The following is a 57,671-nucleotide window of genomic DNA, read 5'->3' on the forward strand; positions in this document are numbered from 1 at the left end:
ACCCTGACTAGTAGTTGGACTACCAACTATTGTATATCCGTTTGGAACCTGATCTGTAACCACAACTCCGGTAGCATTGTTAGGACCACTATTACTTACTGTAACAGTAAAAGTAACGGTATCACCTGGCGTAGTATTTGTACTACCATCTGCATCCGTAGTTAGTACAACTCCTTTAGCAACATCTAAATCACTAGAAGGGTTAACAGATAAGGTTGCTTGAGCTTGTTCATTACATCCAGCTCTATCAGGATGTGACACAATAACTCTATAAATATTTCCATCATCTCCAGATGCAACTGAAGCTAAATTTAATGTTGCATTAGTTTCTCCTCCTATATTGGTGAAACCGCTTCCTGTATCTACTTGCCACTGATACGTAAGTTCTCCACTTACATCTGTTGTGGTATCAGGAATTGGTATGAAATCTGTAACTTCTGTTCCCGAAGCTACAACCGTAAAGGTAGCATTACCTCCAGCATTAACCGTTTGATTTGAAGGCCCTGTGCCTATTGAAATTGTAACATTGGTAGTTACAGCAACATTAGTACCTGAATACCCTCCAGTTACCGGAGCAGTTCCTATTACTTGACCATTTGCATCAACAGTTGTTGGCAATCCTCCTAAAATTCCATCTCCATTAGAATCAGTACCTCCTGATTCTATTACATCATTACATAAATCATTGTCACTATCTGTATCAAAATAATCAGGTACAGAATCGTTATCAGTATCACAAATCAAATAAATTCCGAATGCGACTGCTTGTCTTCCTCCTGCATTTATATTAACATCTATAATCGATGAATTTTCTGAATAATGTATTGTATTTCCTCCAGATTGTTCTGTATCTGTTGTAGTTACTGTATCTGTTCCTGCACCAGTCCATACTCCACCACCTCCAATGGTTTCTAATAGAGTCCAACCACCTCCATTAGTTGTATAACTTAAAGATTCATTTGTATTATTTGTAGCTTCAGAGTCCAGTGCTAATAAATCTAGTGGGAATGGATTTCCTCCTTTAGTTGCTGTAAAAGTTACTCTAAAAGATACATCTGCTCCATCACCTCCATATAACGCATCAAAACTTCCTGATCCATTATATAAGTTTTGTAATTGAGCGCCTCCAAAGGTTGATATATCTGATCGAGTATATGTGGCTGCATTTACAGCATTCGAAACATTTGAAAATGTTGCGACAATTTCTAAACCGTCAGGTAATGTAAATGTCTGACTATCTCCATCCTGAATTCCATTATCAAAAGTTGCATTCCAATCAAAGAAGTATAATTGATCCTGAAATGTACCACTTCCTGAATTTGAATTTGCAATATTAGGTTGATCACATCTCTTTTCGTTAGTATCAAGAATCCCGTCATTATCATCATCATTATCACAAACATCTCCTACTCCATCACCATCAGCATCCTCCTGACCTGGATTTACATTATTAGGGCAATTATCTGTTTCATCTATAATACCATCATTATCAGTATCAACCAAACAAGATCCAAAGAAAACAATCTGTTGAGAAAAGTTAAACCCTTGTTGACAACCTCCTGGTATAGGTAATGACGTAAGTACATCATCAGCTGTTGATGTAACCGTATTTGGATTGTCTATAGATCGAAATACTGTTGCATTACTTTGACTTATATATAATTTATTATCGGGCCCTAATTGAACTCCAGAATTACTATTATTAGTTGTAACTACTGTTGAGAAGTTATTTCCAATAATGTGAACATATATTTGGCTAAACCATCCTGCGTATTGTCCATCAAAACTAAAATCGGTACGATGTCCAAAAAATAATCTAGAACCATCCGGAGAAAACTCTATACTATATCCTGTAACGGTATCCTCTACTGCGGATATCTGAACTTTTGTCCAAACTCCAACAGCTCCTGTCACAGGATCCCAACTCGCATGCCAAACACCACCATCTGTTGTAGTATCCCCTCCTTCTATAGCAATAGCAATTCTATCATTTTGTTGAGAAAATCGTATCGATCCTCTCTCCCCACTTCTAGGAAGAACAGAAGGCAATGGAACCGTTAAATCTGGGTTATTACCTCTAGCCAAAGACAAAGGGTTTGATTCATCTACTTCCCATAAATTTAAAACTCCTGCACAATCAGAAGTACAAAGAGGGTCAGTATTAGAAATTGCTGCTAACCAAGCTCCACAACCATTACCATTATTGGTTCCGTATATAGCTTCAGAATTATTATTGAGTAATAAATTATTTCTACTAATTACTGTTTGCGAAGGAACATCAACAATAGAGTAAAATGCTGTACCATTTCTATCCTCATCTCTACCATTGGCATGGATAATATAGATTTGTTCAGCATTTGTTCCTGGTACCGGCATTACAGAAGCCATCTGCGTACGGGTTCCATTTGTATTCAACCCTGTTCCATTAGTATATAATGTACCCGTATTATCTCGAACGGTTCCATCATCTACGTAAAAAACTAAATCACCTGTAAAAGGATCACTCCAAGTAGCGGTCGCTTCAAAAGCTCCATCACTAGGCAAACCACAAGTAATTGTCGGTGTTGGGGTTCTAAAATCAACGAGATAGCCTCGTCCGTTCCACCAATTTGCTCCAACTGTTTGGGCAAATGTTGTTGTCGAAAGTACCATAAAAAGCACAACAAGAACTCCTTGAAAAAAGGATTTGTTTTGTTTGATTTTAAGTACTCTTTGAAGTCGAGTAATTTTTCTCATACGCACTTAGAGGGTTTGGGGTGAAAATTACAAATATGATGATTGCTTAAAAACACTAATAATAATGCGGTAAAACCGTAATTATTAAAGTGTTACAAATATGAGATTTTTTTCAGTTTTTAACAGTTTTTTCCCCCTAAATTTTGCGAATATTCGATAAAAACCGCGTTTTTTCGACGAAAAACATAATTCGTTAATAAAAACGTATAAAACTTACTAGTATTAATAGGATTTGCCTTGCGTCTGATTTACTATAGATTATCATTTTTAGTAGTATATTTGCCTCCTGATTATTTGATAGCATGAAATTTATAGACGAAATAAAAAGAAGAAGAACGTTCGGTATCATTTCTCACCCGGATGCTGGAAAAACTACATTAACTGAGAAATTATTACTTTTTGGTGGGGCTATTCAAGAGGCTGGTGCCGTAAAGTCCAATAAGGTTAAGAAAGGAGCTACCAGTGATTTTATGGAAATAGAACGTCAGCGTGGGATATCCGTTGCTACGTCTGTTCTTGCTTTTGAATATCAGAACACTAAAATTAACATTCTTGATACTCCTGGTCATAAAGATTTTGCTGAAGATACCTTCAGAACTTTGACCGCTGTAGATAGTGTAATTGTGGTTATTGATGTTGCAAAAGGTGTTGAGGAACAAACAGAAAAGTTAGTTTCTGTTTGTAGGATGCGAAACATCCCTATGATTGTATTTATCAATAAACTTGATAGAGAAGGTAAAGATGCCTTTGAATTACTGGATGAAATTGAGCAAAAATTAGGCCTCAAGGTTACTCCTTTAAGTTTTCCTATTGGTATGGGCTATGATTTTAAAGGGATATACAATATCTGGGAAAAAAACATCAATCTTTTTAGTGGTGACAATAGAAAAAATATTGAAGAAACCATTGAAATATCAGATCTTTCTTCACCTGATCTAAACGATATAGTTGGGGATATTTCCGCAGAAAATTTGAGAGAAGAGCTTGAACTTGTAGAGGGTATTTATCCCAATTTTAATCAAGAATCTTATCAAAATGGTGATCTACAGCCCGTATTTTTTGGTTCTGCTTTGAATAATTTTGGTGTAAGAGAGTTATTGGATTGTTTCGTAAAAATAGCTCCAACTCCAAGAGCCAAAGAAAGTGATACACGCCTAGTTGAACCTGAAGAAAAAGATTTTACTGGTTTTGTTTTTAAAATCCACGCAAACATGGATCCTAAGCATAGAGATCGTCTGGCTTTTATTAAGATAGTTTCTGGTACTTTTGAAAGAAACGTTCCTTATTTACATACAAGACATAATAAAAAATTAAAATTTTCTAGTCCTAATGCTTTCTTTGCTGAAAAGAAAGAGATTGTAGACATCTCCTACCCTGGAGATATTGTTGGTCTTCACGACACTGGAAATTTTAAAATTGGAGATACTTTAACCAAAGGAGAAGTGTTACACTATAAGGGAATTCCTAGTTTTTCTCCAGAGCATTTTAGATACATTAACAATGCTGATCCTATGAAATCCAAGCAATTAGCCAAAGGTATTGATCAATTAATGGATGAAGGTGTAGCTCAACTTTTTACACTTGAGCTAAATGGGCGAAAAGTTATTGGTACGGTAGGCGCTCTTCAGTACGAAGTTATCCAATATCGTCTTGAACATGAATACGGAGCAAAATGTACCTATGAAAATCTTAATGTACATAAAGCTTGCTGGGTAGATCCTGAAGATTCAGACAATGAAGAATTTAAGGAATTTAAACGTGTAAAAAATAAATTTTTGGCAAAGGATAAACAAGGTCAATTAGTTTTTTTAGCTGATTCTTCTTTTAGTTTACAAATGACTCAACAAAAATATCCTTCAATACAGTTTCATTTCACTTCTGAATTCTAAAATTTAATTTAAGGTTGTTTTAAATCACTTTTAAAGCAAAAGCAAGTATTTATATTACTAAAAAAATTCGATTTATAAAAAGCCCACTTTATTAGTTGTTTTTTTTAGATAATATTTAAAAAATCTATATCGCCCAAAAGTAAAATAGAAAGTTCTTATTAACTTCTATTATAAAATTTTAAAAGTTAATTCCTTTTACATTACATATTAAAAAAGCCTATATAAATTCTTGAAAGAATTTATATAGGCTTTTTAAAAAATTTTATCTCTAATTCTAAGCTTCACCCGTTGGGCCAAAATTCATAGGAATTGGAGGTTGTTCATAATCTTTAATTTCTCCGTGTGCAGACTCAAATCTATTTACATTATCTCCAAGAGCTTTTAATAATCGCTTTGCATGTTGAGGCGTCAAAATAATTCTACTCTTCACCTTACTTTTGGGCCTACCAGGCATAATATTCACAAAATCAATTACAAACTCTGAAACTGAATGATTAATAATAGCCAGGTTGCTATACGTACCATCTGCTACTGCTTCATCCAATTCTATATTTAACTGATTTTGTTTTTGATCTTTATTATCTGCCATATCAAAATAACTGATTTATGGTATAAAAAATCAGCCTGCCTAAAAAGACAGGCTGTTCTTATTAATTATAATTAACTTCCTGTCGTTGCTCCATTCTATCCTCGAATTCTTCTTTAGAACCAACAAGGATACTTTCATAATTTCTCATTCCTGTTCCTGCTGGGATTCTATGTCCAACAATAACATTTTCTTTAAGACCTTCTAGTGTATCGACTTTACCACTAACAGCAGCTTCATTTAACACTTTTGTAGTTTCCTGGAACGACGCTGCAGAAATAAATGATTTAGTTTGTAGCGATGCTCTTGTAATACCTTGAAGTATTGGTGTCGCCGTTGCCGGAGATGCATCTCTTGCAGTTACTAAATTTTTATCTTCTCTACGAAGTACAGAATTCTCATCTCTTAGATCACGAGGAGAAATAATTTGACCTGCTTTAAGGTTTTCACTATCTCCAGCATCTTCAATCACCTTCATTCCGAAAATTTCATCATTCTCTTCAATGAAGTCAGATTTATGAACTAATTGATTCTCTAAGAAAATTGTATCTCCCGGATCCTGGATTCTTACTTTACGCATCATCTGACGTACAACAACCTCAAAGTGCTTATCATTAATCTTCACACCTTGTAATCGATATACTTCTTGTACTTCATTCACAAGATATTGCTGAACTGCAGAAGGCCCTTTGATCTTAAGAATATCTTCTGGAGTTACAGAACCATCTGATAATGGCATTCCTGCACGTACATAATCATTTTCCTGAACAAGAATTTGATTAGATAGTTTAACCAAATACTTTTTGATTTCTCCTATCTTAGATTCTACGATAATCTCACGATTACCACGTTTAATCTTACCAAAAGATACAACACCATCAATCTCACTTACTACAGCTGGGTTAGATGGATTACGAGCTTCGAATAATTCTGTTACTCTTGGAAGACCTCCTGTAATATCCCCTGCTTTTGCAGATTTACGAGGAATTTTAACTAAAATCTTACCTACTTTAATCTTATCATTGTCATCCACCATTAGGTGAGCTCCAACTGGAAGGTTATAAGATCTTAATACTTCGTCTCCTTTTCCTAATATATGAAGCGTTGGTATCTTTTTCTTATCTCTTGATTCAGAAATAACTTTTTCCTGGAATCCTGTTTGTTCATCAATTTCAACTTGATAAGTAATCCCTTGTTCGATGTTTTCATATTTCACTTTACCAGCGAATTCTGAAATAATTACACCGTTATATGGATCCCACTGACAAATTACTGTGTCTTCAGCAATTTTATCTCCATCCTGAATAAACAATTGAGAACCATATGGTATTAAGTTAGTACTTAAAACAATCTTAGTTTTAGGATCGATAATTTTAATCTCAGAAGTACGAGAAATTACTACATCTATCTCATTTCCTTCAGCATCTTCTCCTTTAACCGTTTTTAATTCTTCTATTTCTGCTTTACCAGCAAATTTAGATCTTAACTGATTCTCTTCTGAAATGTTACCTGCAATACCTCCTACGTGGAATGTTCTTAGTGTAAGCTGTGTACCTGGCTCTCCAATTGACTGAGCTGCTACAACACCTACTGCCTCACCTCTTTGTACTGTTTTACCAGTAGCAAGATTTCGACCATAACATTTTACACAGATTCCTTTTTTAGCTTCACAAGTTAATGCTGAACGTACTTCTACAGATTCTACCGGAGAGTTTTCTATATTTTTTGCTGTTGCATCATCAATCTCAACTCCAGCCTCAACCAGTACTTCTTGTGTTAAAGGATTCACTACATCCATCAAAGCAGTTCTACCAACAATTCTGGCTCCTAATCCTTCTATAATCTCTTCATTCTTCTTCAATGGCGTTACTTCTACACCTCTTAGTGTACCACAATCTTCAATATTTACTATTACATCTTGTGCTACATCCACCAAACGACGAGTCAAGTATCCTGCATCGGCCGTTTTAAGTGCTGTATCCGCAAGTCCTTTACGAGCACCGTGAGTAGAAATAAAGTATTCTAGAATTGAAAGCCCTTCTTTAAAGTTAGAAAGAATCGGGTTTTCAATAATCTCTCCACCCGCTGAACTTGCTTTCTTCGGTTTTGCCATCAATCCACGCATACCTGTTAGCTGGCGAATCTGTTCTTTAGATCCCCTTGCTCCAGAATCAAGCATCATATATACCGAGTTAAATCCTTGCTGATCTTCTCTAATACGCTTCATAGATAGTTCAGTCAACTCAGCATTCGTAGAAGTCCATATATCAATTACCTGGTTATAACGTTCGTTATTGGTAATAAGACCCATATTATAGTTAGCAACGATATTATCTACTTGAGAGTTTGCACTCGCAATCATCGTGTGCTTTTCTGCTGGTATAATAATATCTCCTAAACTAAATGATAATCCACCCTGGAATGCAAAGTTATATCCTAATGTTTTAATTTCATCAAGGAATGCTGCAGTTTCAGGAACACTAGTTACTTTCAAAATACCCCCAATAATATCTCTAAGTGATTTCTTAGTCAATACTTCGTTGATATATCCAGCTTTTTCAGGAACCTTTTCATTAAATAATACTCTACCAGTTGTAGTTTCTATTATTTTAGTTACTATTTCTCCTTCTTCATTAATATCTTTAGTTCTAACCTTAATATTAGCGTTAATATCTAATCTTTTCTCATTATAAGCAATAATTACTTCTTCTGGAGAATAGAAAGTAAGGTCTTCACCTTTTATCTCTAAATCAGGAGTAGATCTACGTGATTTAGTCATATAATACAACCCTAGTACCATATCCTGTGATGGTACCGTTACCGGTGATCCATTTGCAGGATTCAAAATATTATGAGATGCCAGCATTAATAACTGAGCTTCTAATATAGCTTCTGGTCCTAGTGGTAAGTGCACCGCCATCTGGTCACCATCAAAATCTGCATTAAATGCCGTACATACCAATGGGTGTAATTGTATCGCTTTACCTTCAATAAGTTTAGGTTGGAAAGCCTGAATACCTAAACGGTGAAGCGTTGGAGCACGGTTTAGTAATACCGGATGTCCTTTTAGAACATTTTCTAAGATATCCCAAACTACAGGCTCTTTTCTATCTATAATCTTTTTAGCAGATTTTACTGTTTTAACAATACCTCTTTCTATCAATTTTCTGATCACAAAAGGTTTGTACAACTCTGCTGCCATATTTTTAGGAAGACCACACTCAAATAATTTTAATTCTGGTCCTACAACAATCACAGAACGTGCTGAATAATCCACACGTTTACCTAATAAATTTTGACGGAAACGTCCTTGTTTACCTTTTAATGAATCAGATAATGATTTTAAAGGTCTATTAGAATCTGTCTTTACAGCTGAAGCTTTACGAGTATTATCGAATAATGAATCTACAGATTCCTGAAGCATACGCTTTTCGTTACGTAAGATCACTTCTGGAGCTTTAATTTCCATTAAACGTTTCAAACGGTTGTTACGGATAATTACTCTTCGATATAAATCATTTAAATCCGAAGTTGCAAAACGACCTCCATCCAATGGTACTAATGGACGTAATTCTGGCGGAATTACTGGAACAACCTTAAGGATCATCCATTCTGGACGATTCTCTCTATTTTTATTTGCATCACGTAACGCCTCTACTACCTGAAGTCTTTTAAGTGCTTCAGTTTTACGTTGCTTCGACGTTTCGTTATTTGCTTTGTGTCTCAATTCATAGGATAATGCATCAAGATCTATTCTTCTCAGAATCTCGATCAAACATTCTGCTCCCATTTTAGCAATAAACTTGTTAGGATCGTTATCATCCAGGTACAAGTTTTCTTGAGGAAGACTATCTAAAATATTAAGATATTCTTCTTCTGTAAGGAAATCCATTTTTTGTACTGGTTCTCCTTCTTCATTTTTTGCAATACCTGGTTGAATTACTACGTAACGCTCATAGTAAATGATCATATCTAATTTCTTAGATGGTAATCCTAACAGATATCCTATTTTATTTGGTAATGAACGGAAATACCAGATATGTGCAACAGGAACAACTAAGTTAATATGCCCTACACGGTCTCTACGAACTTTCTTCTCGGTAACTTCCACACCACATCGATCACAAACAATACCTTTGTAACGAATTCTTTTATATTTACCACAAGCACATTCAAAATCCTTTACAGGACCAAAAATACGCTCACAGAACAAACCATCACGCTCAGGTTTGTGAGTACGATAATTGATAGTTTCGGGTTTTAAAACTTCTCCGTTTGATTGTGCCAAAATTGACTCTGGAGAGGCCAAACCTATAGAGATCTTATTAAATCTCTTTACTGTATTCTTATCATTATTTCTTGCCATAATATATGGTTGCTTAAGAATTATTGTAATTTAAATTTGAATAATATTATGATAACAAACTGTCTCCCTTGATTAGCTAAGGAAGACAATTTGATTATTTTTATATTATTCTTCTAATCTGATATCCAGACCCAGTCCTTTTAATTCGTGCATTAATACATTAAATGATTCTGGTAATCCTGGTTCAGGCATTGGCTCTCCTTTAACGATACTTTCGTATGTTTTAGCTCTTCCAATAACATCATCAGATTTTACGGTCAATATCTCACGAAGTGTACTTGAAGCACCATACGCTTCAAGTGCCCATACTTCCATCTCTCCAAAACGCTGACCTCCAAACTGAGCTTTACCTCCAAGTGGTTGCTGCGTAATCAATGAATATGGTCCTATAGAACGTGCGTGCATCTTATCATCTACCATGTGACCTAGCTTAAGCATATAAATCACACCTACAGTAGCTGGCTGATCAAAACGATCTCCTGTACCACCATCATATAGATAAGTATGACCAAATCGAGGAATCCCAGCTTCATCTGTAAATCCATTGATTTGTTCTAAAGATGCCCCATCAAAGATTGGTGTAGCAAACTTTCTATTCAGTTTTTGCCCAGCCCATCCTAATACGGTTTCATAAATCTGACCGATGTTCATACGTGATGGTACCCCTAGTGGATTCAATACGATATCTACTGGTGTTCCATCTTCTAAGAATGGCATATCTTCTTCTCTTACGATACGTGCAACAATACCTTTGTTACCGTGACGACCTGCCATTTTATCTCCAACCTTAAGTTTACGTTTCTTAGCGATGTAAACTTTAGCTAATTTGATTATACCTGAAGGTAACTCATCTCCTACAGAAATAGTAAACTTCTCTCTTCTAAGGTTACCTTGTAAATCATTTTCTTTGATCTTATAGTTGTGAATCAAATCTGCAACCATTCTGTTAAGATCATCATCTGTTGTCCAGGTACCTTTAGTAAGGTGAGCATAATCATCAACACTGTTAAGCATTTTCTGAGTATACTTTTTACCTTTTGGTAATACTTCTTCTCCAAGATCATTCATTACTCCTTGAGAAGTCTTACCTCCAACGATAGCAAACAATTTATCTACTAACTGAGATTTAAGCAATGCAAACTTTGCATCATATGATCTCTCTAAGATTGAAATATCTTCTTTATCCTGAGAACGTTTACGTTTATCTTTAATAGCTCTTGCAAACAACTTCTTATCAATTACAACTCCGTGTAATGAAGGAGAAGCTTTTAATGAAGCATCTTTTACATCCCCTGCTTTATCACCAAAGATTGCTCTTAATAATTTTTCTTCAGGAGTTGGATCACTTTCACCTTTTGGAGTAATCTTTCCAATAAGGATATCTCCAGGTTTGATTTCTGCTCCAACGCGGATCATACCATTCTCGTCAAGATCTTTGGTCGCTTCTTCAGAAACATTAGGGATATCGTTAGTTAATTCTTCATTACCTAATTTTGTATCTCTAACTTCAAGAGAATATTCATCAATATGAATTGAAGTAAATATATCATCTCTAACTACTTTTTCAGAAATCACGATCGCATCCTCAAAGTTATACCCTTTCCAAGGCATAAAGGCTACTTTCATATTTCTTCCTAAAGCTAGTTCTCCATTCTCTGTTGCATATCCTTGACAAAGTACTTGTCCTTTTGCAACTCTATCCCCAACTCTTACGATTGGTTTTAAGTTGATACTAGTACCTTGATTTGTTTTACGGAACTTTATCAGGTCATACGTTTTAGAATCACCATCAAAACTTACCATTCTCTGCTCATCAGTTCTATCGTATTTGATAGTAATCTTCTGTGCATCTACATATTCTACAACACCAGCTCCTTCTGAGTTTATCAATACACGAGAATCAGAAGCTACCTGACGTTCTAATCCAGTACCTACAATAGGTGCATCTACTCTTAATAATGGTACTGCCTGACGCATCATATTCGATCCCATCAATGCACGGTTCGCATCATCATGTTCTAAGAATGGAATCAAAGAAGCTGAAATAGAAGCAATCTGATTAGGTGCAACATCCGCATAATTTACCTGAGTAGGTTCAATTACCGGGAAGTCACCTTCCATTCTTGCAATTACTTTATCAGAATCTATTGCTCCATCTTCTTTTAATGGAATATTTGCTTGAGCAATTAATTTTTCTTCTTCTTCTTCAGCACTTAAGTAGGAGAATCCTGATAAATCTACTTTACCATCTTCTACTTTACGATAAGGAGTTTCTAAGAATCCCATTGAGTTCACTTTTGCAAAAACAGAAAGCGAAGAAATCAAACCAATATTTGGTCCCTCTGGTGTTTCTATTGGACATAAACGACCATAATGAGTATAGTGTACATCTCGTACCTCAAATCCAGCACGCTCACGAGATAAACCTCCAGGCCCTAATGCCGAAAGTCTACGTTTATGTGTAATCTCTGCTAATGGATTCGTTTGATCCATAAACTGAGATAGCTGATTGGTTCCAAAGAATGAATTAATTACAGAGGATAAGGTTTTTGCATTGATCAAATCAATTGGCGTAAACACCTCATTATCTCTAACATTCATACGCTCACGTATCGTACGAGCCATACGAGCTAAACCTACTCCAAACTGTTGTGATAATTGCTCTCCTACTGTTCTTACACGACGGTTAGATAAGTGATCGATATCATCAATTTCAGCTTTAGAGTTAATTAACTCAATAAGATATTTAATGATAGTAATAATATCTTCTTTGGTAAGCACTTGCTTATCCATTTCGATATTAAGACCTAGTTTTTTATTCATTCTATATCGACCTACTTCACCTAAGTTATAACGTTGGTCTGAGAAGAATAACTTGTCAATAATACCTCTTGCAGTTTCCTCATCAGGCGGTTCTGCATTACGTAATTGACGATATATATGTTCTACCGCTTCTTTTTCTGAGTTGGTAGGGTCTTTTTGCAAAGTATTGTGGATAATTGCATAATCACCTTTTTGATTATCTTCTTTATGAAGTAAGATCGTCTTAGCTCCAGAATCAATAATTTCGTCTAAGTGATCTTTATCCAGAATCGTATCACGATCCAAAACAATTTCATTACGCTCAATAGATACTACTTCACCAGTATCTTCATCTACAAAATCTTCATGCCAAGTATTAAGAACACGAGCAGCAAGCTTACGTCCTAATACCTTTTTTAATCCGGATTTAGAAACTTTTACTTCTTCAGCAAGATCAAATATTTCTAATATGTCTTTATCTCGTTCAAAACCAATTGCACGGAAAAGTGTTGTTACCGGTAATTTTTTCTTTCTATCGATATATGCGTACATTACGCTATTGATATCGGTAGCAAATTCTATCCAGGATCCTTTAAAAGGAATAACTCTGGCAGAGTATAATTTTGTTCCATTAGCGTGGAACGATTGTCCAAAGAATACTCCAGGTGAACGGTGTAATTGTGAAACTACTACACGTTCTGCTCCATTAATACAAAATGTACCACTAGGAGTCATATACGGGATTGTACCTAAATACACATCCTGAACAATAGTCTCAAAATCTTCATGTTCTGGATCTGTACAGAACAGTTTAAGACGTGCTTTAAGAGGTACACTATAGGTAAGACCTCTTTCTATACACTCTTGAAGGTCGTACCTAGGAGGGTCAACGAAGTAATCTAAAAATTCTAGTACAAATTGATTACGAGTATCCGTAATCGGGAAGTTTTCCATGAAGGTATTGTATAGACCTTCGTTTCCTCTTTCTTCAGACTTTGTTTCTAATTGAAAGAAATCCTGAAATGATTTGATCTGAATATCAAGAAAATCAGGATATTCAGGTCTATTCTTTACAGAAGAGAAATTCAATCTTTCAGTTTGCGTTGCTAACATCAATGGACGGAATTTAAATTAAAATTTTAAAAATCGGGTGCGTATTTTTGTACTTAGTACTTATATACGCAAAATGGTTTAGACCTCAGAGAAAACTCTCCGGGTCTAAACCTTAAGTGTTAATCTATGGTAAGCTTACTTAAGCTCAACCTCAGCTCCAGCCTCTTCTAATTGAGCTTTAAGAGCTTCTGCTTCGTCTTTAGAAACTCCTTCTTTGATTGCTTTAGGAGCTTCATCAACTAATCCTTTAGCATCTTTAAGACCAAGACCTGTTAATTCTTTAACAAGCTTTACAACTGCTAATTTAGCACCACCAGCTGCCTTAAGGATTACATCAAATTCAGTTTTTTCTTCAGCAGCTTCACCACCAGCTGCAGCACCACCAGCTACAGCTACTGCAGCAGCAGCAGGCTCAATGCCATATTCTTCTTTTAATATATCAGCTAACTCATTAACTTCTTTTACTGTTAAGTTAACCAATTGTTCTGCGAAATCTTTTAAATCTGCCATTTTCTATCGTTTTAAATAATTTTTTTAATTGAAATATAATTTGTTAAAAAGTGCGTACACTACTATTAATTACCCTTCTTTTTCGGATAATGTTTTAAGGATACCAGCTATTGTTCCTCCACCAGATTTTAATGCTGAAATAACATTTTTAGCAGGTGACTGTAATAGACCGATAATATCTCCGATAACTTCTTCTTTAGACTTAATGTTAACTAAAGCCTCAAGGTTTTCATCACCAACAAATACTGCTTCTTCTACAAATGCTCCTTTTAATACAGGCTTTTCTGATTTCTTACGAAATTCTTTTATAACCTTTGCTGGCGCATTACCAGTTTCAGAAAACATGATTGAAGTATTACCTTTTAATGTAGTTGGTAAATCTCCAAAATCCTTATCAGAATTCTCCATTGCTTTTGCAAGGAGTGTGTTTTTTACTACTTTTAATGATACATTAGCTTTAAAACAAGCTCTACGTAAATTTGAAGTCGTTCCTGCATCTAACCCTGAAATATCAGCTAAATAAATATTAGCGTTTTCAGCCAACTGAGCAGTTAAGTCTTCAATTACCAATGATTTTTCTTCTCTTGTCATAATCGTTTATCTTAATTACCCAGCAAAGTTTTTAGAATCAATCTCCACTCCAGGGCTCATTGTAGAAGACATAAATATTGATTTAATATATATACCTTTTGCCGCCTGTGGCTTTAACTTTACTAATGTCGTTATTAATTCTTTAGCGTTTCCTGCTATCTTTTCAGCATCGAAAGAAGATTTTCCGATAGCAGCGTGAACGATTCCAGTCTTATCAACTTTAAAATCGATTTTACCAGCTTTTACATCAGAAACTGCTTTTGAAACATCCATAGTCACCGTTCCTGTTTTTGGGTTAGGCATTAATCCACGAGGTCCTAATACTCTACCTAATGGTCCTAATTTACCCATTACACTAGGCATTGTGATGATTACATCTACATCAGTCCATCCACCTTTAATTTTATCAAGGTATTCATCAAGACCTACATAATCTGCACCAGCTTCTTTAGCTTCAGCTTCCTTATCCGGTGTTACTAACGCTAACACTTTTACATCTTTTCCTGTTCCGTGAGGTAATGTTACCACACCACGTACCATTTGATTAGCTTTACGTGGATCAACGTTCAAACGAACTGCAATATCCACAGAAGCATCAAAATTTACGTTTGTAATTTCTTTTACTAAAGCAGAAGCTTCATCTAATGAATACGCCTTATTTTTCTCAACTTTAGCGTTCGCCTCTTTTTGCTTTTTAGTTACTTTTGCCATTTTGTAAACGTTTTTGGATTAAAAAGGAGCTTGTCCTTTTACAGTTACACCCATTGAACGAGCAGTACCAGCAATCATTTTCATAGCTGACTCGATAGTAAACGCATTTAAATCCTGCATCTTATCTTCTGCTATAGTACGAACTTGATCCCAAGTAACACTAGCTACTTTTTTACGATTAGGCTCTCCTGAACCTTTCTTTTGTTTTGCTGCTTCCAATATTTGAACAGCTGCTGGTGGAGTTTTAATAACAAAGTCAAAAGACTTGTCTGTATACACGTTGATTACAACTGGTAATACTTTACCAGCTTTATCCTGTGTTCTACCATTGAATTGCTTACAGAATTCCATGATATTTACTCCGGCAGCACCTAAAGCAGGTCCAACTGGTGGGGACGGGTTTGCCGCTCCTCCACGCACTTGTAATTTTACTACTTTACCTATCTCTTTAGCCATTTCTCTAATTTTAAATTAGAATTGTCCTATAAGTGGAAGCAAAAGAACAATTCAAGATATATAATGTAACAATTATTATACTTTTTCTACTTGCATATAACTTAATTCCAATGGAGTTTTTCTTCCGAAAATCTTAACCATTACCTCAAGCTTACGCTTTTCTTCATTTACCTTTTCAACAGTTCCGTTAAAACCATTAAAAGGTCCATCGATAACTTTTACAGTTTCTCCAACAGTGTAAGGGATAGCAACATTATCTGTTTTAACAGCAAGTTCATCAACCTTACCAAGCATTCTATTAATTTCAGATTTTCTAAGTGGTACAGGATCTCCTCCTTTTACTTCACCAAGAAAACCTATTACACCATTAATAGATTTTATAATATGAGGAACTTCTCCTGTTAGGTTTGCTTCTATCATAACATACCCAGGAAAATACACCCTTTCTTTATTTATTTTTTTTCCATTACGGATTTGAACTACCTTTTCAGTAGGAACAAGAATCTGAGAAACATAATCTTGAAGCCCCATATGAGCTATTTCACGCTCTATATAGTCTTTAACCTTATTCTCTTGACCACTTACCGCTCTAACAACGTACCACTTCTTTGAATTATCTACCTCGGCCATTTTGAACAAATTTAAGATTTAACTAACTTAAAATAGTACTCTATTACATTACTAAACACAGTATCTACTCCCCAAATAGCCAAAGAAAAAATAACCGAAAAAACGATTACAACCAATGTTAACCTTTGAGCTTCAGCCCAAGGAGTCCAAGTCACATGATTTTTTAACTCGTTATATGATTCTGTAATGTAATTTATTAATCCAGCCATCTTGTTTACTTTTTAAACGAAAATTAATTCGTCCGTCATAAAATTCATTAATAAACAATCAAATCTTAGTCTACAAGACTCCCTAATTGTTCTAGCACGGGTTGAGAGGCTCGAACTCCCGACACCTGGTTTTGGAGACCAGTGCTCTACCAACTGAGCTAAACCCGTATACATAAGTCAAGGTATTCGTCGGAACGAATACCTTAACTTTTATTTACTTATTGTATTAGTCTAAAATTTCGGTTACCTGACCAGCACCTACTGTTCTACCTCCTTCACGGATAGCAAAACGAAGACCTACGTTCATTGCAATTGGCTGAATAAGATCAACAGTAATTGTTAAGTTATCTCCAGGCATTACCATTTCTACTCCATCAGGAAGCGCAATGTTTCCAGTAACATCAGTTGTACGTACATAGAACTGAGGACGGTAGTTGTTATGGAATGGAGTGTGACGTCCACCTTCTTCTTTCTTAAGGATATATACCTCAGCTTTGAATTTAGAGTGAGGAGTTACAGATCCTGGCTTAGTTATTACCATACCACGAGAAATCTGAGTTTTTTCAATACCTCTTAAAAGGATACCTACGTTATCTCCAGCTTCTCCTCTATCTAATATCTTACGGAACATCTCAACTCCTGTAATAGTAGAAGTTAATTTTTCAGCTCCCATACCGATAATCTCAACAGGATCTCCAGTGTTAGCTACACCAGTCTCAATACGACCAGTTGCTACAGTACCACGACCTGTAATAGAGAATACATCTTCTATTGGCATTAAGAAATCTTTATCTACATCACGCTTAGGTAATTCGATCCAAGTATCTACAGCTTCCATAAGCTCCATTACTGTATCAACCCACTTTTGCTCACCGTTAAGTGCTCCAAGAGCAGAACCAGCGATTACAGGACCATTATCTCCATCATACTCATAAAAAGAAAGAAGATCTCTTACTTCCATCTCTACAAGCTCTAATAATTCCTCATCATCAACCATATCCACTTTATTAAGGAATACTACGATTCTAGGAATACCTACCTGACGTCCTAAAAGGATGTGCTCACGAGTTTGTGGCATTGGACCATCTGTAGCAGCAACTACTAAGATCGCACCATCCATCTGAGCAGCACCAGTAACCATGTTCTTTACATAATCGGCGTGACCTGGACAGTCAACGTGTGCATAGTGACGGTTAGCAGTTTGGTATTCTACGTGAGATGTATTAATTGTAATACCTCTTTCTTTTTCTTCTGGAGCGTTATCGATAGTATCGAAATCTCTAGCTTCAGAAAGACCAGCCTCTGCCAATACTTTAGTAATTGCAGCAGTTAAAGTTGTTTTACCGTGATCAACATGTCCAATAGTACCAATATTTAAGTGCGGTTTGGAACGATCAAAAGTTTCCTTTGCCATAATTAATTTATTTAATCTTAGTTATATATTAGTGTTCAATTTAAAAATTCTGAACTAAGAGCCAATGACGAGATTTGAACTCGTGACCTCTTCCTTACCAAGGAAACGCTCTACCCCTGAGCTACACCGGCTTTTTAACAAGTATAATGATAACTCAGAACGCTTTCATCTCAACTCAGAAAGAAATCTGCCTTATCATCACATTTATTTAAAAAATCCAATCTTAAAAAACTCATCAAGATTAGCTCTATGCTTTGAGCGGGAGACCGGGTTCGAACCGGCGACATTCAGCTTGGAAGGCTGACGCTCTACCAACTGAGCTACTCCCGCGTTTTAAACTCTAAATTCAACTTATTTAAATTCAGAATTAAGGTAATTTCAAACTCAATTATTCTATCACAAATAGCAATCGATTAAATCAAGTTTTTTTAATTAAAGTGGGGAGAGCAGGATTCGAACCTGCGAAGTTAAAAAACAACAGAGTTACAGTCTGTCCTCGTTGGCCGCTTGAGTATCTCCCCATTTAAAAATCAATATTTCATTATGAACTTATGAGTTTTGAGTGCGCAAAAATAGTGATTATTTTGACAATTCAAAACTTAATCAAAAAAGGTTCAAAATTATATCAAATTTCTTTCTTTTTTGAGCCGATAGAGGGACTCGAACCCACGACCTGCTGATTACAAATCAGCTGCTCTAGCCAGCTGAGCTATATCGGCTTTTCACTATGTTTTAGAACATAAAAAAGTCCGCTATTTCTAACGGACTGCAAATGTATAATAATTTATGTTTTACACAAAACTATTTTTAAAAAAAATAATCAAACATGTGCATTTAATTTTTCTTTGCGTTTTTTCAACTGTCTCTCTAACGAACTAACACACTCATCTACACCTTCTTCAAAGGTTTTATTAATTTTTTTAATCATGAATTCGTCTCCAGGCACACTTAATAAAATTTCTGTAATCTTATTCTCTTTACCACTTGTATTCATAACTTTAAAAAAAACATCGGCATGAATTATTCGATTAAAATGATTTTCTAACTTGTCTAATTTACTTTGAGTGAAATTCACCAATTTTTGATCTACATTAAAATTCACGGATTGCAAGTTCATTTTCATACTTGACAGGTTTAATTGGTTAAACATTTAATATTTTAAGCCTAAAAAGACGATAAGCAAGTAACCTATCTTTACTTTTTATTCCTTGGGTGAGATTGTTTGTAAACTTTTGTTAGTTCGGCTACAGTATGATGTGTATACACCTCTGTTGCCGCCAAACTGGAATGTCCAAGTAATTCTTTTACAGCATTAAGATTAGCTCCTTCATTAAGCAAATGTGTTGCAAAAGAATGCCTTAGAATATGAGGGCTCTTTTTTACTTTAGAAGATGCTTTACTAAAATAACCATTTATGATTCGATACACAAGTGTTTCATAGATTTTAACTCCTTTTTTCGTCAGCAACAAAAAAGACACATCTGACACTTCAATCAATTCAGATCTTAATTTAAGATATTTCTCCAATGTTACACACACAGATGACAGTAAAGGCACATACCTTTCTTTACTTCTCTTTCCCAGAACCTTAATCAATCCTCTACCAGTATCCAAATCACTAATCTTCAAATTAACCAACTCTATCCTTCTAATACCTGTAGCATAAAAAAGCTCTACAATCAACTTGTCACGCATACTGGTAAAATCTTTTTCATCAGTAATACTTTTTAACACTTCTTGCACCTCCTGAACAGAAAATGGAATCTGAAGTTTCTTGGGAGCTTTTAACGCCTGGTGTTTTGCCAGAGGGTTTTTCTCTATACCCCCTGTTTTAAGCAAGAAATTATAATATGTCTTAAGTGAAGATACCTTTCTATTAATCGTACGATTAGCAATTCCTTTATCTACTAAATCAACAATCCAGAATCGAATTTGAGAATAACCCGCTTTAGAAATATCAGTATCCTCATATTCCTGCTTATAAAAATCTGCAAAAGACATCAAATCTCCTTTATAAGCAGTTACAGTATGGATAGAATACTTTTTTTCTAACAAGAGATAGTCAATAAATTGAGTAAGAAACATAAAAAAAACCGTTAGAAAACAAAAGTATGAAACTTTTAGAATTTCTAACGGTTTGAATTTATACTGAAAAACGAAGTTTTATTCTTTCACAAAGAACATTTGACAACTACGTTATCAATTTTTCTAGATTTCTTCCTGATCTCTTAAATGCTGTATATATTGCGCTTTTTGGATCTGAGCTCTTCGCTCTACAGAAGGTTTTGAAAACGCCTGACGTTTACGAAGCTGACGCATCGTTCCTGTTCGATCAAATTTTCTTTTAAAACGTTTTAACGCTCTATCAATGTTTTCTCCGTCTTTAACTGGTATAATTAACATAGTTGCACCTCCTTTCTTTAGAAATAATTTGGGTGCAAATATAATACAAAACTATTACCTACAAAGTTTTATTGAATAATATTTTATATTATTTTAAAGACCATACAGAATACCCTTTTGGGGGAGCTTGAATCTTTACCCATTTTCCTCCTTGAGTTACTGGCTCCCATCCAGAATGCCCTGTAAAATCTTTAATTCTTTGACTTGACCAATTTGTTTGAATCCATCTTTCTTGCCAAGAATCAGAATTATTTATATAAACTATCAAACCTGGTTTTCCTCCACCGCCATTTCTTCTGGCAATGTACTCATCATTATCTGTCCATAAGTTTGTAGTATCACCACCTGCAAGATTATTATGTATCCAGATCAGATTATTCATTTTATTTTTATCTAACCATTCTTCATAATCTCTATAAAAAATAGCTGGATATCCTTCGTGAGTAAGAATATATGCATAAGCCAATATCTTATTATTTATAATTTCATCCGTATCGTGATTAGCCACAAAAGTCACAGCTCTCATTGCATTTCTTTTCCATAGCATATCTCCATTTAATGCATTAAGGTTGTTACCCATAAAAGCGTCTCGCATTTTATAATAACATCCAAAATCAAATGCTGACATCTGGGCCTGATCTGTCCACCATTTTAAAGTGTTTACATTACCATCCCAATATTCTCCTACCGCAAATCCACCTACAGCTTGATTAAACTCTTTTGCCACCCAAGGTTCAAACCCCTTAACATAATCAAATCTCCATCCATCAAATCCCATGGTGTTCTTATAGTATTTAGCTACAGAGTTAGATCGACCCCATAACCAATCCTGAACATATGCTTTACCGTGACTTAAGTCCGGAAACCCACCAAAGATTCCACTATCAGATGAGATTGCATCATTTGGGTGAAAATCATACTTAGTCCTATTAAATTTATTTGACATCGGTTCAAATATGGTATAGGTATCAGTTCCTGTAAATTCATTAGATTCTAGATCTCCACCGCTATTATGATTAATTACGATATCTGCAATTACACTCAACTGATTATTATGGGCAGTTGAAATCAAAGATTCTAATTCAGACCTAGATCCAAATCTTGTCTCTGTACTTCCCATCTGGTTATACTCTCCAAAATCATAATAATCAAAAGGATCGTATCCCATAGAAAATGGACCATTTTGTGCTTTACTAACTGGCGGAAGCCAAATGGCATCAACTCCAGCACTACTCCAGGAACTAACTTTTCCTTTAACTACATTCCACCAGGTTCCCCCAGCCGGAACATCCCAATAAAAAGCCTGCATCATCACTCCAGACCCTATAGGTTTTAAGCCCGCTCTAGATGTGATTTCATCTTGAGATTTACTTCCTGATTCTACAATATCGTTTGTCTCTTCTGTATTACACGAAACAAACAAGAGTATTGTAGTAAGTACAACATAAAAAAACTTGAATTTTTTCATAATAAATTTAGTGTTTGTGTTAATTTTCTATCAATGTAATTATTTTGTAAAAAACGAAAACGTTTGAGATGGAACTCAAACGTTTTCGTGTTGATAAGATTTTAACATTTAACATAAATCAGTGTAAAAACAAATTATATTGTTCATACCATTTTTATTATGAAAATGATTATTCTTTTATGTATAGCAAAAGTTATTCTTTACACAAAACTATGTCGCTGGTTTATACTCTTTTTTATCGATAATCATTTTGGCTATTACTTCTTTTAATATTTCTGAAGTTCCCCCTCCTATTGGTCCCAATCTACTATCTCTAAACAATCTTGCCAAAGGATATTCTTCCATATAACCATATCCACCTAATAACTGAAGACAATCATATATCACTTTATCTGCCATTTTTGTTGAAAGTAATTTTGACATACTAGCTTCTTTTACCACATACTGCCCTTCATTAAGTCGTTTAGCTACAGAATAATTAAATTCTTTACACATTTCTATCTCGCTTGCCATTTCAGCAACCGAATGTCTTAGCGCCTGGAATTTATCGATAGTTCTACCAAAAGCTTCTCGTTCTGACATATATTGTAATACATACTCTAAAGCATATTCTGCTCTGGCATGAGAATTAACCCCCATTACCAATCTTTCTAATGCGAAATGTTGCATAATATAAGAGAATCCTTTGTCTTCTTCTCCCATTAAGTTTTGGACTGGAATCTTAACATTATCAAAAGCGATCTCTCCAGTATCCGAAGCTCTCCACCCTAGTTTCTCGAGTTTTGTAGCAGAAATACCAGGGGTTTCTCTATCGATTACAAAAATACTAATCCCCTTATTGCCAAGTTCTGGAGTTGTTTTTGCCGCTACCACAAGATAGTCACTATAAACTCCATTAGTAATAAATGTTTTGGAACCATTTATAACATATGAATCTCCATCTTTAACTGCAGTTGTTCTCATTCCTGCAACATCAGACCCCCCAAAAGGTTCTGTAATACACAAACAACCTATTTTTTCTCCTGTTATACTTGGAGTTAAATATTTTTCTCTTATATCGTGATCTCCTTCTTTATTAATATGAGTCATTGCTAAATATACATGAGCCCACATTGCAGCAGCAAACCCTCCAGAGTTAATCTTTTGCAATTCTTCTAAAAATATGACGGTATAAAAAAGATCTAATCCTAACCCTCCAAATTCTTCTGGATATGGAATACCAAAATACCCCATTTCACCAAATTTCTCCCAAATAAACCTATCTATGGTTCCTGTTTTTTCCCACTTATCAATATGAGGAACTACTTCTTTCTGTAAAAAGTCCTTTAAGCTTTCTCTAAAAAGCTCGTGTTCTTCTGTAAAATACATACTACTCATGTGCTTACCTTTATTTTGCAGCTAGTATATTACTGTAAATAATTCTAAAAAATTCACAGTAAAACCGATATTAAATTTCAGAATCATCAAAATTTACAGCAATTTTTTCCGATTTTTATTTTAATGTCAAATATAACTCTATTCGATCTATTTTTTCTATTGAAAACTCTTCAATTTTTCTTAATTCTTTAAAATCCGAGATCCCTCCATTTTCTTCAATAAAATCTTTAATCTCTAACGCTGTCTCAAAATCAAAATAAGGTATCTCCATCAATTCCTTAACACTAGCTTTATTCAAATTGATTTTGTGAATCTCTTTAGGTGTCTTTGTCGTATACAATCCTAAAATTTTTTTTCTTTGAGATTCATATAATCCATAAACATCTTTAAGCTGAATATCAGAACTAAATCCGCCAAGATCATTTCTTAATTTCACAATTCTGACAGCTATAAAATCCGGAACATTTATTTTTTCCTGAAGTTCTTTAGCTGTCACCGTATTTAAATCTCCTTTTTGAGAATCCGATATTATAGGATATTTTCTTTTATTTGATTTATGTGCAGTACTATTATTGATCCAATCAGGAAACTTAAATAAAGGAGAGATTACATTAAGTATAGAGTCTGATACTCCGGTTACTTTTTTAAAATCAGCAACAGAATTAATCCATTTACCTTGTTTTCTATAGGCATATATTTTATCTATTTCTTCTGCAGAAAGACCCAAAGCATACCCTTTATAATCAGAAATAAAATTAGGATTGAATGGCTTTTGCTTGTAGGCTGTTTTTTTATTAAGCGCTACCTCTTTTAAGGAGTCTATTTGTTCCTGAAATTCATTCAGTTCTACAAAACTTTTTTCGCCTTTATCCATAGATGGATAGAAATAATAGATAGCCATCAGGGTAAACAATACTATTACTAAAAGAAAAATCCCATTTCGAAAACGTTTATGCATCTCGAAATGGGATTTTATATTATTCATAAAAGATTGTTATCTTATTTTTTTGAGGCTTTTATGGCATCAAAATACCTACCTAATTCTTTTTTAACGACAGGGAATAAGAAGAATAATCCAACCATATTAGGAAATACCATTGCAAAAATCATTGCATCAGAGAAGGCCCAAATGGATCCCATACTAGCCGCTGCTCCAATAACAACAAATGTTAAAAACAATAATTTATATACTAAATCTGCTCTTTTACCTCTTCCGAATAAGAACTTCCAGGATTGTAATCCATAATAAGACCAGGAAATCATTGTAGATACTGCAAATAACACTACTGCAATTGTCAAGAATATATTAGAATAAGGAATGAATTTACCAAAAGCTTGAGAAGTAATCCCTGCTCCTTCATAAGAAACTCCATCAATTAATACAGCTCCACTTCCGTCACCTCCATACGTAAAAGCTCCTCCAGAATTAAAGATAATAATTACCAAGGCTGTCATTGTACAGATCACTACTGTATCAATAAAAGGTTCTAATAAAGCTACTAAACCTTCAGAAGCAGAATATTTTGTTTTTACTGCCGAGTGAGCAATAGAAGCCGAACCTGCTCCTGCCTCATTAGAGAATGCTGCTCGTTTAAACCCAACTAATAAAACACCAATAAGACTTCCTACCCCTACGGCTGTAGGGTTAAATGCTTCTTTAATAATTAATCCTATTGCATCGTCAATAAATGAGAAATTACTAAAAATTATATATAAACATGCAATGATGTACATCACCGCCATAAAAGGAACCACTTTTTCTGTAACAGAAGCAATACGCTTGATTCCTCCAATAATGATGATCCCTACAAGAATTGCTAAAACTATTCCTATCCAGAAACCAGCTCCAGCACTTTCAAGACCAAACATTTCTTTTAAAACAATCGTTGCCTGATTAGATTGTGCCGCGTTACCACCACCAAATGAACCTCCAATACAAAAGATTGCAAATAGAACTGCTGCAATTTTACCAAGGGTTTTAAACCCTTTTTCTTTCAATCCTTTACTTATATAATACATTGGACCTCCATACACAGTTCCATCCTCGCCAACATCTCTATATTGAACTCCTAATGTACATTCTACAAATTTTGTAGACATTCCTAACAATCCACATACAATCATCCAGAATGTTGCTCCAGGACCCCCAAGAGCAATTGCTAGTGCCACACCTGCAATGTTACCATTACCTACTGTTCCTGAAACAGCGGTTGCCAATGCCTGGAAATGACTTACCTCTCCTTCTTTACTTTCATCTCTTATAGTATCTGGAATATCTCCATCTACAGCTGCAGCTGGATCTCCTAAACTATGTCCTTCAACATCATCATATTTACCTCTCACTACATTAATCGCTTTTGCAAAATATCTAATATTTGGAAAACCAAAATAAATAGTAAAAAACAAGGCACTCAATACTAGTAGTATTATAACAAATGGAGCTCCTTCAAAAACTTCGAAGAAAATAACTTTAGAGAAAAAGTCCGAAACCGGCTTAAAACTTTCGTCTATTTTTTGATCTAGACCTTTTTCTGTGGTTTCTTGTGCAAATGTTAATAATGGGAGTGTGAGTGCTAAAATTGAAAGAAGAAATCTCTTCATGATAAAGTGAGTTAATTAATTTTTTGTTGTTTAAGAAGCGAGCAAGATGCTAAAAAAAACGGTTGTTTACAATTTTTTGTTGGTTAAATGTTTTGTAATACTCAAATATTGAATTCTTTATTAAGAAGATTTACTTGCTCTGGTCGACCTAAAATTACGATCTTAGAACCTGGTCTTAAAACGGTGTCAGCTTCAGGGTTTACAATATATTCTCCTTCTGGAGATTTATAACCTATAATAGTACATCCAGTTTTTGATCTCATATCTATTGTACGAATTGTTCTCTCTATCTTATCATCAAACATATCTTCAAACGACACTTCTTCTATATTGATTGATTTTCTACCCACAATAGAAAGGTTATCCAAAAATTCTATCAAATCAGGCACTACTACTAATGATGCCATATGATCCCCTCCTATTCTATCTGGCATAATTACATTATCCGCTCCTGCTAGTCGAATCTTTTTATACGATGTATCCTGAGAGGCTCTACTAATGATTTTAAGTTTTGTATTGATTTGTCTTGCCGAAAGTACTATAAAAAGATTATCCGCATCTTCTGGCAGCGTACAGATTAGACAAGATGCGTTTTTTATTCCTGCTTCAATTAAAACTTCATCTTCTGTGGCATTGCCTTTTAGAAAAAATAATGTATCACTTTGATATCTTTCAATAATATCAAAATCCTTTTCTATAATGATAAATGGCTTATTATAGGCTAATAATTTTGCTGCAGCCTGTTTACCATTACGCCCATAACCTACAATGATTATGTGATTATTTAAATGATGTATCATCTTTTGCGTTTTTCGATATTGTACTCTTTTAGGGTCGTTCTTACTCACAATAAATTCAGTAATCACCGATACTGAATAGGCAAATATTGCTACACTTGTCGAGATAAGAAATATGGTAAACAACTTTGCGTTATCATCTAGTGGTTGTACTTCACTAAAACCAACTGTAGACATAGTGATGACAGTCATATACAAAGCATCTATCCAAGAATAATCAGAAAAAAACCTAAATCCCAGAACCCCAATGCTGATCACTATAAACAATAGAATAACAGCAATGTACAATTTTGGCCGACCCCAATTATAAATATTTATCATAGATCAAATACAGAAGTTCGTTTAGTATATACCAGATCCTTTAACTTCAACCAAAACGCCATATTGAGATAGATCACAAAACCTAATCCTACCGTAGCAAATGTGAGATAGATAAAAAACAAACGTACATTCTTTGCACGCATCCCAAATCTATCTGCCAATCTACTGGAAACATAAAACCCGTTTCTTTCTAAAAAATGTCTGAGGTTGTATAGCATACCGCAAAATAATTATATTATCCTAAAATCAATCCTGATTTAATAAATAATTCCCTACAGAACATTTAAGACACGCCTTTTGGTCGCAGTAATTATTCTTGAGTTGAATCATTGCCTGAGAGTGCATTGCATTCTCTATATCTACATTTAAAGCACTAAATTTTTCAACTATACTGTTTTTTTCTTTTGGCAATTGAGAAATCAGTTCAAGAATTTCTTCTTCAGGGTCTTTACCTAAACTTCTGGCATAAATAAATTTAATCGGTATTATTGTATTTATTAGAACCAAATCAATAAAGGCATTCGTTAGTTTTTTTCTTTGTGAAGCAGATTCTTTTCCAAAATTATAATGATTATGCCAATATTCGCTAGTCTCTACTTTAAATAGCTTATAAAATTCATCTACTTTATCAATCCTTATAATATCTGTAAAGAGTTGTTGATTTTTATAATAAAGGTTTGCAAATTGAGCTAATCTTACTGTTGGGAAATTAGGAGGTCTCAATCTGAAAAATTGAAAAGGCAACACCCCATTATTATTAAGCTTAAATTTATTTTTGAGGAAATCATACTCATTGTGAAGCTCTAAAACATATTCTTCTTTAGTATCTGCTTCTAGCAGATTAGACTGCCCAAAAAACAAAGCCTCTAATCGCTGTAAATCATCACTACACTTTCTTACTATAGAAAAATCCATGGAATTAGCTAAGCTTAAAAAAGCATCTCCATTAACTTTTAATCCAAAATTTTTAGAAAGTAATTTAAACAAAACTGCTTCCCAGTTGTTTGCTGATTTCTCTAATAAATCATAAATCAACATTGATTTTTGTTCAAGTCTTTCTAAGTACAAACGTTCTTGCAAATTAGATATAACAAAATCAGAGACTTCTTTCAATTGTTTATCACAACTAATCCAACGCTTATTGTTGTCTTTAAAGAGTTTATGGTAACGCTTCAATACCTGATCTACCACATGATCCTTCAACTGCAAAGTAGGAATGATTGAATTGTCTTTCCGAAAAACCTCAACATCATCTTCCCAAACCACATGAAGGATAACATTGTCGTATGCAGGATCATTCTCATGATTATGAACATACCAATCGCTTGATTTTTTATGCACTTCAACGTTTCCTGCCCACTTTTGATTATCAATTATCAATCTTGAATTAAAAAAATCAGGACCAGATTTATCAACATTATGAATCCCAATTTGTTGAAGAATCAAATCTTCTCCTTGAGTAGTTTTTAGATTAGTAACACTAAACTTTTTATGCTTCCATAAATACTGTAAAAAATCTTCATTCATAGATGATGAAAGTAATAAAATTTATGATAATCTTGTAAGTCGATATAAATATCTATGACCAATCACAAAACCCATTTATGAAAACTGTACTGAAATCTATCTTTATATCAATATTTCCAGTCATAGCTCTTTATTTTGTAATTGACAGTGTCATTCATCTAATAAATCACGGAATATCGTATCGGTATATCGGTAGATTGATGGTATCTGTTACAATAGCATCATTTTTTCTCGGGCTTTTTATCAAACCTGTTGCGAGAACTGAAGCCAATCCAAAATTTTACACTTTGCTAATAGCTATAGGATTTATTATTAGTTTGATTGCTGGCGGAATTATACAACAGGATTTTTTAGGTTCTTTGCCAACTGTTGGTTTATTTATAGGCTGGATTTTATATATAAAATGGTATTCTACTTTTGAAAACAGAAAGGAAAATACCGTTATTAAAGTTGGTAAGCTTTTACCAGAACTCAATTTACAGGATCCTGATAAAAACGAAATTAATACTTCTATGTTTATGAATAATCCTTCTATTTTTTTATTCTACAGAGGTAATTGGTGTCCTTTATGCATGGCTCAAATCAAAGAAATTGCCTCTCAATATAAAGAACTGGAAAAAAGGAATGTTAATGTAGTTTTTATAAGCCCTCAACCTCACAAACACACAAAATCGCTCGCTAAGAAATTTGAGCTCAATTTTATTTTCTTAATAGATCAAGGTAATAAAGTTGCTAGGCAACTAAACATTTTTGCGAAAAATGGAATTCCTATGGGTTTTCAAACTTTAGGTTATAATAGCGATACTGTAATGCCTACAGTTATTATTACTGATAATAATGGAAAAATTATTTTTAGTGATTTAACTGACAATTATCGAGTACGACCAGAACCAGAAACTTTTATTAAAGTTTTGGATCAACATATCGTGTAACACCAAGTATTTTGAGTCTGATTTTAAGCCCTTCAAAAAAAAATAGGCTCTTTGTAGGAAAAAACACAAAATTTCAAAACTAACCCACTCAAAATAGTACGATATCACTCCTTAATTCTTAAAATCTAGTTAATTAGGTGGAAAAATGTACTATTGGTAACATTTTTTGTATTAATGGAAATTATTGTAATAGATTCATTTATTTACTTTGTTACCATAATAGAAGGGAAAACTATTATTTCATAAAAATATAAAGATTACAAAACCCTAAGCTTAGTTGAGTTTGTGTTAGGTTATTGATGGTTGTCATTTTTTGACGACCATCTTTATTTTATACATTTATGTCAGGATATACATCGAATCGGTCATAAAAAGCTTTTTTAAACTTTGAAGAATTCGAATAATTAAGATTATCCATCACTTCTTTAATCGACAATCCCTGACTAAAAATCATATTATAAGAACTTTCCAACTTTTTATTATTAAAAAATTCTAGAGGAGTTTTATTATGTATTTCTTTAAACATATTAAAAAAATTAGTTCTACTCATATGAGCCATAGTTGCTAATTGATCAACTCCAACAAAAGGCTCATGAAGACTATTTTCTAAATAAGTGCTTACTTTATATATATTACCAACCTGATTACTATTAATATTAAATGGGTTACTTTCTGTTTCCCACTTTTGTACATCTTTCCAAAAAGTTTCTAATAATTTAATCCCTCTAGCTACATAATAGAGATAATTCTCTACCTTTTTAATATCTGGATTCACAATCTGGTCAAAAAGATGTGATTGCTTATATGATAAATAGAATTTGTTGATATGTTGGTGAGAATATCTAATATAGTTATCAACTCGTTCTGCCATATCATTACTTTTGATAAAGTAAGGCCTTGTATACGAACTTTTAAGAACTATCATCGTAGATTTTACTTCTGCTCCCTTGGTTATAAAGACACGTTCTCCCTGTCGGGCGTCCATACATCTCATATTTCCAGGCGTATAACTATCAGAATATTCACTAACTATTTCATTTTCCTTAATTTCATGGTTCAAGGCATATTTACGAAAATGTAGTATGATATCTTTTTCTTTAATTGGTTCTCTAACATATTCTATATCAGCATTTGCTTTATAATTGTTAACAAGAAGAAAAACTTCTGGAGATATCTTATAATAGGAGAGATAACCTTCTCCTATTTCTGGAGGAAAATGAATCTGATCACAGGTACTATTGGGATCTAATTGAGATCTAAAATAATCCCTAAGTGTGTTTATGTCAGAAAAATCAAATGAATACCTATACATAACCTTCCTTTTAATACGGTTCCTTACATTTATAGATTAGCACCTGACCTTATAGTTGCGCTAAAAACAACCTAAAAATAGATTGGGGTATAAAAACAACCCCTTTACCAACTTTAAAATATTGGTAGAGGGGATAATATTTCTATAAATATAATAATTTATTTTATATGACTTATCACATCATATTTGGTAATAATATGATGTTTTCCATTTTCTAAGGCTACGAGTACTGCTGGATTTCCGTTTTTGATAAGTTTAGATATTTCGTCAAGTGAAGTTTTAGCATTTACAATTGGGAATGGGGCTTTCATTACTTCTTTAATAGGAGTACTATCCATACTCTTATCATCTAAAAATGCTGTAAATAAAGCGCTTTCATCTACAGAACCTACAAAACCTTCTGTATCTACTACAGGTATTTGTGAAATCTGGAATTTACGCATTCTTTCTATAGCATGAGATACAAGCTCTTCTGTTTTTACAGTAACCAATGGCTTTTCTGCATGATCCTTTATAAGGTCTACCGCTGTAGAAACATCTTCATCAAGAAATCCTCTTTCACGCATCCAATCGTCATTAAACATCTTACCTACGTATCTACTTCCATGATCATGAAATAAAATAACTACTACATCATCTTTAGTAAAATTTTCTTTCAGTTGTAATAATCCTTTTATTGCTGCTCCTGCACTATTACCCAAAAACATACCTTCTTCTTTTGCCAGTTTTTGTGTATAAACAGCAGCATCTTTATCCGTTACTTTGGTAAATCCATCTATTACAGAAAAGTCAACATTCTTAGGTAAGATATCTTCTCCAATACCTTCTGTGATATATGAATAAATTTCGTTTTCGTCAAAAATACCTGTTTCGTGATATTTTTTAAAAACGGATCCATATGTATCTATCCCCCAAATTTTTACATCTGGATTTTGTTCTTTCAGATATTTACCAACTCCTGAAATTGTACCACCCGTGCCTACTCCAACAATAAAGTGTGTTATTTTACCTTCAGTTTGTTTCCAGATCTCAGGACCTGTACTTTCATAATGAGCTATTGCGTTGGAAGGGTTATCATATTGATTAACGTACCATGAATTTGGTGTTTCTTCTGCCAGTCTTTTCGAAACTGAATAATATGATCTTGGATCATCAGGTTCCACATTTGTTGGACAAACCATTACTTTGGCACCTACAGCTCGTAAAATATCCATTTTTTCTTTGGATTGCTTATCTGCCATAACACAAATTAGCTTATATCCTTTCACAATAGCTACCAATGCTAGTCCCATTCCTGTATTTCCAGAGGTTCCTTCTATTATCGTTCCTCCTGGTTTTAATCTTCCATCAGCCTCAGCATCTTCTATCATTTTTAAAGCCATACGATCCTTAACCGAGTTTCCTGGGTTAAAAGTTTCATACTTTGCTAATACTAGTGCTTCTACATCATTTACTAAAGCATTCATTTTTACCAAAGGAGTGTTACCAATGGTTTCTAATATATTTTTTGCGTATTCCACAAGCGTAAAATTAGGTGATTTTATATATAAGCTTTCTTTACAAGAAATATTTGCAAATCATTAATCTATTATAATTTTTTGCCCTGCAAAGATACAATCTAGATCAACGACTGGCAATTTTTATAACTACTAAGGAATTATTCAAATCGAATTGCTTTTACGGGTGTTATTTTAGAAACAATATATGATGGAATTAAAAGCATCAAAAGACAAAGTATCAATGTTCCTATATTTAATAAAAATATGTATCCGGTACTAATATAAATTGGTGCCGTACTTACATAATAAGTTGCAGGATTAAGCCCTATTACACCATATTGTTGTTGAATAAACAACAAACCAATCCCAATAACATTGCCCCAAAAAAGACCAATTGCAATAAGATAAGCCGCATTGTACAAAAATACTTTACGAATACTCCAATCCGAAGTCCCCAAGGCTTTTAACATACCAATCATTGGAGTTCTTTCTAGGATCAAAACCAATAAAGCGGTTATCATATTAATACCAGCAACCAGGATTATGATTCCGATAATCCCAATAATATTAAGATCAAAAAGCTTTAACCATTCAAATATTGTTATATATTTCATCGCAATGGTTTTACTATCTAAGGTAGAAGGTATATTTTCAAAAATCTCCTGACCTTTCTGATCAATCTCGTCAAAATCATCTATAAATATTTCAAAATTCCCTACCTCATCCTCTTGCCATTTATTCATTCTTTGAATATGCCTAATGTCTGCAAAAAGAAAAGTTTCATCAAATTCTTGAAAACCTGAATTATAAATCCCTACAATTTCAAAAGCTCTTATATTAGGCCTTGAATTAGCCGTTGAGTTCTTTTTTAAAAAATAAGTAATCGCCTTATCTCCTATCTCCAGGTTTAATCTACTGGCAATATGAGCAGAAAGTAAAATCTCCTGATTTAATTTATCAGTAAAATCAGGTAATCGCCCCTCCACAAGAAACTCTTTAAAATAACTCCAATCATAATCTTGCCCAACGCCTTTTACTACAACACCTTCAAAATCCTCTTCAGTTCTTATTACCCCAGTCTTTGTAGCAACTCCCTGCATATGTGTTACTCCTTCAACATCTTGAAAATCCGGATAAAAATCTTGGTTTATCTTAATAGGTATCAAAGATTCTACACTATTATTGTTATCAAAATTAGAAATTACAACATGCCCATTAAAGGCGGCAACTTTTTCTCTTATTTTACGTTGTAAACCTACACCTGTAGCAACTGTAATGAGCATCATGATCATACCTATTGCAATGGCAAAAATTGCAATTTTTATGATCGGAGTAGATATGCTACTTTTATGTTCCTTACCTTTGATAAGGCGTTTGGCAATAAAATATTCGAAATTCAAACTTATCTATGGTTTTTATCAGAAATGCATTCAAAAATACGTTTTTATTCGTTTTTATCATTTTTATTTCTTGTGGAAACGGAACAAAAATAATATCTCAGACTTCATCTACTGACACAAAGACGATAGAAGATGAAAAAAGTGTCATCACTGAAAGTGTAATACAGGATAGTATAGATGTCCCTAAACCAATAATTATTGGAGCTAATCAAACAGAGTTATACCTTCCTTTGTTAGAGGGCAAAAAAGTAGCCATTGTAGGAAATCAAACTTCGGTAATCTTTAAATATCCTAACATTACACCACTAATTGAAGATCCTATACAATCTTCTTCTTTTAAACAACACACTCATCTTGTTGATTCTTTATTATCCAGAGACGTTAAAATTAAAAAAGTATTTGCGCCAGAACATGGTTTCAGAGGTAAAGCAGATGCTGGAGAGTTAGTTGCAGATGGTAAGGATATTAAGACCGGGCTTCCTATAACTTCTTTATACGGTAAAAATAAAAAACCTTCTAAAGGTTCATTATCGGGAATTGATATTGTTGTTTTTGATATACAAGATGTAGGAGTTCGATTCTATACATATATCTCGACTCTTCATTATGTTATGCAATCTTGTTCAGAAAATAATATTCCGGTTATTATACTAGATCGACCTAACCCAAACGGTCATTATATTGATGGCCCTACTCTTAAAAAAGAACATTCGAGCTTTGTAGGTGTACATCCCATACCATTAGTACACGGTATGACTATAGGAGAGTATGCTCAAATGATTAATGGCGAAGGGTGGTTAGGTAATAATTTAAAATGTAAAATAACTGTTATCCCTATAAAAAATTATACTCATAATACTCCGTATAGTCTACCCATACGCCCTTCTCCCAATTTACCTAATGATAAAGCTATTAACCTATACCCAAGTCTAGGTTTTTTTGAAGGAACTACAATCAGCGCCGGACGCGGAACAGAAATGCAATTTCAAATATTTGGTTCTCCCGATTTAACTGTCGAAAAGTACGATTTTGTTTATGTCCCTCAGCCTAATTTTGGAGCTAAATATCCTAAACATCAAGGAGAACCTTGTTATGGTAAAGATCTTACTAAAGTCGAAAATCTTGATCGTGTCAACTTAGAATGGTTAATCGAGGCCTACAATAATTCAAAAGATAAAAAACGCTTTTTCAACACCAAATCTTTTACAATTCATGCTGGGACTGAACAACTTCAAAAACAGATTGAACAAGGTTTTACTTTTAGGGAGATTCGAAAAACTTGGTTAGCTGATTTAGAAAACTTTAAAAAAACAAGAGCACAATATTTATTATATCCTTAAGAACTCAAGACCCCTGTTTTCAGGGGTATAATAGTAGGTCATAATTCATAAATTTGCGTATGTTAAAGTTTCTATTAAAGTTAATTATTTGTACTATTATATGCGTTGCAAGCAATCTCCACGCGCAAATGGATGATACAAAAATGTCTTCCCCACCTAAAAAACTTACCACTCAATACAAGGAAAAAAAATTAATTGATAGTATATACAAACTATTCAATAATGGTCAATCAAAGAAAGCATATCAACAAGCACATTATTTATTAAAAAAGGTTAAAAGTGATCGAGCCAAAGCTAATGTTAATTTACTTTTAGCATATTATTTCAAGAATAGATCATTAATTGATTCTTCTATGTATTATGTTAACGAATCATTAAAATTTAATAAAATAAATAATGATTCGCTTCAAACCAGATCGCGAATTCTTGCATATAATGTACGAGCCATTAATTATAAAAACAAAGGATTATTTGAAGAAAGTAAAAAATGGCACTTAAAAGGAATTCAGGAATGTAATAAGTTTAGTGAGGAAGATTTATATTATACTCATACCCATGGTTTAGCTTTAAGTTACAGCGAGATGGGAGACCATAATCGAGCTTTAGAACTTTTTAAAAAATGTTTAGAATATGAAGGTGATCCTGAAATCATCTACGGTAGTTACATTAACATAGGTATAATTTATGCTTCTATTGAAGATTATGAATCTTCAAATGAATATTTCAAAAAAGGACTTGAATTAAGTCAAAAGAAAAAAAACTATCAGGCTTTAGCTATAATTAAGCTTAATCTAGCTTCTAACGCACAAAATCAAGAAAATCTACCCGAAGCTCTTTCTCTTTATGAAGAAACCGCTGAAATAAGTGACAAACATGAACTAAATAGAATAGGTTTAATTGCCAGGATGAATGTTGGAAGTGTCTTAATTGATGCAGGAAACTACAAGGATGCAGAACTTATTTACTCCGTAGCATTACATGATGCTATAGAATTAGGACTTCTTAATCAACAATTAAATATTTATGAAAATTTAAAAGAAATTTCAATACAACAAGATAATTATAAGAATGCGCTTAATTTTTTATCCAAATATTTTAAAGTCAAAGATTCAATCAGCAAGCTTCAAAAGATAGAAGAAATTAATGAGTTAGAGGTAAAGTATGAAATGCTTCAAAAAGAAAAAGAAATAAAAATACTACAGGTTGAAAATAAAAACCGAAGATTAGAATTAATCAATCAAGAAGAAGCTATTAAAAATTTAATGCTTCAACAAGAGGTTGAAAAAAAGGAAACCGAGAGCGCCCTCTTAGAAATTAAAAGCGCAAAAGAGCGCATGCAAAAAGAAAATATTATTCTAAAAAAAGATGATGAGATTCAGCAAGCAAAGCTTTCCCGACAAAAAAGTATTAAAAACACCATATTATATTCTTTCCTAATTCTTCTTATTCCAGTCATCGGACTATTGATTACATATTATCAAAAACTCCAGGCGCAAAGCGAATTAAACAAAAAACAAAAAGAAATCAGTAAACAAAAAATTACTTCTTTACTAAAAGATCAGGAGCTTAAAGTAATCAAAGCTTCTATAGAAGGGCAAGACAAAGAAAGACAAAGAATTGCTCAGGAATTACACGATGCTATAGGAGGAAATCTTGCTGCTATTAAATTGCAATTAAACAATGGCAATATCATTGAAAACGGACAACCACTTACAACCATAAATACTCAAATTGACGATACTTATGAACAGGTTAGGAATCTATCTCATAACTTGATTCCGAAAAAATTTAGCAGAAATAATTTTTCTGATGTTCTTGAAGAATATTTTAACAATATTGCTGAAGCTAGTGAGTTATATACTTCTTTTGTAGTATATCCAAGAAAAGAAATCGATGAAATTGATGAAAAATTACAAGTAGAGTTATTCAAAATTATACAAGAACTAATTACTAATACCATTAAACATGCTAGAGCGACTTCTATAGAACTTCAAATCAACTTTATAGAAAATGAATTAAGCATTATGTTCGAAGATAATGGGGTTGGTTTTGACACAAAAAGAATTGTTGATGGTATAGGTTTTGAAAACATAAAAAATAGACTAACAAAAATATCAGGTATTTTAAACATAGATTCTCGTATCAAAAGAGGTACCTTGATTCATATCCAAATTCCAACACTAATAAATCACACAAATGAAGTATAATCTAATTATAGTAGACGATCACAAAATGTTCTTAGATGGTTTACTAAGTATTCTTAATGAGGAGAAAGATTACAATATCGTATTAACTGCAAAAGACGGGAAACATATCGCCAAATATCTGGAGATAAATCCTGATGAAAAGATAGATCTTATTATTACAGATATAAGCATGCCAGAATTAGATGGTATTTCTCTAAATAAGATTGTTAAAGACAGAAAAACAAGTATCAAAACTCTTGTTGTAAGCATGCATAATGATGCTGATATGATAGATAATCTTATCGAACATAATGTAGATGGTTATGTACCAAAAAATGCGGAAAAAGAAGAACTTTTAAAAGCTATACAGACCATTTTAAAAGGAGAGAAATATTTCTCAAAAGAAATCAAAGATATTTACTTAGAAAATAAATTTTCAAAGAAAAAGCAAGAAGAGATTAAGTTAACTCAAAGAGAAGTTGATGTTATTACATTAATTGCTCAAGAGTATACAACTCAAGAAATAGCAGACCAATTATTCTTAAGTAAACATACTATAGAAAGTTATAGAAAAAATCTTATTGCCAAACTCAATGTTAGAAATTTAGCTGGGTTGACCAAATATGCTCTAAAGATGAAATACATAAAAGCTTAGTGAAAGTATGCTAATATAATCCGTATTAAGTCCTAGAACTTTGTCAAGAAGTTTTTAGGTGCAATATTCAATTATAATACAGTACCGCTGTAGTGATAGCTAACTACCCCAAAGTTAGTCCACCAGTCATCGATTGAGAAAACAATTTTTACATCTCCAAACAAGTTCGGAGAATTAAACTCTACAATATAATGTGAAAAAATTAGTAAAACTGTAGTATTTGAAGTAATCGAAAATTACAATAGATTTTCCAGTGTATAAAACAGGTTAAATGATATCACTCACTTTGACATTTTTTGAGCTTACACCGCAAAATTATTGGTGGATTCACTCATATCAACCACCATAAACAGTGTTTCTACAGAAAGGGGTCCCCCCTGTTTACAGGGTAATGATTTTCACTAGAAAAGGTGTTTTGCCCAGCACACATAAAACTCATCTTTGTACTGTGATTTTTGGCTAACTAATAATCCTAAAATCATTAAAACATTTACTAACCCTTAAAATTTAAAAATCATGACTTGGGGAATCACATTAATTTTACTAAGTATTATCGCAGTACCATCATTATTATTATCCAAAAAACCTAATGCAAAAGAGCTTTTAGAAAAAATCGAACCTTATCAAGGATGGATCGGTTTAGTATTCTGTTTTTGGGGAGTATGGGGAATTATTTCATCTGTTTTAGGATTATCATGGCTTGCTCATTTTCCAGTACGTTGGGTAACTTATTTAGCAGGTAATATTATTATGGCTGTATTAGGATTTATGCTTGGTTTTGGGATGATTAACAAACTACTTTTATCCAAAAATGAAGCTGCCAAAGAAAAAGCAAATGAGTTAAGAGCAAAATTAGCTCCTAAACAAGGTAAACTAGGGATTCTAGGATTAATCGTGGGTGCCGCAATGATAGTATTATCATTCTTGTCATTCTAATATTTCTTGATTACTAACCTAATTATCTGTAAAAATGAGAACGCTAGTTTTTATATTTCTTATCACCTTTACTTCTATGTTTTCTCAGGGAAACACAGATAGGACAATCACGGTAATAGGAGAAACAAACAAAAAAGTAGAGATTGGTTATTATCATCTTAGCATCTCTTTAAAAGAAGTAGTTTCTGATGGTTATCAACAATTAGAATCAAAAACCTTATCTGAAGTAATACAAATGTATAAGGATCGATTAAAAACCATAAATGTTGATTTTAATGCTTTTCAGAAGAACATTCCACTTCAATTATACTCTTCATATGGAGAGATAAAAGATGCGATGTGTTATAATTATACTACAACTTCTCAAGAAGAAATATTAAATATTATCAAGCAAAGAATGAAGGGTCTTACTCTTGTTCAGGTAGAAACAATAGCAAAAGAGAAATCCAATGATCAATTGGCAATTCTAACTACTGCTGCTATTGAAGATGCCAAGATAAAAGCTAAAAAAATCGCAGATAAGCTTAATAAAAAATTAGGTGATATTATAAAGGTTGAAAACTCTAATGCGGGCATAGAATATGTTAACGTATATGGGTTAGATGAACTTCAAAAATATCAGGTTACAGTAACATTTACAATGAAACAATAAAAGTGTGTCTAACATAAATAAATAACAACAAAAAATTAAAATAATGAAAACAAAGATCTTAATTCTACTAAGTATAATCGCTTTAGGAAGTTCGACTAGCATACAAGCGCAAAAACTAAAAAAGTTTGGAAGCTCAATTGAGAAAAAAATAGGGCCAAAAACCATTAAAGTACCATATACTGATGTAGTATCATACCTTGGATATGCCGCTCCTGGTAATGAAGATGAAGTAAAAGATGGTAAAAAATTCTATTACATCTATGTATGGATTCCGGCTGTAGCTCCAGAACTTGGAGTGAGAATGATGTCTCCAGTAGGTAAAGCAAAAGTAAAAAATGCTATCAAATCAAAAGGATATACAGATAATGCAAAATCTGGGGATTACTTTGATACTTATATTACTCTTGAGCGCTCTGATATTATCAGTAAAGATAATATTAGTCAGGATGCTGTAGATGGTGCTAACTGGGTAACATTAGAAAGAAATGATGATAGTGGCGAAATGCCAAAACAACCTAGCGGAAGCTCATACAACTCTTTGTTAAGGTATAAAAGTGAAGTAAGTGATCCTTTAAAAGCTTTAACTGTTGGGTTATATCGCATTGGTTTCACAACCTATAAAAAAGGAGAAGTAAAAGGTACTTTCCTAGCAGAAGTTGCGGCTCCAATCAAACTACCGGGTGTAGTAATGGCCAAAACCATAGAAGAATTAAAAAAAGGGCTGTAAAACAAAACCAATAATAGACACACCTTAAATAGTTATTCCTATATTTTTTGAATTTAAAAATATAGGAATAACTTCTACAAACCATTCTCTATCAAGAGTAACAGAAAACATACGCTCTACAATAAAATAAAATTGATAAAAATCATATAGAAAGAAGTAGATTTTTAGGGTTTAAAATCTATACTCAGATGACCTGAAATTAGTCAAAATCCCATAACATGTTAGTATAATTATGATGAAATCAGGTCATCTTCTAACAATTTAATACCAGGAAGTATATGCTTTTTTTGCAGATAGATATCAATATCATTTTTTGGGAATACCCATTTTCCTAATCTGGATGACCAAGATAGAAGGTAATATAGCCGGTTTTATCTATTTGCCTATATCTATTTTTTTTTACCGTAGTTGTGGGAACAATCTTCCTGATAAGAATTACATTAATCTGGTCATATCTTAAAAAAATCATTATATCTTAATTCAGCATATCAAAAAATTTCTTAATCATGACACTAAATATTACCTCATCTATAGAATCTCAGCTTAAAAAAATCATTGATCGGGCTATTGAATCTGAAAAAATCAATACGGATACCTTGCGAATGATTATTATTTCACCTAATGAAACTTTTGACTCTCTTAAAGTCACTTATAATAACAGTTGGGACGAATACTACTATGAATCCGAATACAATGATGCAGGTGAAATAGGTGTTATTTCTATTAGCGAATGGTTAGATATTGCTGATGCTACTTTTGAAAACAGAAAACAAATAGATCCTAATTATATTAATAAAGCCAAAGAGTACAATCATAAATATCATAAACTAAAACCTGTTTTATCTTTTAATCATATTCAGGAAGAGTTATACAAGAGTTATTTAATATGCTTAAGAGAAAAGCTTTTAGAGCAAATTAATACGGCTATTTGTAATGTAGCTATATCATATTCTCCAGATGTATTTCACCATTTAGTAGGTTTTATACTACATAATGTTGTTTTTAATCGTAACTCTAATGAAGACAATAGAGTTATTGCCTTTAATCATCCAAATGGTTCAGGTCCTTTTTATAATGTAAGATTAACATTACCTAACTTTAAAATTTCTTATCCCTTTCTGAAATTTTATAAAACTGGTTTTAATTTATTTTATCCAAAAAGCAATATTTATGAAGGTTCAGAAGAAGAAAGCAATATTTATACGTATGATATAAAAGATTTCAATTATAGTTATATAAAATCAAAACGCAGAGAAAAAGCAATATTTAGGTTACATGATGAATTTGAAGATTGGAATCTTGGTGGCGGACATATAGAAGAGGAAGAAGGTGATCTATCAGAAGAAGCTTTTTTTAATGCTTATGATACGTTCTTAGAACAATTTCCTGATAAGGTCCTTGACGTTGATAATATTCCAAATCCTATTGAAAACGAAACTGCTTTTCAAACATGGTTAGATATCATTATTAATAACAATTTGGCTATAACCTATGAGCATAAAGAGCTTATTTACGGTTATAGTGAAGAGGCTTATAAAAAAGCAATTCAATTATTTCCTGTAACTCATAAAAGTTATGAAGGCTTTAAAAAATACCTGTCTTCAAAATTTTATTCTCAAAACAGATATGATGAATCACTGGAAATTCTGAATACAATCAAAAACCCTTCTGATCATGAAAAAACACATATTCTTGAAATCTTATATTTCCTTAACCATAAAGAAGAATTTGAACATATTTATAATGGACTAGAAAATAAGAGTGCCAAGAGCGATGTCTTATTTATTAAATGGTTATTTGATATCCGAGAATTAAATAACGATTCACAGAAAATTTTAGAATTAGAAAAGGAGATCACAGTGTTTCTCGATAGCAAAATAAATTATGATACTGCTAATAGAGCCCGGTTAGCACTAATGAAAATTTATACCGTTCTAAATGATGATCAAAAAGCGACGTATTTGTTTACCAGATTAGATCATCCTTCTGATCATTTAATTCAATTATTTTTAAAAGAGTTTTCTGATGTTCCATATTTGATTGATGCGCATAAAAGTTATCTTTCTAAAGAACAGAAAAAAAAGGATTTCGCCACTTGGGTAGAAGAATCCTCTTTAATTATTCCAGAAACTGAAAAATCAGAGGTTGAAACAACTCCTTATGAGGATTGTTATTACATGACTCACAAGATTAAAGATGTTAATCTACAATGGGCTGTTCCTATCCATAACGATAAATTCGTTGCTGTTAATGATGATAAACAGCTTTATCTGGGAGAAATCACAAGTTCCTATGAAGTAACTAAACACGATAGTCTACAACTTGATAAAGACAATACATATAAATTCTTTTATGAGAATGAAATTATCTATGTAGCAGATTACAATAACGGAATTACACAATATAGAATTCAGGAAAACGCAATCATTAAACTTGAAGGAGTTATTAAAAACCAAAACGTTCTATCTAAATACAAAAGTATTACGGTATCTGATGGGCATTTATATGCTTGCAACAATGAATACTTAGAAATTTTTGATCTTTCAACAAAAGAACTTATCTCATCAGAACTTTTTATTGATAGTGGTTTTAGTTTACATGTCTATCAAAATATATTGGTGGTAGAGCCTAGTTCAAGGTTACTTGTTTTAATTGATATCAACGACAAAAGTAACCCGACATATGTATCTTCTATTAAAGATAATCATACCTATAGCAATAATCATATAGCATTTATTGATAACTATTTAATAGGAGGAACTATCATAGAAATTAGTAATCCTAAATCTCCTAAATATATTTGTCATACAAGGGATGAAGTAGCGCCGATCTATTATTTTTCAGAAAAACCCAAAGTACCATTATACAGTACAGGAGGCGAATATCTTTTTAAAACTATATCTGAAGATCATAATAACATCTCCTCCATTAATTGGTTAGAAAGTATCAATAAAGAAAACCTATATTATGAGCCTTTAACCAGTAACCTGGCTACCATATATGATAATGATACGGTTATAGGTTTTACTCCTTATAATATATGCATTCTTAAAAAAGGTAAAAACCCAAAATTCAAAAAACAACAGTTTGATATCCAACCAATTTTAAAAAAAATGTCCTCGGAGTGTTTTGAATATTTGGTAAATAACCATCCTGATTTTAAACTAGGCAAAATCGTTTTTGAACATAAACCAGATTATGGAGTTATTTCTCTTTCATTTCAGGAATGTTCCAGTTTTGTAAATAATATTAACATTTTTGATGAACCAAAACTTCCTGTAATACAAAGCAATTTTAGTATTTATAGTTATTTCCGGGATGTTGAGGATGTGGATTATGATACGCTCACTATGGAAATGCAGTTTGATCTTCATCCAATTGTAGAAGAACTCATTATAGATCCGAGATTTGATAATATTGCCTCAAAATATGTGGCGGTAATCGTAAATAATGAATCCAGATATTTACATTATCCTAATAACATTTGGAAACCTTATAGAGAACAAATCATATCAAAAGATCCTGAAACTGTTGAAAATATCTTACTAAGTGAAAATGATAATCTCCTCAAGAAATTATCAAAAAGAATGGCCTCAGAACAAAATATTCCAGATGAGTTAATTCGTATTTTAAATTTAAAACCTGGTAAAGAACAAGCTAAACTTAATAGTAAAGTCATTTCTAATGAATCTATACAAAAAAGTAAAGCTACATATATCAGAGGTCCTCTTTTTAATAAAACCGAAAAGGAAGAAAGCCTTGATATTAAAAAACTAAAAAAAGAAGCTTTTAGAGTATTATCATCTCATCCAGATAGAAAATTCTTTAGAGATATTATTTTTAATGGAGCCAAGTATGGCATACCGAAACCTGTTTTAAGTGAAATCCCGGATCAACCTAATATAAAACCAGCATATATTTCGATTTTGGTAAATAATTGGTATGGGTTATGGGATGAATTTTCTGAAGATCCAAAAATAAAACCTTTCTTGATCAGCGTTATAGACAAGATCGAAGACACCCATTTAAAGATCAAATTAGCCTATCGATATGAGTTATACACACACGCTTCTATCCAGGAATACATACAAAACTTATTAACCGACAAATACTACATTCTTGACTATCATCACTACATAGGGGATGATTCAAACGGAAGTGTTAATATTTCTAAACTACCTGTTGACGTCATCAAACCTTTTGAAGAACAATTGTTACAACTACATCAACAATATAAAACAGAAATAGATGAAGATCAAAAATACCGTATTAATAATATGATCACTCCAATCTGTGGTATGCTTAATAAATTAGGTCATGAAGTTTTTCCAGAAAAACTAATGTCAAAAGTAGAATCAGAGAGAAGATATCTTGAAGAATATGAGGATAATATGTTTGGAGAAGATCTTGATGACTATGAAAGTGAAAATGCTTTCTTATTAAAATTATACAGAAGTCAAAAAGTTAATCAGATTTTAAAAAGCTTCGAAACCGATAAAGAAAACCCTGTATGGAACAATAATATATCTCCAGAGCCATATAAAAAGTCATGGTATAAGACTATTGATCAACTTATAGACAAGGGTACAGAAATTTATGGTGATGATTTTAAGAATATATTCATATCACGTTTATCAACTAATATTCCTAAGGACGATAATTATGAAAACGATAGATTAATTGCTTATAATTTTATCAATTATACTTATAAACGTATCCAGAAAAAACCTGAATTGGCAAGTCTTGCAGAAATTCTGGTTACAACCATAAATCAGAATAAAGATAAATTTTCGCAAGATATTGATCTATACAAAATCAAAGAAAAAAGTAAATATGCTCTGCTACAAGCTGCATGGAATGATCTTAAGAACAAAGAATGGGACCTGGCAGAACAGAAAGGAGATGCTATTATCCAAATGGATTCTCAATTTGGTCAGGTATATTTTCTAAAAGCACGATTACTATGGTTAAAAGAAGGAATTCCTGCATATCTGGATCGTGAACAAGAGTTTATTGATAAAGCCTCTCATGATGCGGCAGCTTTAGCAAGATTATATAACCTAACAGGTTGTGCATTAGATATTCAAAAAAAATATAAAGAAGCATTACCTTATTTTAAAAATGCAGCTCTTACCGCCACCAATGAACCTATGTATTTGGCAAATATTGCAGAAATTTATTACAAGCTCAAAAATCCAAAAGAAGCTTTGAACTATGTTAAAAAAGCAAAGCAGAATGGACAGGCTTCAGAAATGATAGATGAGATTATTAAAAACAAAGGAATTATTAATCCCAAAGAACATGAAGACAACAACTAATGTTATAATAATTCTACTGCTTTTTCAGATGACAAATGCTCAAAATTCAGATACACAGAAACAGATTAAAAATCTAGTCGATACAGGACGAGATCATATCATCCAAATAGCACTAGATGAGATACAGCCCAAAGACAGAGCAAAACTAACTCAAGAAGATTTTCATTTTATAAAAGTCATGGTTAGTGACAAGAGAATCATGGTTTATTTTGGATATAATGTAATCTATGTTCCTAAAAACATAAGTGTTTATACAGATATAACTGTCGAATTACCTTCAAGAACTATTTCTATGAGTAATGCTGGTAGTGGATCAAAAAGTTCGTTTTTTGTTTCTACTCCCGAAAACAAAAAAATTATAGATTTTATTCTAAATGCTATTGGTACTGACAAAAGCATTCTTAAAAAAGGGAATCGATGGTCTTTGCAAATGATTATATATGAAGAAGACACAACCTACACGGTAGATACTTCCTCTAGAGATCCCTATCTGGGCGGCGGTTTTTCTAAAGAAGAAATACATAAGGAAACTGGCGAAATTCTATCAACATTGAGCGGACATTATGAACCAGCTCCTATAATTCCTGGAACAGAAGAAGAGAAGTTTATTGAAATAACAAATTAAAAAACTATTTATAATTATGATCAATATCTGGAATCCTCTTATTGGAGGTCAAGAGAAAAAAGAAGCTATTTCAAAACATTTAAGTTTTTTGTGCAAAAACGAAGATGATATAAAAGCTCTTCATAAAATTATGAATCAATTTATAAAAGCAACAGCAGATAACGATCGCTTATTACTCACGTTTCAACACGCACTATATGATGATGATGAAGTAATTATAGAATGTCTTGCCCCTTTTACTGGTGATCAAGGTCCTAAATCCTGGGTAGAAGTTGCCAATATACATAATGGAATCTTCTGGGAATCTCTTGGTGGTGGCTATATTGGTTTTAATGGTCTACAAGAAAAAGGATACGCTATCGATCAAAGCTGGGAATATGAAGCTTTAGAAGAAGCTGAAGAAGAGAATAGTGAATTCATTGAATCTCTTACAAAACATGGGTATGGTACCGAAGATACCGAAGGTATTATCGATTATGGGCAAAACTGGGTTATTGCACATCCCGGAAAGATGAATCAATTAAATGAACCTACCTTATATTTTGTATCTTATGGAGATTGTGAAGCGGTTTTAATCCAAAAGGCACAGAATATGACTATGGGCCAGGTTTTACTTAGAATGATAGCAGCATATATTCTGGATGAAGACTATTTTTCTGAAATTTATAATTAGGCACGCCTGTTACTCTTATGTTCTAATGATATTATAGTTTTCATTTTTTCTACGATGTTGTAAGCAGCAGGACAAATCGCAACATTATGCATTGTTATATCAGATATCTGATGAAATTTTTTACGATCAGTATGCGGGTATTCTCTACATCCTTTTGGGCGCACATCGTAGATCAAACAATAATTATCTGCTGCCAAAAAAGCACAAGGAGTTTCTTGTAAAACAAAATCCCCATCTTCATCTTTTTTTAGATATTGTTCTTCAAACTGATGTGATTTCATTTTCATATGCTTTGCTATTCGATCTACATCCTTATCCGTAAATAAAGGTCCAGTTGTTTTACAGCAATTGGCACACTCCAGACAATCTGTATTTCTAAACTCTTCCTCATGTAAATCCTGCATCACTAAATCCAGATTCTTAGGTGGTTTCTTTTTAAGCTTAGTAAAGAACTTTTTGTTCTCGTTATGCTTATCTTTGGCGAGTTTTGGCAATTGATCTATAAATTCTTGCATGTGGCAAAAGTAGTATTTAAAGTACGAAGTAAAAAGTACTAGCCTTAAGACAATACATTAAAAACAAGATTAATTATATCTTATCATAATGAATAAGGACATTTTTGGAATAGCAATACAAGATTTTTACAACAATAATCACCCTACAGATATTACTGTGCAAGCTCCTGACTTTGATGATGACATCATTCCTGTTTCTTACCTTTTCAGAACATATTCAGAAATGCCTAAGATCGAGCAAAAAGCGTTGGATCTTTCTTCTGGAAAAACCCTTGATGTTGGATGCGGCGCTGGTAGTCATAGCCTATATTTACAAGATAAAAAAAACCTGGATGTAACTGCAATCGATATTTCTGAAGGCGCTATTGATATTTGTACAAAAAGAGGGATTCATAATACCTTGGTTAAAAATATCTTTGATTTTAATCACCAACAATACGATACAATTCTTCTTTTAATGAATGGAAGTGGAATCATAGGTAAATTAAATCAAATTGACAGGTTTTTTTCACACCTTAAAACACTCTTACTACCAAACGGGCAGATCCTTATAGATTCTTCAGATATTTCTTATTTATTTACCGATGATGATGGAGGTTTTTGGGTAGATGCATCATCCGGATATTATGGTGAGATGCAATACAGACTAAGTTATAAAAACCAAAAATCAGATTGGTTTGATTGGTTATATATAGACTACAACACACTTCAAAATGCAGCAAATGCTAATGGTTTAATTTGTGAGTTAATTCTTGAAGGAGAACATCATGATTTTTTGGCTAGACTTACACGGCAATAAAACTCGTCTATTTGTAGTTTAATATATTATTGATGGTATGATCTTTGATGCATGAAAACAAGTTTCTGACAAATAAATACTCGGGAATAAACTAACTATTTTCTAAAAATAAATTTATGCAAATCACCAAACTGCTGAGCGTATTGATATTTACCTCTTTAGTATTAGTAGGTTGTTCTAATGATGACGATGCTGATACTATAGACCCTCAACAAGTAGCAAATAGACAACCTTTAGGAAGTTCTGCCAATGATTTGTTAAGTGATAATAATTTTAAAGGATTAACTATAGAAATGATCTCGGTTCAAGGTTTTGAACCAACAACCACTGCCGTAAATGCATTTAAAAACTTTCTTGAAGATCGTCTTTTTAAACCTGATGGTATAACGATTAATCAACGATCTGTAACGTCTTCTAATCGAGCTCCTTTTACTATAGAAGAAATTTCACAAATTGAAACTGATGTGAGAACGACTTTTAATCAAGGAGATGAGATTACTGTCTATATATATTTTGCTGATGGTAGCAACGACGGTGATACGAATACCAGGGTTACATTAGGTAGTGCATATCAAAATACGTCTATTGTTATTTATGAAGGCACGCTACGTAATTTAAGTAGTCGTCCTAATGCTCCTATGCTATCGACTATAGAAGCAGCAACTCTCAATCATGAATTCGCACACCTTTTAGGTTTAGTAAATATAGGTACTCAATTACAATCTCAGCATGAGGATACAGAATCCAGAGGGCATTGTAATGTACAAAGTTGTTTGATGGAAGCAGCAATCGAATTTGGTTCTGGTATGATGGATATGTTGGGTAATGGAGTTCCAGCACTTGATCCACTTTGTATAGCAGATTTACAAGCAAACGGAGGAAAGTAAGTTCTTTCATGAAGTACTGTTATACAACAGATTGGCACTAACTACTTCTAAAAACCACTATTATTAAGAATCACACCTCCCTCCTGTTTATCTTAATTATTCTTGGTTACCATCTCATTGGTAGCTAATGTTGCTAATGAAAATGCACCAATTGCCATAACAATATCTCGAACCGCAACATCAATAAATTTACCACTAAATAATAAGGTTAATGCGATTGCTAATAACCACCCCATAACTACATATCCTCCTATTTTAGGTCGGATAAGTACCATAATCCCTGCTATTATTTCAATAACACCTACGATCGCCATAAAAATTGAAGGTTTAAACGGAAGTAAATCAATTAATCCCGATGACATGTATTGGCTCCAATCTGTCAAAATATTTATAAACTTATCTAATCCCGCCACTATAGGAACAAGTCCATAGGTATATTTTAATACTGTAAAAACTGTTTTAGTATTCGAATCCATTATTTTAAGTATTTTTAGTTATTCGGTATTTAGATAAAAAAAGAAAGATTTGGTTACAGAACTTTGTAACTTTTTGATGTCTTTTTAATCTAAGAACTAAACAAACGTTATGGATCCCATTAAAATTAACGATTACAAAACTTTTAAAATATCAGATACGGATGTGATAACTCGAATTCTTTCTGGTGAAAAAGAATTGTATGAAATTTTACTCAGAAGAAATAACCAGAAACTATATCGAGTTATACGAAGTTATATTTCTGATCAAAGTGAAATCGAAGATCTTATGCAAAATACATATCTGAAAGCCTATGAAAAATTGTATCAGTTTAAATCCAATTCACAATTTTCGACCTGGTTGATTCGAATAGGTATTAATGAAACCTTAGCTCGATTAAAAACCAAAGGAAAATACCTTGATCTACAAATATCGGAAACTGCAACTTCTAATGATTTCATATTAGAGATTCCAGATACTGAACAAGTAAACCCTGAAAAGAAAATGATACGACAAGAAGCAAAACAAGTATTAGAAGATGCTATTGATCGATTAGATATTAAATATAAATCAGTATACATGCTTCGCGAAATTGAAGGTATGAGCATCGCAGAAGTTGCAGATTGTCTATCATTAACCACATCGAATGTAAAAGTACGTATTCATCGTGCAAAAGAAATGATCAGAGAAGAGCTATATGAACTTTCTCTTCATACCGATGTTTTCGAATTTGGTTTTAGTAAATGTGACAAACTAGTAGAAAAAGTAATGACCAGAATCTAATCTCTAAATCTTTTTCTTTTAGATGATTAATCTATAGACCTATATAAATATTTTTTATCTAGTAGTTATTAATACACTTTCTCTCCATTAACATAGGTAGCGTTTACTTTTATATTTGGAATTTTATCTTCCTCAATCTCCATAATATTATCTTCAAGAATCACAAAATCGGCAAATTTACCTACAGAGATACTTCCTTTTTCTAATTCTTCAAAGTTGCTATAAGCAGCCCAAATAGTCATCCCTTTGAGTGCTTCTTCTCTTGTTAAAGCATCTTTTTTCTGAAATCCTCCATCAGGGTATTGTTTTAAATCTTTACGTGCAACCGCTGCATAAAAAGTATAAAAAGGACTCACGTGCTCTACTGGATAATCAGTACCTAATGCCAATTTACCTGTTTTTTCTAATAACTTCTTATACGCATAAGCTCCTTTAATTCTTTCTTCTCCCAATCGTTCATCTGCCCAATACATATCACTAGTTGCATGTGTTGGTTGTACACTCATAACCAGATTGTCATTAAGCATTTCAAACTCTTCTGGAGCAACTACCTGCGCATGTTCTACTCGCCATCTACGATCAGATTTGTTCTTTAATACATCATAATATGTTTTGATCACAACCGCATTGGCAGAATCTCCAATTGCATGAGTATTCATCTGAAACGGTGAACCTGCTAGTCGTTTGGCTAAAGCTTTAAATTTTGAATTACTAATCACCATAGCACCATAGTGGTTTTCTTTATCTGTATAAGGTTGCTTTAATGTTGCTCCTCTGGAACCTAAAGCTCCATCTGCATAGACTTTAAAAGAAGAAACATTTAATCTTTCAGTCTTATGAACACCTTTCTCGAGATAATGATCAACATATTCTGGAACATTACTAACCATAGCATATATCCTGATCTTAAGTTTATCCTCTTTTTGTAAACTATCTATTAACGAGATCACCTGTGGACTTAATCCTGCATCATCCACAGTGGTCAATCCATAGCTAAAATTTATAGATTCAGCATTACGTAAAGCCCAACTTTGATCAGAAACAGTAGGCTTCGGAAAAACAGCCTCCATTGGCTCCATGGCATTGTCAATTAAAACTCCTGTTAATTTTCCCTTATTCTTGATAATCTCTCCTCCAGATACCTTTGTTTTAGCAGTAATTTTGGTAAGGTCTAAAGCTGCTTGATTTACAAGCATTGCATGACCATCTACTCTGGTTACTGCAACTGGTGTATTAGGAAAGATGCTATCTAATTTTTCTTTAGTAGGGAACTCCTTTATTTCCCAATCATTTTGATCCCAACCTCTACCAGTAATAAAAGAAAGTTTTTTCTCTTTTTGAAAAGTTATAATACGCTCCAATACCTCATCATAGCTATTCGTTCCCACAAGATTTACCTGACGTTGTTGTAACCCCAATCCATAAAAATGACAATGAGCATCTATCAAACCAGGAATAATTGTTTTACCTTTTGCATCAACCAATTCTTCAAATGTATAAGAATCTGTTAGTTTTTCTGTAGATCCAATTGCTAGAAATTTTCCGTCTTTAATTGCAAAAGCTTGCGCTTTTTGTTGAGTATCATCAACGGTATATACATTTGCATTAAAGACCAATAAATCAGCAGGTTGTTTTTGTTTTTGACAAGAAATTAGCAATAAAACACTAAGTAATAACAAATAGAATTTTTGCATGATATAGTTAAGTTTGATGTGTATAGTGGTTAAAAGTAAGGATAAATATTCTCTATTCATATAAGGCGACGACCATATTAACACATATTTCACCTTCTTTCTTTCTTTAAATTAATCAATAAAAAAGAATACAAATAAATAGATAGTTTGGGTCTTAAAACTGAACAATTCGTATATACTGACCAACATCTAACTAGTTTAGTTATAATTAAAACTAATTTGCTACGACTAAACGTATAATTCTACAATCTGACAAGAAGTTATAAATCAAACAAACTGATTATTTCTGTAAGGGCAAACTAAACTAGCAAAAAATGAATCAACATAAGGTCTTAAAAACTCCATTAGTAATTCTTGTCTTGATAATAACACTATCAGGTTGTAAAATGGCAGATTTAAGAACATCTGCTGTCACTAACTCAACACCCAATCGAGAACCTAAAGCTATTGCCTTAATAAACAAAGTTATTGCTAATCAAAATTTAGATGTTTTAAGTAATTCAAAAACGTATTCTTATAAAGCCATTCATAATTGGAAAGGAATAATGGCACTCTTCAATCCATTTCCAAAAGATAATAAATTGATGGAAATGAAGTTTAGACCAAATTCGTTTGATGCACAGTTTCGTTATATTAAAGGTCGAGATTCAATAAAACGTGGAGTACAATCCTTCAAGTATTATACTATAGATTATGATGGTAATTTACAATTCAAAAATAAGCCATCAATGACGTTCACTTTGCCTGCGGTGCAATATCTTTTTGAACTTCCTTTACGATTAAAAGATGCCCCTATTTTAAAATATGCTGGGAGTACAACATTTGAAGACAATCTGTATGATTTAGTATTTGCAACCTGGGAATCTACAGAACCAAATTCAGAATATGATCAATATTTACTTTATATATCTAGAAAAACCGGACACCTAGCTTTTGCCAGTTATACCGTAAGAGATACATATCTGCCCTCTCCAAATAATATTTATGGCTCTATCAGGTATGAAAACATAACAGAAAACATAGATGGTATCCGATATCCTTCTACACTTATTATACAAATAAATAAGTTAAAGAAAAAAAGTCGATGGACTCAAAAAATATCTATTTCTGATTTGAAACTAAACAATTTTGATGCTTCAAATCTATATCCAGATAAAACTCTGAAATTTTTAGGTGATTCAAAGAATTAATTGAAACGGTAAAAAAATATTTGCGTAACCGAATGATTACATATATATTTGTAACCAATCAGTTACATATTAATATGAGAAGAGATGTATTTCAAGCAATTGCCGATCCGATCAGAAGAGATATTATCGAATTACTTGCAAATGATACATTAACGGTAAATGCAATAGCTGAAAATTTTGAAATCAGTCGGCCGGCAATTTCAAAACATTTAAAAATCCTTAAAGAATGTGGTATAATATCCCTTAATAAACAGGGAAGGGAACAATTATGCAAAATTGAACCTAAAAGTCTAATTCCTGCTTTTTTGTGGATGGAACAATATCAAAACTTATGGGAAGACAAACTGGATTCTTTTGAAAATTACTTAATGAAGTTACAAGCAAAAAATAAAAACGATGAATAAAACTAACGACGCAAAAAATCGCACATTAACATTAGAAAGAACTTTTGATGCCCCAATTAAATTAGTCTGGGAAGCCTGGACTCAACCTGAGCATATTGCCGGGTGGTGGGGTCCAAAAGGAATGACCACAAAAGTAATTCTACACGATTTTAAAGTAGGTGGCCAATGGAAATATAGTATGCTTATGCCTGATGGTAATGAGTTTATTGCAGATGGTATCTATTCAGAAATTGTAGAATTGAAAAAAATAATTAGTTCTGCAAATTTCAAACCGATGACAGAAGGGGTAGAAATACAAGCTTTATTTGAAGAAAATGGAGATAAAACTAATTTTATCTTTAATGTTGTACACCCAACAGAAGAATATTGCAGACAACAAGAAAAAATGGGCTTTATGAATGGCTGGGGCTCTGTTTTTGACAGATTAGCAGAATATACTAACCTATTAGTTAAATAAAAACATTACCTACTTATGCATATAAAGAATGTATTATTAGTATTCTTAATTCTTTTTGTAGTTACAGCCTGCAAAAATCAAGATCAAAATGCAACTCAATCAAATATGTTTCTTACTGATAAAATTCCAGGAGATACACCTATTCCATTTAAACCAGAATTGGTTACTAGTAATAAATTGGTTCATAGAGGTATTTTCTCTACCGATATGGAAACATACTATTTTACTATTTCAAATACAGATTTTTCAAGTTTTGATGTAAAAATGTCTAGAAAAAAAGAAGGCGTATGGTCTACACCTGTAAATGCTTTTTTTAACAGTACGTATAATGAGCACGGAATGAGTTTCTCTCCAGATGGTAATACGTTGGTTTTTGCTTCGACAAGATCCGTTGATACAGAAGAAGTTTCTGACACCTGGCATCTCTGGAAATCTCAAAAACAGAATGGAAAATGGAGCGAACCTCAATTTATTGACATTCCTAATCTACGAGATAAATTAATGTCTCACCCTACATTGACTAATGATGGAATTCTTTATTTTCATTCAAGTAATATTGATTATTCAAATATGGAAATCTGGTACGCAACATTAGAAAATGATCAATATCTTCCTGCTAAAAAATTACAATTAAATATCAATCAAGCAAAAGGTTATTGTACTCCATACATTTCAGCAGATGGGGAACATTTGATTTTTGCAGTAATCAAAGAACATCTAGAACTAAATATTTCTCATAAAACAGGAGTTAATGAATGGTCAACACCTATAATAATACCCGAGTATATAAATCATAACGGACAAGGAAATCCTTATCTAACTCCAGATGGTAAGTTTCTTTTTTACGCAACAGAAGATGTAAACAAAGAAAACACCTGGCACATAAATTGGGTAAGTACAAAGTCCTTTATTAATAAATAGAATTTCTATTCTTTAAACTATAAAGTAAAGCACCTTTTAATCAAAGAGGTGCTTTTTTATTGACCTATCTCCTGATTCAACAAAACACTATGAATAAAAAACTCACTTTTTATCATATCAAAAAAACAACTTCTATATATTTGAATAACTAAAACCTAAACCATACATACTCTCATCAGTATGTTATATTAAAACTGAAACATACATGAAGTTTTTATTTTTCTTACCAGCCTTCCTCCTATTATCGTGTAACTCTCCAAAAAAAACTGATAATCAAAATAATAGCAAACAAAAAGCCATTGAAGTATTACAAAGAAATATTGGTGCAGAAAATCTGAAAAACTTTGAATTTTCTTTGAATCCAGATGATGAACCATTAGATCATTATGAGATAAAAAAAGTAGATAATAAAATTAAGATAACCGCAAATACTCCGGTTGCATTGTGCAGAGGAACTTATGATTATTTAAAAAGTCACTGTAACAGTATCATAAGCTGGTCTGGCTCTAACATTATCGTTCCTGAAGAGCTTCCTGCAGTTGATAAAAAAGTAAAAACACCATATCAATTTAGATATTATTTTAATGTAGTCACTCACGGATACACAACTGCCTATTGGGATTGGGAACGATGGGAAAAAGAAATCGATTGGATGGCCATACACGGGATCAATATGCCATTGATTGGTGGAGCGCACGAAGCCATTTTATATCGTGTATTTGAAAAATTAGGACTAACCGAAGAAGAGATTAATGAGTATTTTTCAGGCCCAGCTCATTTTCCTTGGAATAGAATGGGGAACTTAAATGGATGGGATGGTCCAATACCACCTTCTTACTTTCAAAAACAAATAACACTCACTCATCAATTGTTAGATAGAATGGAATTACTCGAAATCAAACCTATCATTCATGCATTTGCTGGTTTTGTTCCTAAAGGGATTACAAGAGTATATCCCAATGCTAATGTTAGAGAATTAGGATGGGGCGGAGGATTACCACAAAAAAACAATGGATTTATTTTATCCCCAAATAGTAAGTTATTTACTGATATTGGAACTTTATATATCCAGGAATGGGAAAAAGAATTTGGGAAAGGAGAATATTACTTAGCAGATAGTTTTAATGAAATGGATGCTCCCCTTTCAGAAAACCATGAGGAAGCTTTAATCGAATTAGCAGGATATGGCGCTTCGGTATATCAATCCATCAAAGATGCAAATCCAGAAGCAACCTGGGTAATGCAAGGGTGGACTTTTCCTTACCATAGAGGAAAAGATGGTAAACGATTCTGGACTCCTGAGCGACTTAATTCATTAGTTTCAAAAGTTCCTGATGATAAATTATTAATTCTCGATTTGGCCAATGAATACAACCACGTATTTTGGAAAATACAACCATCCTGGAAAATGTATGATGGATTCTTTGGGAAAAAATGGATTTATTCTTTTATCCCCAATATGGGTGGCAAAGTTCCGTTAAACGGAAAATTAGATGTTTATGCAAGTATCTCTTTTGATGCTTTACATTATAAAAACAAAAGGAATCTGGTTGGTTTTGGCTTTGCACCAGAAGGAATAGAAAACAATGAAATCATTTATGAATTACTATCTGATGTCGCCTGGGAAACAGAAAAAATAGATATTCATCAATGGATTCAAAACTATTCTATCCAACGCTATGGTACTTTTCCTAAAAATATGAAGAAAGCCTTTGATCTCTTAAATCAGTCTGCTTTTGGATCATTTACAGATCACCCTATGCATCGTTATCAATTTAGACCTTACCCTAAACCAGAAGGTGTAGAAGATCATGCTACGGTTCATACCTCCGAAACTTTTAAAGAAGCGGTAGGAGCATTTTTAAGCTCTGCACCAGAATTAAAAGAAAGTAAACTGTATACTGCTGATGCTATCGAAATGGTTGTTCAGTATTTAGGTTTAGAGGTGGATCAACAACTTTTATCTTTTCTCGAATCCAAAGAAAAGAATGATACAAATAGGCTGGATGAAATTATGGAAACACTTTTAGTTATGGATAGACTATTGGCTTCTCATCCTAACCATAACTTACAAAAATGGGTAGATTTTGCTAGAAAATGGGGAGATACTCAAGAAGAAAAAAAGTATTATGAATCTAATGCTAAAAGACTTATCACAACCTGGGGAGGAGATCCTGTAAATGACTATTCTGGAAGAGTATGGACTGGTTTGATCAGAGATTATTATGTGCCTCGTTGGGTTAATTATCACAAAGATACTTCTGATAACAAAAAACAACATATGAGAGATTGGGAAGAAAAATGGATCATGACAGAAGGAGTATCAAAGATGGATCCTTACCCGGATCCTTTGGCTATAGCTCAGAAGATGTATGATAAATATAGAAAACGAAAAGAATAAATTTATTAAGCTTTAATATTTTCAAAAAAAGAATCAATTCTAAACTTTTGTTTTAATCAGAAAAAAATGCAGAAAAAAATTTTAGAAACAGAACGACTTTTACTTCAAGAATTTACTATAAATGATGTAGATTTTGTTTTTGAACTTGTAAACTCTCCTAAATGGATTGAGTTTATTGGTGATAAAGGTATTAGAACTCAAGAAGATGCTATTAATTACATAAAAAATAACCTTATAAAAAGTTATGAGATCAATGGTTATGGTCTTTGGCTGGTACTATTAAAACAAACTAATACTCCTATCGGGATGTGTGGATTAGTCAATAGAGATACTTTGGAAGATATCGATATAGGATTTGCAATGCTTCCAGAATATATAGGTGCA

At 32.9% G+C, this 57,671-nt stretch carries 47 protein-coding genes and 5 tRNA genes (1 of these 52 running past the window's edge); 20 read left to right on the plus strand and 32 right to left on the minus strand.

Annotation, left to right across the window (positions count from 1 at the left end):
* Positions 1–2,736 (minus strand): CshA/CshB family fibrillar adhesin-related protein (locus U0D62_RS22935; RefSeq protein WP_322289699.1); only part of this gene is annotated, 2,736 nt, incomplete at its 3' end.
* 302 nt (positions 2,737–3,038) lie between these two features.
* On the opposite strand from U0D62_RS22935, the gene U0D62_RS22940 reads away from it, so the two are divergent.
* On the plus strand, positions 3,039–4,625 hold the full coding sequence (locus U0D62_RS22940) for a peptide chain release factor 3 (RefSeq protein ID WP_322289700.1): 1,587 nt from the start codon (positions 3,039–3,041) through the stop codon (positions 4,623–4,625).
* A 274-nt stretch (positions 4,626–4,899) separates the two neighbouring features.
* Here the strand turns inward: U0D62_RS22940 and U0D62_RS22945 are convergent, their stop codons facing one another.
* From U0D62_RS22945 to U0D62_RS23065, 25 genes are all read right to left on the minus strand, one after another.
* Entirely contained in the window at positions 4,900–5,214 is a 315-nt protein-coding gene (locus U0D62_RS22945; protein ID WP_322289701.1) for a DUF3467 domain-containing protein, read from the minus strand.
* Positions 5,215–5,275: 61 nt separating this feature from the next.
* On the minus strand, positions 5,276–9,577 hold the full coding sequence (rpoC, locus tag U0D62_RS22950; RefSeq protein ID WP_322289702.1) for a DNA-directed RNA polymerase subunit beta': 4,302 nt from the start codon (positions 9,575–9,577) through the stop codon (positions 5,276–5,278).
* 105 nt (positions 9,578–9,682) lie between these two features.
* Positions 9,683–13,492 (minus strand): DNA-directed RNA polymerase subunit beta, encoded by a 3,810-nt coding sequence (gene rpoB / locus U0D62_RS22955; RefSeq protein WP_322289703.1) that lies wholly within the window; start codon positions 13,490–13,492, stop codon positions 9,683–9,685.
* Between the two features lie 135 nt (positions 13,493–13,627).
* Complete coding sequence (gene rplL / locus U0D62_RS22960; RefSeq protein ID WP_322289704.1) at positions 13,628–14,002, minus strand: 50S ribosomal protein L7/L12; 375 nt, start codon at positions 14,000–14,002, stop codon at positions 13,628–13,630.
* Between the two features lie 69 nt (positions 14,003–14,071).
* Positions 14,072–14,593 (minus strand): 50S ribosomal protein L10, encoded by a 522-nt coding sequence (gene rplJ / locus U0D62_RS22965; protein ID WP_322289705.1) that lies wholly within the window; start codon positions 14,591–14,593, stop codon positions 14,072–14,074.
* Positions 14,594–14,608: 15 nt separating this feature from the next.
* A complete protein-coding gene (gene rplA / locus U0D62_RS22970; RefSeq protein ID WP_322289706.1) occupies positions 14,609–15,304 on the minus strand; it encodes a 50S ribosomal protein L1 in 696 nt (231 codons plus the stop codon).
* A gap of 18 nt (positions 15,305–15,322) precedes the next feature.
* Entirely contained in the window at positions 15,323–15,760 is a 438-nt protein-coding gene (gene rplK / locus U0D62_RS22975) for a 50S ribosomal protein L11 (protein ID WP_108867018.1), read from the minus strand.
* A gap of 75 nt (positions 15,761–15,835) precedes the next feature.
* Entirely contained in the window at positions 15,836–16,390 is a 555-nt protein-coding gene (gene nusG / locus U0D62_RS22980) for a transcription termination/antitermination protein NusG (protein ID WP_322289707.1), read from the minus strand.
* A gap of 11 nt (positions 16,391–16,401) precedes the next feature.
* Positions 16,402–16,599 (minus strand): preprotein translocase subunit SecE, encoded by a 198-nt coding sequence (secE, locus tag U0D62_RS22985; protein WP_322289708.1) that lies wholly within the window; start codon positions 16,597–16,599, stop codon positions 16,402–16,404.
* Between the two features lie 95 nt (positions 16,600–16,694).
* A tRNA-Trp gene (locus tag U0D62_RS22990) sits at positions 16,695–16,767 on the minus strand.
* A gap of 58 nt (positions 16,768–16,825) precedes the next feature.
* The gene (tuf, locus tag U0D62_RS22995; RefSeq protein WP_322289709.1) at positions 16,826–18,013 is read right to left on the minus strand and encodes an elongation factor Tu; all 1,188 of its coding nucleotides are present in this window, start codon (positions 18,011–18,013) and stop codon (positions 16,826–16,828) included.
* Positions 18,014–18,072: 59 nt separating this feature from the next.
* A tRNA-Thr gene (locus tag U0D62_RS23000) sits at positions 18,073–18,144 on the minus strand.
* Positions 18,145–18,270: 126 nt separating this feature from the next.
* Positions 18,271–18,343 (minus strand) — tRNA-Gly (locus U0D62_RS23005).
* A gap of 108 nt (positions 18,344–18,451) precedes the next feature.
* Positions 18,452–18,534 (minus strand) — tRNA-Tyr (locus U0D62_RS23010).
* A gap of 124 nt (positions 18,535–18,658) precedes the next feature.
* Positions 18,659–18,732 (minus strand) — tRNA-Thr (locus U0D62_RS23015).
* A gap of 101 nt (positions 18,733–18,833) precedes the next feature.
* Positions 18,834–19,136 (minus strand): ribosome hibernation-promoting factor, HPF/YfiA family, encoded by a 303-nt coding sequence (gene hpf / locus U0D62_RS23020; RefSeq protein WP_322289710.1) that lies wholly within the window; start codon positions 19,134–19,136, stop codon positions 18,834–18,836.
* Between the two features lie 71 nt (positions 19,137–19,207).
* Complete coding sequence (locus tag U0D62_RS23025; RefSeq protein ID WP_322289711.1) at positions 19,208–20,098, minus strand: tyrosine-type recombinase/integrase; 891 nt, start codon at positions 20,096–20,098, stop codon at positions 19,208–19,210.
* A 123-nt stretch (positions 20,099–20,221) separates the two neighbouring features.
* Complete coding sequence (rpsU, locus tag U0D62_RS23030) at positions 20,222–20,416, minus strand: 30S ribosomal protein S21 (RefSeq protein ID WP_024768892.1); 195 nt, start codon at positions 20,414–20,416, stop codon at positions 20,222–20,224.
* An 88-nt stretch (positions 20,417–20,504) separates the two neighbouring features.
* The gene (locus tag U0D62_RS23035) at positions 20,505–21,884 is read right to left on the minus strand and encodes an alpha-amylase (protein ID WP_322289712.1); all 1,380 of its coding nucleotides are present in this window, start codon (positions 21,882–21,884) and stop codon (positions 20,505–20,507) included.
* Between the two features lie 210 nt (positions 21,885–22,094).
* A complete protein-coding gene (locus U0D62_RS23040; RefSeq protein WP_322289713.1) occupies positions 22,095–23,261 on the minus strand; it encodes an acyl-CoA dehydrogenase family protein in 1,167 nt (388 codons plus the stop codon).
* A 115-nt stretch (positions 23,262–23,376) separates the two neighbouring features.
* Positions 23,377–24,219: a ComEA family DNA-binding protein gene (locus tag U0D62_RS23045; protein WP_322289714.1), complete on the minus strand. Its 843-nt coding sequence runs from the start codon at positions 24,217–24,219 to the stop codon at positions 23,377–23,379.
* A 41-nt stretch (positions 24,220–24,260) separates the two neighbouring features.
* The gene (locus U0D62_RS23050; protein ID WP_322289715.1) at positions 24,261–25,862 is read right to left on the minus strand and encodes an alanine/glycine:cation symporter family protein; all 1,602 of its coding nucleotides are present in this window, start codon (positions 25,860–25,862) and stop codon (positions 24,261–24,263) included.
* A gap of 101 nt (positions 25,863–25,963) precedes the next feature.
* Positions 25,964–26,980 carry a potassium channel family protein gene (locus tag U0D62_RS23055; protein WP_322289716.1) on the minus strand — a complete coding sequence of 339 codons (1,017 nt, stop codon included), beginning with the start codon at positions 26,978–26,980 and terminating at the stop codon, positions 25,964–25,966.
* Entirely contained in the window at positions 26,977–27,198 is a 222-nt protein-coding gene (locus tag U0D62_RS23060; RefSeq protein WP_322289717.1) for a PspC domain-containing protein, read from the minus strand. Before U0D62_RS23060 ends, U0D62_RS23055 begins: the two co-directional genes overlap by 4 nt.
* A 28-nt stretch (positions 27,199–27,226) precedes the next feature.
* The gene (locus U0D62_RS23065) at positions 27,227–28,507 is read right to left on the minus strand and encodes a DUF2851 family protein (RefSeq protein ID WP_322289718.1); all 1,281 of its coding nucleotides are present in this window, start codon (positions 28,505–28,507) and stop codon (positions 27,227–27,229) included.
* A 77-nt stretch (positions 28,508–28,584) separates the two neighbouring features.
* On the opposite strand from U0D62_RS23065, the gene U0D62_RS23070 reads away from it, so the two are divergent.
* Positions 28,585–29,439, plus strand: coding sequence for a peroxiredoxin family protein (locus U0D62_RS23070; protein ID WP_322289719.1), 855 nt, complete (start codon positions 28,585–28,587; stop codon positions 29,437–29,439).
* 331 nt (positions 29,440–29,770) lie between these two features.
* Here U0D62_RS23070 and U0D62_RS23075 read toward each other — a convergent pair whose 3' ends face one another.
* The 3 genes from U0D62_RS23075 to U0D62_RS23085 all read right to left on the minus strand — a co-directional run bounded on the left by U0D62_RS23075 (position 29,771) and on the right by U0D62_RS23085 (position 33,650).
* Positions 29,771–30,751 (minus strand): helix-turn-helix domain-containing protein, encoded by a 981-nt coding sequence (locus tag U0D62_RS23075; protein WP_322289720.1) that lies wholly within the window; start codon positions 30,749–30,751, stop codon positions 29,771–29,773.
* A gap of 158 nt (positions 30,752–30,909) precedes the next feature.
* Entirely contained in the window at positions 30,910–32,271 is a 1,362-nt protein-coding gene (locus U0D62_RS23080) for a pyridoxal-phosphate dependent enzyme (RefSeq protein ID WP_322289721.1), read from the minus strand.
* Positions 32,272–32,408: 137 nt separating this feature from the next.
* A complete protein-coding gene (locus U0D62_RS23085) occupies positions 32,409–33,650 on the minus strand; it encodes an ABC transporter permease (RefSeq protein ID WP_322289722.1) in 1,242 nt (413 codons plus the stop codon).
* Between the two features lie 8 nt (positions 33,651–33,658).
* Between U0D62_RS23085 and U0D62_RS23090 the strand changes: the two genes are divergently transcribed.
* The 9 genes from U0D62_RS23090 to U0D62_RS23130 all read left to right on the plus strand — a co-directional run bounded on the left by U0D62_RS23090 (position 33,659) and on the right by U0D62_RS23130 (position 46,762).
* Complete coding sequence (locus U0D62_RS23090; RefSeq protein ID WP_322289723.1) at positions 33,659–34,990, plus strand: exo-beta-N-acetylmuramidase NamZ family protein; 1,332 nt, start codon at positions 33,659–33,661, stop codon at positions 34,988–34,990.
* Between the two features lie 128 nt (positions 34,991–35,118).
* Positions 35,119–37,197: a tetratricopeptide repeat-containing sensor histidine kinase gene (locus U0D62_RS23095; protein ID WP_322289724.1), complete on the plus strand. Its 2,079-nt coding sequence runs from the start codon at positions 35,119–35,121 to the stop codon at positions 37,195–37,197.
* Positions 37,187–37,831, plus strand: a complete 645-nt coding sequence (locus tag U0D62_RS23100; protein ID WP_322289725.1) for a response regulator transcription factor — start codon at positions 37,187–37,189, stop codon at positions 37,829–37,831. Before U0D62_RS23095 ends, U0D62_RS23100 begins: the two co-directional genes overlap by 11 nt.
* A gap of 516 nt (positions 37,832–38,347) precedes the next feature.
* On the plus strand, positions 38,348–38,767 hold the full coding sequence (locus U0D62_RS23105) for a hypothetical protein (RefSeq protein WP_322289726.1): 420 nt from the start codon (positions 38,348–38,350) through the stop codon (positions 38,765–38,767).
* Positions 38,768–38,801: 34 nt separating this feature from the next.
* Entirely contained in the window at positions 38,802–39,419 is a 618-nt protein-coding gene (locus U0D62_RS23110; protein ID WP_322289727.1) for a hypothetical protein, read from the plus strand.
* Positions 39,420–39,462: 43 nt separating this feature from the next.
* Complete coding sequence (locus U0D62_RS23115; RefSeq protein ID WP_322289728.1) at positions 39,463–40,146, plus strand: Lipl32 family lipoprotein; 684 nt, start codon at positions 39,463–39,465, stop codon at positions 40,144–40,146.
* A gap of 506 nt (positions 40,147–40,652) precedes the next feature.
* Entirely contained in the window at positions 40,653–45,464 is a 4,812-nt protein-coding gene (locus U0D62_RS23120; protein WP_322289729.1) for a hypothetical protein, read from the plus strand.
* The gene (locus U0D62_RS23125; RefSeq protein WP_322289730.1) at positions 45,448–46,089 is read left to right on the plus strand and encodes a hypothetical protein; all 642 of its coding nucleotides are present in this window, start codon (positions 45,448–45,450) and stop codon (positions 46,087–46,089) included. Before U0D62_RS23120 ends, U0D62_RS23125 begins: the two co-directional genes overlap by 17 nt.
* A gap of 16 nt (positions 46,090–46,105) precedes the next feature.
* On the plus strand, positions 46,106–46,762 hold the full coding sequence (locus U0D62_RS23130) for a hypothetical protein (protein WP_322289731.1): 657 nt from the start codon (positions 46,106–46,108) through the stop codon (positions 46,760–46,762).
* Here the strand turns inward: U0D62_RS23130 and U0D62_RS23135 are convergent.
* On the minus strand, positions 46,759–47,277 hold the full coding sequence (locus U0D62_RS23135; protein WP_322289732.1) for a YkgJ family cysteine cluster protein: 519 nt from the start codon (positions 47,275–47,277) through the stop codon (positions 46,759–46,761). The two genes, U0D62_RS23130 and U0D62_RS23135, sit on opposite strands and share 4 nt — an antisense overlap.
* 88 nt (positions 47,278–47,365) lie before the next feature.
* Between U0D62_RS23135 and U0D62_RS23140 the strand changes: the two genes are divergently transcribed.
* A complete protein-coding gene (locus tag U0D62_RS23140; protein WP_322289733.1) occupies positions 47,366–48,076 on the plus strand; it encodes a class I SAM-dependent methyltransferase in 711 nt (236 codons plus the stop codon).
* A 116-nt stretch (positions 48,077–48,192) separates the two neighbouring features.
* A complete protein-coding gene (locus U0D62_RS23145; RefSeq protein ID WP_322289734.1) occupies positions 48,193–48,963 on the plus strand; it encodes a hypothetical protein in 771 nt (256 codons plus the stop codon).
* Between the two features lie 92 nt (positions 48,964–49,055).
* Here the strand turns inward: U0D62_RS23145 and U0D62_RS23150 are convergent, their stop codons facing one another.
* The gene (locus tag U0D62_RS23150) at positions 49,056–49,439 is read right to left on the minus strand and encodes a hypothetical protein (RefSeq protein WP_322289735.1); all 384 of its coding nucleotides are present in this window, start codon (positions 49,437–49,439) and stop codon (positions 49,056–49,058) included.
* Positions 49,440–49,548: 109 nt separating this feature from the next.
* On the opposite strand from U0D62_RS23150, the gene U0D62_RS23155 reads away from it, so the two are divergent.
* The gene (locus U0D62_RS23155) at positions 49,549–50,220 is read left to right on the plus strand and encodes an RNA polymerase sigma factor (RefSeq protein ID WP_322289736.1); all 672 of its coding nucleotides are present in this window, start codon (positions 49,549–49,551) and stop codon (positions 50,218–50,220) included.
* Between the two features lie 68 nt (positions 50,221–50,288).
* On the opposite strand, the gene U0D62_RS23160 is transcribed toward U0D62_RS23155, so the two are convergent.
* Positions 50,289–51,914, minus strand: a complete 1,626-nt coding sequence (locus tag U0D62_RS23160; RefSeq protein ID WP_322289737.1) for an amidohydrolase — start codon at positions 51,912–51,914, stop codon at positions 50,289–50,291.
* 314 nt (positions 51,915–52,228) lie between these two features.
* Here U0D62_RS23160 and U0D62_RS23165 point away from each other — a divergent pair, with 314 nt between their 5' ends.
* The 6 genes from U0D62_RS23165 to U0D62_RS23190 all read left to right on the plus strand — a co-directional run.
* Positions 52,229–53,104, plus strand: a complete 876-nt coding sequence (locus U0D62_RS23165; RefSeq protein WP_322289738.1) for a DUF6503 family protein — start codon at positions 52,229–52,231, stop codon at positions 53,102–53,104.
* A gap of 32 nt (positions 53,105–53,136) precedes the next feature.
* Entirely contained in the window at positions 53,137–53,508 is a 372-nt protein-coding gene (locus U0D62_RS23170; protein ID WP_322289739.1) for an ArsR/SmtB family transcription factor, read from the plus strand.
* Complete coding sequence (locus U0D62_RS23175) at positions 53,501–53,965, plus strand: SRPBCC domain-containing protein (protein ID WP_322289740.1); 465 nt, start codon at positions 53,501–53,503, stop codon at positions 53,963–53,965. The genes U0D62_RS23170 and U0D62_RS23175 overlap by 8 nt, the downstream gene beginning before the upstream one ends.
* A 15-nt stretch (positions 53,966–53,980) precedes the next feature.
* Positions 53,981–54,886, plus strand: a complete 906-nt coding sequence (locus U0D62_RS23180) for a TolB-like translocation protein (RefSeq protein ID WP_322289741.1) — start codon at positions 53,981–53,983, stop codon at positions 54,884–54,886.
* Positions 54,887–55,091: 205 nt separating this feature from the next.
* Positions 55,092–57,287 carry an alpha-N-acetylglucosaminidase gene (locus U0D62_RS23185; RefSeq protein ID WP_322289742.1) on the plus strand — a complete coding sequence of 732 codons (2,196 nt, stop codon included), beginning with the start codon at positions 55,092–55,094 and terminating at the stop codon, positions 57,285–57,287.
* A 66-nt stretch (positions 57,288–57,353) separates the two neighbouring features.
* Positions 57,354–57,671, plus strand: partial view of a GNAT family N-acetyltransferase gene (locus U0D62_RS23190; RefSeq protein ID WP_322289743.1) — the 5' end (the start) only. It continues 600 nt past the right edge of the window; the window shows 318 of its 918 coding nt (coding positions 1–318); it begins with the start codon at positions 57,354–57,356; its stop codon lies beyond the right edge, outside the window.

It is taken from the genome of Aquimarina callyspongiae (assembly GCF_034322225.1).
Lineage (GTDB): Bacteria > Bacteroidota > Bacteroidia > Flavobacteriales > Flavobacteriaceae > Aquimarina.

Bases quoted from the DNA above. Each gene is read 5' to 3' on its own strand.
- U0D62_RS22940 (WP_322289700.1), top strand. From the start codon at position 3,039: ATGAAATTTATAGACGAAATAAAAAGAAGAAGAACGTTCGGTATCATT.
- U0D62_RS22945 (WP_322289701.1), bottom strand. From the start codon at position 5,214: ATGGCAGATAATAAAGATCAAAAACAAAATCAGTTAAATATAGAATTG.
- rpoC (WP_322289702.1), bottom strand. From the start codon at position 9,577: ATGGCAAGAAATAATGATAAGAATACAGTAAAGAGATTTAATAAGATC.
- rpoB (WP_322289703.1), bottom strand. From the start codon at position 13,492: ATGTTAGCAACGCAAACTGAAAGATTGAATTTCTCTTCTGTAAAGAAT.
- rplL (WP_322289704.1), bottom strand. From the start codon at position 14,002: ATGGCAGATTTAAAAGATTTCGCAGAACAATTGGTTAACTTAACAGTA.
- rplJ (WP_322289705.1), bottom strand. From the start codon at position 14,593: ATGACAAGAGAAGAAAAATCATTGGTAATTGAAGACTTAACTGCTCAG.
- rplA (WP_322289706.1), bottom strand. From the start codon at position 15,304: ATGGCAAAAGTAACTAAAAAGCAAAAAGAGGCGAACGCTAAAGTTGAG.
- rplK (WP_108867018.1), bottom strand. From the start codon at position 15,760: ATGGCTAAAGAGATAGGTAAAGTAGTAAAATTACAAGTGCGTGGAGGA.
- nusG (WP_322289707.1), bottom strand. From the start codon at position 16,390: ATGGCCGAGGTAGATAATTCAAAGAAGTGGTACGTTGTTAGAGCGGTA.
- secE (WP_322289708.1), bottom strand. From the start codon at position 16,599: ATGGCTGGATTAATAAATTACATTACAGAATCATATAACGAGTTAAAA.
- tuf (WP_322289709.1), bottom strand. From the start codon at position 18,013: ATGGCAAAGGAAACTTTTGATCGTTCCAAACCGCACTTAAATATTGGT.
- hpf (WP_322289710.1), bottom strand. From the start codon at position 19,136: ATGAAAATGAACTTGCAATCCGTGAATTTTAATGTAGATCAAAAATTG.
- U0D62_RS23025 (WP_322289711.1), bottom strand. From the start codon at position 20,098: ATGTTTCTTACTCAATTTATTGACTATCTCTTGTTAGAAAAAAAGTAT.
- rpsU (WP_024768892.1), bottom strand. From the start codon at position 20,416: ATGTTAATTATACCAGTTAAAGACGGAGAAAACATTGATAGAGCGTTA.
- U0D62_RS23035 (WP_322289712.1), bottom strand. From the start codon at position 21,884: ATGAAAAAATTCAAGTTTTTTTATGTTGTACTTACTACAATACTCTTG.
- U0D62_RS23040 (WP_322289713.1), bottom strand. From the start codon at position 23,261: ATGAGTAGTATGTATTTTACAGAAGAACACGAGCTTTTTAGAGAAAGC.
- U0D62_RS23045 (WP_322289714.1), bottom strand. From the start codon at position 24,219: ATGCATAAACGTTTTCGAAATGGGATTTTTCTTTTAGTAATAGTATTG.
- U0D62_RS23050 (WP_322289715.1), bottom strand. From the start codon at position 25,862: ATGAAGAGATTTCTTCTTTCAATTTTAGCACTCACACTCCCATTATTA.
- U0D62_RS23055 (WP_322289716.1), bottom strand. From the start codon at position 26,980: ATGATAAATATTTATAATTGGGGTCGGCCAAAATTGTACATTGCTGTT.
- U0D62_RS23060 (WP_322289717.1), bottom strand. From the start codon at position 27,198: ATGCTATACAACCTCAGACATTTTTTAGAAAGAAACGGGTTTTATGTT.
- U0D62_RS23065 (WP_322289718.1), bottom strand. From the start codon at position 28,507: ATGAATGAAGATTTTTTACAGTATTTATGGAAGCATAAAAAGTTTAGT.
- U0D62_RS23070 (WP_322289719.1), top strand. From the start codon at position 28,585: ATGAAAACTGTACTGAAATCTATCTTTATATCAATATTTCCAGTCATA.
- U0D62_RS23075 (WP_322289720.1), bottom strand. From the start codon at position 30,751: ATGTATAGGTATTCATTTGATTTTTCTGACATAAACACACTTAGGGAT.
- U0D62_RS23090 (WP_322289723.1), top strand. From the start codon at position 33,659: ATGGTTTTTATCAGAAATGCATTCAAAAATACGTTTTTATTCGTTTTT.
- U0D62_RS23095 (WP_322289724.1), top strand. From the start codon at position 35,119: ATGGATGATACAAAAATGTCTTCCCCACCTAAAAAACTTACCACTCAA.
- U0D62_RS23100 (WP_322289725.1), top strand. From the start codon at position 37,187: ATGAAGTATAATCTAATTATAGTAGACGATCACAAAATGTTCTTAGAT.
- U0D62_RS23105 (WP_322289726.1), top strand. From the start codon at position 38,348: ATGACTTGGGGAATCACATTAATTTTACTAAGTATTATCGCAGTACCA.
- U0D62_RS23110 (WP_322289727.1), top strand. From the start codon at position 38,802: ATGAGAACGCTAGTTTTTATATTTCTTATCACCTTTACTTCTATGTTT.
- U0D62_RS23115 (WP_322289728.1), top strand. From the start codon at position 39,463: ATGAAAACAAAGATCTTAATTCTACTAAGTATAATCGCTTTAGGAAGT.
- U0D62_RS23120 (WP_322289729.1), top strand. From the start codon at position 40,653: ATGACACTAAATATTACCTCATCTATAGAATCTCAGCTTAAAAAAATC.
- U0D62_RS23125 (WP_322289730.1), top strand. From the start codon at position 45,448: ATGAAGACAACAACTAATGTTATAATAATTCTACTGCTTTTTCAGATG.
- U0D62_RS23130 (WP_322289731.1), top strand. From the start codon at position 46,106: ATGATCAATATCTGGAATCCTCTTATTGGAGGTCAAGAGAAAAAAGAA.
- U0D62_RS23135 (WP_322289732.1), bottom strand. From the start codon at position 47,277: ATGCAAGAATTTATAGATCAATTGCCAAAACTCGCCAAAGATAAGCAT.
- U0D62_RS23140 (WP_322289733.1), top strand. From the start codon at position 47,366: ATGAATAAGGACATTTTTGGAATAGCAATACAAGATTTTTACAACAAT.
- U0D62_RS23145 (WP_322289734.1), top strand. From the start codon at position 48,193: ATGCAAATCACCAAACTGCTGAGCGTATTGATATTTACCTCTTTAGTA.
- U0D62_RS23150 (WP_322289735.1), bottom strand. From the start codon at position 49,439: ATGGATTCGAATACTAAAACAGTTTTTACAGTATTAAAATATACCTAT.
- U0D62_RS23155 (WP_322289736.1), top strand. From the start codon at position 49,549: ATGGATCCCATTAAAATTAACGATTACAAAACTTTTAAAATATCAGAT.
- U0D62_RS23160 (WP_322289737.1), bottom strand. From the start codon at position 51,914: ATGCAAAAATTCTATTTGTTATTACTTAGTGTTTTATTGCTAATTTCT.
- U0D62_RS23165 (WP_322289738.1), top strand. From the start codon at position 52,229: ATGAATCAACATAAGGTCTTAAAAACTCCATTAGTAATTCTTGTCTTG.
- U0D62_RS23170 (WP_322289739.1), top strand. From the start codon at position 53,137: ATGATTACATATATATTTGTAACCAATCAGTTACATATTAATATGAGA.
- U0D62_RS23175 (WP_322289740.1), top strand. From the start codon at position 53,501: ATGAATAAAACTAACGACGCAAAAAATCGCACATTAACATTAGAAAGA.
- U0D62_RS23180 (WP_322289741.1), top strand. From the start codon at position 53,981: ATGCATATAAAGAATGTATTATTAGTATTCTTAATTCTTTTTGTAGTT.
- U0D62_RS23185 (WP_322289742.1), top strand. From the start codon at position 55,092: ATGAAGTTTTTATTTTTCTTACCAGCCTTCCTCCTATTATCGTGTAAC.